Annotated in this window: 41 protein-coding genes and 3 pseudogenes (1 of these 44 only partly in view); 26 read left to right on the top strand and 18 right to left on the bottom strand. The window is 67.8% G+C overall.

Annotation, left to right across the window (positions count from 1 at the left end; translation table 11 throughout):
- Window positions 1-105: 105 nt before the first annotated feature.
- Window positions 106-1,410 (bottom strand): hypothetical protein, encoded by a 1,305-nt coding sequence (locus AB0M67_RS34670; protein ID WP_365751549.1) that lies wholly within the window; start codon window positions 1,408-1,410, stop codon window positions 106-108.
- Between the two features lie 126 nt (window positions 1,411-1,536).
- Here AB0M67_RS34670 and AB0M67_RS34665 point away from each other — a divergent pair, with 126 nt between their 5' ends.
- The 10 genes from AB0M67_RS34665 to AB0M67_RS34620 all read left to right on the top strand — a co-directional run bounded on the left by AB0M67_RS34665 (window position 1,537) and on the right by AB0M67_RS34620 (window position 11,562).
- Window positions 1,537-1,731, top strand: coding sequence for a hypothetical protein (locus tag AB0M67_RS34665; protein WP_365751548.1), 195 nt, complete (start codon window positions 1,537-1,539; stop codon window positions 1,729-1,731).
- A 364-nt stretch (window positions 1,732-2,095) separates the two neighbouring features.
- Window positions 2,096-2,899, top strand: a complete 804-nt coding sequence (locus tag AB0M67_RS34660) for a Crp/Fnr family transcriptional regulator (protein WP_365751547.1) — start codon at window positions 2,096-2,098, stop codon at window positions 2,897-2,899.
- A gap of 1 nt (window position 2,900) precedes the next feature.
- Complete coding sequence (locus tag AB0M67_RS34655; protein WP_365751546.1) at window positions 2,901-3,824, top strand: hypothetical protein; 924 nt, start codon at window positions 2,901-2,903, stop codon at window positions 3,822-3,824.
- Entirely contained in the window at window positions 3,821-5,998 is a 2,178-nt protein-coding gene (locus AB0M67_RS34650) for a hypothetical protein (protein ID WP_365751545.1), read from the top strand. Before AB0M67_RS34655 ends, AB0M67_RS34650 begins: the two co-directional genes overlap by 4 nt.
- The gene (locus tag AB0M67_RS34645) at window positions 5,995-6,879 is read left to right on the top strand and encodes a hypothetical protein (protein WP_365751544.1); all 885 of its coding nucleotides are present in this window, start codon (window positions 5,995-5,997) and stop codon (window positions 6,877-6,879) included. Before AB0M67_RS34650 ends, AB0M67_RS34645 begins: the two co-directional genes overlap by 4 nt.
- Window positions 6,880-7,105: 226 nt before the next feature.
- Window positions 7,106-7,351: an S-type pyocin domain-containing protein gene (locus tag AB0M67_RS34640; protein WP_365751543.1), complete on the top strand. Its 246-nt coding sequence runs from the start codon at window positions 7,106-7,108 to the stop codon at window positions 7,349-7,351.
- Complete coding sequence (locus AB0M67_RS34635; protein WP_365751542.1) at window positions 7,338-9,368, top strand: hypothetical protein; 2,031 nt, start codon at window positions 7,338-7,340, stop codon at window positions 9,366-9,368. Before AB0M67_RS34640 ends, AB0M67_RS34635 begins: the two co-directional genes overlap by 14 nt.
- Window positions 9,369-9,380: 12 nt before the next feature.
- Entirely contained in the window at window positions 9,381-10,109 is a 729-nt protein-coding gene (locus AB0M67_RS34630) for a hypothetical protein (protein WP_365751541.1), read from the top strand.
- On the top strand, window positions 10,106-10,378 hold the full coding sequence (locus AB0M67_RS34625; protein WP_365751540.1) for a helix-turn-helix domain-containing protein: 273 nt from the start codon (window positions 10,106-10,108) through the stop codon (window positions 10,376-10,378). Before AB0M67_RS34630 ends, AB0M67_RS34625 begins: the two co-directional genes overlap by 4 nt.
- Window positions 10,379-10,458: 80 nt before the next feature.
- Complete coding sequence (locus AB0M67_RS34620) at window positions 10,459-11,562, top strand: hypothetical protein (RefSeq protein ID WP_365751539.1); 1,104 nt, start codon at window positions 10,459-10,461, stop codon at window positions 11,560-11,562.
- A gap of 267 nt (window positions 11,563-11,829) precedes the next feature.
- Here the strand turns inward: AB0M67_RS34620 and AB0M67_RS34615 are convergent.
- The 7 genes and pseudogenes from AB0M67_RS34615 to AB0M67_RS34585 form a co-directional block, all read right to left on the bottom strand.
- A pseudogene (locus AB0M67_RS34615) lies at window positions 11,830-12,393 on the bottom strand (DUF4291 domain-containing protein).
- A gap of 58 nt (window positions 12,394-12,451) precedes the next feature.
- Window positions 12,452-13,003 (bottom strand): hypothetical protein, encoded by a 552-nt coding sequence (locus AB0M67_RS34610; protein WP_365751538.1) that lies wholly within the window; start codon window positions 13,001-13,003, stop codon window positions 12,452-12,454.
- A gap of 32 nt (window positions 13,004-13,035) precedes the next feature.
- Window positions 13,036-17,808, bottom strand: a complete 4,773-nt coding sequence (locus tag AB0M67_RS34605; protein ID WP_365751537.1) for a putative T7SS-secreted protein — start codon at window positions 17,806-17,808, stop codon at window positions 13,036-13,038.
- Between the two features lie 27 nt (window positions 17,809-17,835).
- The gene (locus tag AB0M67_RS34600) at window positions 17,836-18,483 is read right to left on the bottom strand and encodes a hypothetical protein (protein ID WP_365751536.1); all 648 of its coding nucleotides are present in this window, start codon (window positions 18,481-18,483) and stop codon (window positions 17,836-17,838) included.
- A complete protein-coding gene (locus AB0M67_RS34595; protein WP_365751535.1) occupies window positions 18,476-18,895 on the bottom strand; it encodes a hypothetical protein in 420 nt (139 codons plus the stop codon). Before AB0M67_RS34595 ends, AB0M67_RS34600 begins: the two co-directional genes overlap by 8 nt.
- Window positions 18,896-19,356: 461 nt before the next feature.
- Window positions 19,357-21,231 (bottom strand): FG-GAP-like repeat-containing protein, encoded by a 1,875-nt coding sequence (locus tag AB0M67_RS34590; RefSeq protein WP_365751534.1) that lies wholly within the window; start codon window positions 21,229-21,231, stop codon window positions 19,357-19,359.
- A 109-nt stretch (window positions 21,232-21,340) separates the two neighbouring features.
- The gene (locus AB0M67_RS34585; RefSeq protein WP_365751533.1) at window positions 21,341-22,060 is read right to left on the bottom strand and encodes a hypothetical protein; all 720 of its coding nucleotides are present in this window, start codon (window positions 22,058-22,060) and stop codon (window positions 21,341-21,343) included.
- A 431-nt stretch (window positions 22,061-22,491) separates the two neighbouring features.
- Here AB0M67_RS34585 and AB0M67_RS34580 point away from each other — a divergent pair, with 431 nt between their 5' ends.
- Together AB0M67_RS34580 and AB0M67_RS34575 are read left to right on the top strand one after the other, a co-directional pair.
- Window positions 22,492-23,586, top strand: a complete 1,095-nt coding sequence (locus tag AB0M67_RS34580; RefSeq protein WP_365751532.1) for a hypothetical protein — start codon at window positions 22,492-22,494, stop codon at window positions 23,584-23,586.
- 49 nt (window positions 23,587-23,635) lie between these two features.
- A complete protein-coding gene (locus AB0M67_RS34575; protein ID WP_365751531.1) occupies window positions 23,636-24,115 on the top strand; it encodes a hypothetical protein in 480 nt (159 codons plus the stop codon).
- Between the two features lie 93 nt (window positions 24,116-24,208).
- Here the strand turns inward: AB0M67_RS34575 and AB0M67_RS34570 are convergent, their stop codons facing one another.
- Window positions 24,209-25,735 (bottom strand): RICIN domain-containing protein, encoded by a 1,527-nt coding sequence (locus tag AB0M67_RS34570; protein WP_365751530.1) that lies wholly within the window; start codon window positions 25,733-25,735, stop codon window positions 24,209-24,211.
- A gap of 401 nt (window positions 25,736-26,136) precedes the next feature.
- On the opposite strand from AB0M67_RS34570, the gene AB0M67_RS34565 reads away from it, so the two are divergent.
- Both AB0M67_RS34565 and AB0M67_RS34560 read left to right on the top strand, forming a co-directional pair.
- On the top strand, window positions 26,137-26,535 hold the full coding sequence (locus AB0M67_RS34565; protein WP_365751529.1) for a copper chaperone PCu(A)C: 399 nt from the start codon (window positions 26,137-26,139) through the stop codon (window positions 26,533-26,535).
- Between the two features lie 26 nt (window positions 26,536-26,561).
- Complete coding sequence (locus AB0M67_RS34560) at window positions 26,562-26,939, top strand: hypothetical protein (RefSeq protein ID WP_365751528.1); 378 nt, start codon at window positions 26,562-26,564, stop codon at window positions 26,937-26,939.
- A 144-nt stretch (window positions 26,940-27,083) separates the two neighbouring features.
- Here AB0M67_RS34560 and AB0M67_RS34555 read toward each other — a convergent pair whose 3' ends face one another.
- Both AB0M67_RS34555 and AB0M67_RS34550 read right to left on the bottom strand, forming a co-directional pair.
- A complete protein-coding gene (locus tag AB0M67_RS34555; RefSeq protein ID WP_365751527.1) occupies window positions 27,084-27,563 on the bottom strand; it encodes an SRPBCC family protein in 480 nt (159 codons plus the stop codon).
- 46 nt (window positions 27,564-27,609) lie between these two features.
- The gene (locus AB0M67_RS34550; protein WP_365751526.1) at window positions 27,610-31,683 is read right to left on the bottom strand and encodes a hypothetical protein; all 4,074 of its coding nucleotides are present in this window, start codon (window positions 31,681-31,683) and stop codon (window positions 27,610-27,612) included.
- A 230-nt stretch (window positions 31,684-31,913) separates the two neighbouring features.
- On the opposite strand from AB0M67_RS34550, the gene AB0M67_RS34545 reads away from it, so the two are divergent.
- The 7 genes from AB0M67_RS34545 (at window position 31,914) to AB0M67_RS34515 (ending at window position 38,012) form a co-directional block, all read left to right on the top strand.
- Complete coding sequence (locus AB0M67_RS34545; protein ID WP_365751525.1) at window positions 31,914-32,090, top strand: hypothetical protein; 177 nt, start codon at window positions 31,914-31,916, stop codon at window positions 32,088-32,090.
- 375 nt (window positions 32,091-32,465) lie between these two features.
- The gene (gene casA, locus AB0M67_RS34540; protein WP_365751524.1) at window positions 32,466-34,064 is read left to right on the top strand and encodes a type I-E CRISPR-associated protein Cse1/CasA; all 1,599 of its coding nucleotides are present in this window, start codon (window positions 32,466-32,468) and stop codon (window positions 34,062-34,064) included.
- The gene (locus tag AB0M67_RS34535; protein WP_365751523.1) at window positions 34,057-34,641 is read left to right on the top strand and encodes a type I-E CRISPR-associated protein Cse2/CasB; all 585 of its coding nucleotides are present in this window, start codon (window positions 34,057-34,059) and stop codon (window positions 34,639-34,641) included. The genes casA and AB0M67_RS34535 overlap by 8 nt, the downstream gene beginning before the upstream one ends.
- Window positions 34,638-36,008, top strand: a complete 1,371-nt coding sequence (locus tag AB0M67_RS34530) for a type I-E CRISPR-associated protein Cas7/Cse4/CasC (RefSeq protein WP_365751522.1) — start codon at window positions 34,638-34,640, stop codon at window positions 36,006-36,008. The genes AB0M67_RS34535 and AB0M67_RS34530 overlap by 4 nt, the downstream gene beginning before the upstream one ends.
- Window positions 36,005-36,880 carry a type I-E CRISPR-associated protein Cas5/CasD gene (cas5e, locus tag AB0M67_RS34525; protein ID WP_365751521.1) on the top strand — a complete coding sequence of 292 codons (876 nt, stop codon included), beginning with the start codon at window positions 36,005-36,007 and terminating at the stop codon, window positions 36,878-36,880. The genes AB0M67_RS34530 and cas5e overlap by 4 nt, the downstream gene beginning before the upstream one ends.
- Before the next feature lie 56 nt (window positions 36,881-36,936).
- Window positions 36,937-37,626: a type I-E CRISPR-associated protein Cas6/Cse3/CasE gene (locus AB0M67_RS34520; RefSeq protein ID WP_365751520.1), complete on the top strand. Its 690-nt coding sequence runs from the start codon at window positions 36,937-36,939 to the stop codon at window positions 37,624-37,626.
- Between the two features lie 59 nt (window positions 37,627-37,685).
- Window positions 37,686-38,012 (top strand): hypothetical protein, encoded by a 327-nt coding sequence (locus tag AB0M67_RS34515; protein WP_365751519.1) that lies wholly within the window; start codon window positions 37,686-37,688, stop codon window positions 38,010-38,012.
- Window positions 38,013-38,087: 75 nt separating this feature from the next.
- Here AB0M67_RS34515 and AB0M67_RS34510 read toward each other — a convergent pair whose 3' ends face one another.
- Complete coding sequence (locus AB0M67_RS34510) at window positions 38,088-38,378, bottom strand: hypothetical protein (protein WP_365751518.1); 291 nt, start codon at window positions 38,376-38,378, stop codon at window positions 38,088-38,090.
- A 453-nt stretch (window positions 38,379-38,831) separates the two neighbouring features.
- A complete protein-coding gene (locus AB0M67_RS34505; protein WP_365751517.1) occupies window positions 38,832-39,395 on the bottom strand; it encodes a hypothetical protein in 564 nt (187 codons plus the stop codon).
- Window positions 39,396-39,497: 102 nt separating this feature from the next.
- On the opposite strand from AB0M67_RS34505, the gene AB0M67_RS34500 reads away from it, so the two are divergent.
- The 3 genes from AB0M67_RS34500 to AB0M67_RS34490 all read left to right on the top strand — a co-directional run bounded on the left by AB0M67_RS34500 (window position 39,498) and on the right by AB0M67_RS34490 (window position 42,902).
- Window positions 39,498-40,196 (top strand): TetR/AcrR family transcriptional regulator, encoded by a 699-nt coding sequence (locus tag AB0M67_RS34500; RefSeq protein WP_365751515.1) that lies wholly within the window; start codon window positions 39,498-39,500, stop codon window positions 40,194-40,196.
- A gap of 287 nt (window positions 40,197-40,483) precedes the next feature.
- Entirely contained in the window at window positions 40,484-40,852 is a 369-nt protein-coding gene (locus AB0M67_RS34495; protein ID WP_365751514.1) for a MerR family transcriptional regulator, read from the top strand.
- A 424-nt stretch (window positions 40,853-41,276) separates the two neighbouring features.
- On the top strand, window positions 41,277-42,902 hold the full coding sequence (locus tag AB0M67_RS34490; protein WP_365751513.1) for an MFS transporter: 1,626 nt from the start codon (window positions 41,277-41,279) through the stop codon (window positions 42,900-42,902).
- 392 nt (window positions 42,903-43,294) lie between these two features.
- Here AB0M67_RS34490 and AB0M67_RS34485 read toward each other — a convergent pair whose 3' ends face one another.
- The 3 genes from AB0M67_RS34485 to AB0M67_RS34475 all read right to left on the bottom strand — a co-directional run bounded on the left by AB0M67_RS34485 (window position 43,295) and on the right by AB0M67_RS34475 (window position 45,499).
- Complete coding sequence (locus tag AB0M67_RS34485; protein ID WP_364885924.1) at window positions 43,295-43,696, bottom strand: DNA-binding protein; 402 nt, start codon at window positions 43,694-43,696, stop codon at window positions 43,295-43,297.
- Window positions 43,693-43,941, bottom strand: a complete 249-nt coding sequence (locus AB0M67_RS34480) for a type II toxin-antitoxin system CcdA family antitoxin (protein WP_365751512.1) — start codon at window positions 43,939-43,941, stop codon at window positions 43,693-43,695. The genes AB0M67_RS34485 and AB0M67_RS34480 overlap by 4 nt, the downstream gene beginning before the upstream one ends.
- Before the next feature lie 238 nt (window positions 43,942-44,179).
- Window positions 44,180-45,499: a hypothetical protein gene (locus tag AB0M67_RS34475; RefSeq protein WP_365751511.1), complete on the bottom strand. Its 1,320-nt coding sequence runs from the start codon at window positions 45,497-45,499 to the stop codon at window positions 44,180-44,182.
- A gap of 224 nt (window positions 45,500-45,723) precedes the next feature.
- Between AB0M67_RS34475 and AB0M67_RS34470 the strand changes: the two are divergent.
- Together AB0M67_RS34470 and AB0M67_RS34465 are read left to right on the top strand one after the other, a co-directional pair.
- Window positions 45,724-46,456, top strand: a pseudogene (locus AB0M67_RS34470) (site-specific integrase); the annotation flags it as partial.
- 662 nt (window positions 46,457-47,118) lie between these two features.
- Window positions 47,119-48,054 carry an aldo/keto reductase gene (locus AB0M67_RS34465; protein WP_365751510.1) on the top strand — a complete coding sequence of 312 codons (936 nt, stop codon included), beginning with the start codon at window positions 47,119-47,121 and terminating at the stop codon, window positions 48,052-48,054.
- A 343-nt stretch (window positions 48,055-48,397) separates the two neighbouring features.
- On the opposite strand, the pseudogene AB0M67_RS34460 reads toward AB0M67_RS34465, so the two are convergent.
- Both AB0M67_RS34460 and AB0M67_RS34455 read right to left on the bottom strand, forming a co-directional pair.
- Window positions 48,398-49,504, bottom strand: a pseudogene (locus tag AB0M67_RS34460) (pectate lyase); the annotation flags it as partial.
- Between the two features lie 100 nt (window positions 49,505-49,604).
- Window positions 49,605-50,293, bottom strand: partial view of a right-handed parallel beta-helix repeat-containing protein gene (locus tag AB0M67_RS34455; protein ID WP_365751509.1) — the 3' portion only. Its footprint extends 505 nt past the window's final position; 689 of the gene's 1,194 nt are visible here — the last part of the coding sequence; its start codon lies beyond the right edge, outside the window; its stop codon occupies window positions 49,605-49,607.

Genomic DNA, 50,293 nt, shown 5'->3' with positions numbered 1-50,293 from the left:
GTGCGGCGCCGGGGGGCGCGCCGCCCTGTCCCCCCACCCGCCCCCCCGCCCCACGGGGGGGTCCGCACACCCCGCCCGGGCGGCTTCTCCGAACCCACGGGCTGGTCAGTTGACGGTCAGGACCGCCTCGTTGTTCGTGCGGTCCGGGTCGAAGTCGAAGGGAAGCTCGCCGAACGGGGGGTGAATGCTCACGGCACCGGTCGCGCCGGGCACCACGGTGTCGACGCGCACGGAGAACGCGAACGTGTGCTCGGTGTCCTCCAGCACCCAGTACGGCAGGCTGCAGTCGTAGCGCGGGGCGCCCGTCTCCTTCGGGTAGTAGCTGCCGTCGAGGGTGCGCGGGTAGCAGCCGGACGGCACGCCGGTGACCTTGGTGCCCTCGGGCACGATCAGCCGGACGTCGGCGACCGGGTCGCCGGAGCCGAGGTTGCCCAGCCAGGCCGGGCCGTTGTTCTTGAACGTGAGCTCGGCCGTGGCCGTCTCGCCCGCCGCGCCGGAGATGGCGTCACCGGTCACGGAGAAGTCCGCGGTGTTCTCCGCGCCGATCTGGAGGGCCACGTAGTCGTTGTCGGAGTCGATGTCCTGGACGCCGTCGCTCGGCTCGACGCCGATGTCGAGCCGCTCGTTCAGCGCGTGCGGGGCGAGCCGCACCGTCAACGGCTGGGGCAGCTCGAAGGAGTCGCCCGGCGCCAGCACCTGGTCGAACGTGCAGACTGCCCTGGTCGACGGTGCGTAGTCGTTGCCGTCCGACGTGGTGTAGGTGCAGGCGTCGTACCGGGTCAGATCCGTCAGGCCGTACGAGGCGTACAGGCTGACGCTGAACCCGTTCGCGCTCTCGTTGCCGTTGTTGGTGACCTTGAACGGGACCGTCCGCTCGTCGCCGGGCCGGCCGACCTCGATGTCGGCGACGGGGGCGATGGCGAGGTCGGGCCCGGAGCCGACGGTGAGCGTGCTGTCGAAGCTCTCTTGCGGCGCGGTGAGCGTGCCGTCGGGCCCGCCGGTGGCCGTCGCCTCGTAGGTGATCCTGCCCTGCGCGCCGATCTCGGCGCCGTCGGCCGCGCGCACCGTCAGGAACACCTGGTCCTCGTAGTCGCCCCCGATCACGGGCACCACGGGGATATCGCACACCGCGCTCGTGCCGCTCGGCGTGCAGTTGTCGGGCCAGGTCACCTCGGCGACCCCGGCGAGATCGGAGACGTCGACCGTGAGCCTGCCGTCGGTCACTGTGAAGTTGTCGTTGTCGTGGTTGATACCGACGCCAAGGGTGCGGGACTGCGGCTGACCACCGTCGGCGCCGAGCGGCAGCGTTCGCTCGTACGGCGCGTTGATCCACAACTGGTCGGACTGCGGCGGGTCGTCATCAGCGAACGCGGGCGCGGCGAGCCCGACGGTCAGCAGACCGGCGGCCATCGCTATGGTGGCGCCGGATCTGAGACGTACCGGGCGTCTTGCTGAGATCAGTCTCATTGGTCCCCCCAAGGGTGCGGTAACGCGACTGACGCACCGGCAGCCCCGGCGCGCCGGGAGGATCATCACATGGCAGCAGATCCCACCGCGCCCCGGTTTCCGGCCCTGTTGGAGAACACCCGGCTGCCGGCCAACCCGCTCTCTTCTCCCGAGGACATCGAGGACCTGGACGGCTGGACGCCGCACCGGCTGAGGCACTCCGCGCTCACACACAACGCCGACCTAGTACCAGCACGGCGGGTACGACGTGGACGCGGAGTTTGACAGGTGCTGACTGTCGTCGCCGTGGAAACGGCTCGCGCGGCCCCTTCCTGGTCGAAGCTCGCGACGCGTCCCGCGAGGCCGCCCAAGAGTTCCCCATCCAGCCAGGCGCTCATGCTTTCGCACCCCGAGTCCACTGTCCCCGTCCTTCGGATACCGCGATCCCCGCCGCTTGGGTTTGACTTCGAACGCCGCGATCCACGGCTGGTGGCGTGGCGCGATCATCCCTCCGTATCCGGGCAGTGCGCTCAGTCGATTCCGGCGGAAGTCTCGTCGAATGGAAGAGTTCCAGCCTCTTTTCCCTGCCGTGAGCGCGGAATGCAGAATTCGGCACTTACTCGGAGGGTTCCTCCTCTAGTGTGATCGCATGAGCGAAGACCACTCCCTCTTGCTGTCGCCTCTTCGTGCTCTGGTGCCGCACGAGGAGTGGGCAGAGCTGACGCGATATCCGAATCAGACCTACCTGGCTGGACGAGCGCTGCTGCGCCAGGGTGAGAAGGGAACTCACGTACTCGCACTGCTCGGTGGACTGGTAAAAGTCGTCCGAACCGACCGCGACGGGCGGCAGCGGCTGCTCGCATTCCGCGGGCCTGGCGAGATCTTGGGTGAGATGGCGCTTCAGGGTGTGGGCGTGCGAATGGCCAGCGTGTGGGCAATAAGCAAATGCAAAGCCGCCCTTGTCTCTGGAGAGGATTTCCGGCGCTTCGTGGACAATCACCGGCTCGCCTATCCGCTCGCTGTGATGGCCTCCCGTCGACTGCTGGAGCAGACCGAGATCCATGACGGGGCTGTGCACGAGCGACTCGCCGTGGCCCTGCTTCGTCTGGTCGAGGTGTCCGGCGGAGAGCGGTCCTTCGACCTCACCAGGGAAGACCTGGCTCAGCACATCGGTGTGGGCCGTAAGGCCGTCAGCAAGGCGCTGGAACGGCTCGGGCAGGACCGGGTGGAGGCCGGGAAACGCCGGATCGAAGTGACCGGCGTGGAAGAGCTGCGCGAGATGATCGTCGGCCGCGCCGGCCCAGGAGCGCGGTGTGGCTCACGTCACTCCTCGTCCGGTCCTGCGGCGCAGAACGTTCCCGCGCTCACTGTGAAGCTCGAAACGCGAGCCACCGCACGCACGAGCGCCCCGGCCCGATCTCCGAGAGGTCGGGTGGGCTTCACAGAGGAGTGACATGCGCGAGTTCACCAGCGAACTGCCCGGGGGCATCGCCCGCCCCTACACCCACAGCCGTCCGCTGCCCGCCTACCGGGGCATCCTGGCCGTGGACGCCAAGGACTTCACGGGACGCCCGGCGATCGAGCATGAGGCCGTCAGCCGGGCCGTACCCGAGCTTCTCAAGACCGCGCTGTCCAGGGCGGAACTGGGGGACCTCTGGGAGGACCGCACATTCCCCGCCTCGACCGGTGACGGCTACGTCTTCGGGTTCGACCCCACACAGATGCCGTTCGTGATCCACCCGCTGCTGCTCACGCTTCAGGACGTACTGACCGACTACAACGTCCTGTCCTACGGGGCGGTGCCCATCAGGCTCCGAGCCAGTGTGCACGTCGGCCCGCTGCCCGACACCGGCGACGAGTTCAGCGGCAACGGCACGGCGCGCAACGACACGCACCGCCTGCTCGACTCACGTCCCGTCAAGGCCGTACTCGCCTCTCACAAGGAGAACATCACCCACGTCGCGGCGATCCTCTCCGACCGGTGCTACGAGGACGCCGTCGCCGGTGGGTACACCGGGCGCCATCCCGACCACTTCGTGGAGGTGGCCGCGACGGTCGACGGCAGGCCGTTCTCCCAGCGCGCCTGGATCTACGTACCCCAGCCGTCCGGGCCGCTCTACGAGGAGACCTCGGACGCCGACACCACCGAAAAGCCCGCGCCGGAGGCGGTCCGTCCGCGGCCGTACGAGGACACACCGACCCCTCAGGCGAGCAACAGCGCCCCCAGCGGCAACATCAACACCGGCACGGTCCACGGTGGACAGAGCGTGGCCAACCACCATGTCGCTGGCGATCACGTGGAGGGCAACAAGGCCGGCCGTGTCCGCGGTTTCCAGGGAGATCAGGTCCGCGGCAACAAGTACCAGGGGCGGCCGTGACCCCGGACGAGGAGTCGCAGCCGGTGGAGCCGCCCGGTTTGGCAGCACCGGCCGCGCCGCAGCCGCCACCCGACGACGGTCCGTCGCGTACCGAGGCCGAGCACGACGTCCCCGAGCTGCTCGACGCCATCGGCGCGGCCGCGAGGGGTCCGCTCTCGTTCGTGTACGCCCCGCGAGGAAACGTCAACTCCGGAGCTGTCCACGGCGGCCAGCGTGTTCACAACGGGGTCGCGAACGAAGGGCGGGGGCCCCGGGAAGGCAGGGTGCGCGAGGGGCCCGTCCCTGAGGCGGAGGTGCGGGCCGCCGCCTTCGGGTTCGCGCGACCCGACTGGTTCGGCGGAGCCCTCGCGGAGTTGAAGAAAGGGCCGCTCTTCCTGGCCGGGCGGCCGGGTTCGGGCCGGCGCACCGCGGCGCTCAACCTCCTGCGCGAGAGCTGTGGGGAAGGGGCCCTGCTGCGGGCATTGGACAGCGTCACCGAACTGGACCGCTGGCAGCCCACCGATCCGTCGGCGCGCGGTTACCTGATGGACGGCCTGTTCCCGTCCCGGCCCCTCGGCCCCGGTGTCCTGGGGCATGTGCGCTCACTGCTCAAGAAGGCCACGGCGCACATGGTGATCATGCTGCCTGATGACGCGGCGCTGCTGCGTCGCCTCGAACAGGACCTGCACGTCCGTCCCATCAGGTGTGTACCGCCGCCGCCCGCGATGGTCTTCGGCAGCTACTTCGAGGAGGCGGTTCCGGATCAGCGGGAGCGGGAGCGTCTGCTGTCGGCGCTGAACCGGCGCCATGAGCTGAGCGAACTGCTGGTCCCGGAGCTGGTGCCGGCCGAGGTGGTGGAGCTGGTGACGGCCATCGTGACGGCTGATGGTGACCCGGACGCGCTCGGTGACCTGGGGGGCCGGCTGAGCTACCGGGCCGAACAGGAAGTTCCCGAACTCATGCGGAAGTTGCGCGGCGACCCGGACGCCCTGGCCTTCTTGCTGGCCGCCTCCGTCTACGAGGGCCTGGACCACCGACTCGTCAGCGAGGAAGCCGCCCGCTTGCTGAAGCTGTCCGAGGGCCGGCTGACGGCGGAGCTGCCGCCGACGGACTCCTCAGGAGCCGAGAAGACCGGGCGGCCCAACCCGGACTTCGTCTTCCGGCGGTCCCTGACGGATCTGCTGCACATCGTTCGCGCCGTCCGCCAGGAACGCGCGATCAGCACGGAGGGAGCCTACGCGCACAGTGTGCAAGGGGTCGTGTTCGTCAGGCATCGGCAGGCCGAGGCAGTGCTCAGACATGTGTGGCGTGAGTACGGACAGTTGTCGGACCTTCTGGTCGAGTGGCTGCGGGAAGTGGAGCGCTCCACCGAACTCACCCGTCCAGTGGGCCAGTTCATGGGCAGGGCGGCGAGGTGGGGAGGCGGACGGCGCGCACTGCGGCACATCCAGGCTCTCGCCGAGTCGGACCGCACGACCAGCCGTCTCATCGCGGCGAACGCGCTGGGCATCGCGGCCGAGGACCCGGTACTCGTCGCGGAGGTGCGCTATCGCCTCCAGCGCTGGAGCCTGGCGGTCGGCGTCCACCTGAGGACGACGGTGGCGTACACCTGCGGTGCGGAGTTCGGGCTCTCACGCCCGGACCTGGCCCTGCGGCTTCTTCACGATCTCCTCCTCGGCGTGCGGAGCCGTCCTGGCGAGAGGAGCCAGGACGACGGCAAAGTCCTGCTGGCCGTGCGGGTGGCGATCCTGAGCCTTTTCCAAGCCGGTAACGAGGCGAAGGTGTTCGGCCGGCTTGTCGAATGGCTGGACGCGGAGCGATGCGACGCGGAACAGGTGCTTTCGCTGTTCGGCCAGTTGCTTCTGTATCCGGGGTGGTTCATGCGGAGACTTGCGGATAAGGCCCCGGAAGCGGGGGCGATAGTCGAAATCGTCCGTCGTGCGTTGAACACAGAGAGTTCGTTCGACGCGACCTGTGCGGCACTATTGCGCTGGGCCGACTGGGCGCGATGGGACGAAACGCAGTTCAGCGCGGTGGAGAACTTGTTTGCCGCATTGGCTCGTGCCATGCGATTCGGCGAATTCCGGTTGTTCGTCGAAATGGATGAAACGGGCGCGGACGGGTGGGCCGGACTGAAGACGGCGCGGGCTTCGCTCAGCAGGTGGCGCGCCGGTGAACGAGGGGAGGCGGCATGAGCGACGAGTCAACCGAGCGTCTCTACTTCCGGGTCGCCGGCCCGCCCTGGCGGGAAATCCTCCGTCAGCGCTGGTCCGCGCCAAGGGACTGGTCCCTGGTGCTCAGGGACGAGGCCGGGGACTACCGCTTCCTCGGCCGTGGTGGGGATCCGGACGACGCCGGAGTCTACGGACCCGCGCCGGACGAGGCGGCTCCGCCCGGCCTGGGCGGACGGTACACCGATGTCTTCCGGGTGGACACGACCGAGCACGTGGACACGCGAGCGGTCGGCCTTCCCACCGTGTACGGAACGGAATCGGTGGATCTCTGGGTCTCGTGGTGGGTCCACGACCCCGTACGCGTCGTGCGCACGAGGACCGCGCACGGCTGGCATGTCGTGCGGACCCGTCTCACCGGCGCCCTGCACCACTTGGCCGAGGCACAGGCGGTGGCCGGCAGCGGGCTGGGGGCCCCGGAGATCATGCAGTACCTCGGCGTGCCGCAGCGCCTGGACGAAACGGGTCTGAGCTACCGGGTGTTCGACGTACGGCTCCGTGAAAGCGGTGAGGAACTGCTGCTCGGTCAGGAGGCGGGCGAGGGAGTCCGCTACTCCTGGACGACCAGCCGTCGCGGGGAGTACGAGTTCTGTCTCCAGGCGCTGCACGCCGGGCCGGTGTCCCTGGCGGCGCTCTGGCTCCTCAGACATCCCGACCAGGTGCGCCAGGTGCTGGACTGGTCGGTCGACCACCAGAGTCTGCTGAGCCCTCCGCGCAGTGACTGGCAGGAGGAACTGGCCGTACTGCTGGGCACGCTGACCGATCAGGAGCGCAAAGAGATTTCCTACATCCTGCGGGACCGGATCTCCGCGCTCGGCCGTCCTGTTCCCGGCGGGGCAATCTGACGTCAGGATTTGCTCAACAATCGAATCAAAGAGCGAGTGCGCTGTCTTGGGGCAGCGCACTCGCTCTTTCTTTTCATGAGGTTCCGCGAGTCCTTTTCTGTGACTACGGTCACCTGATTTCTGGGCCTCGGGAGCGGATACGTGGACCGATACGCGGGATTCTCGATTCGTCCAGAAGACGGGTGCCCGATCCATTTTCCGGGTGTCCAGAGCATTGAAGGGCGACATGCGAGCAGAAGAGAATCGCAGTACGGACGACGTCATCGCTTTCCCCCGACCGCAGGAGACCGCCGAGTCGGTGGCCGCCCGCCGCGCTGTGCCGGACACCGGCCCTGAGCCGGAGGCCTCCCCGACGACGGTCCTGAACGCCGAACGCGGGATCATCAACACCGGCACCGTCCACGGAGGCCAGCGCGTTACCACCATCGAGCTTTCCGACTACGTCGACGGTGGAGCCGATGGGGACATCTGAGATTCCTCAAGGCGGCGACCTCGATGCTTTCGTAGCAGCCCTGGCCGGCCGGGAGATGGTGGTCGTAGCTCCGCACGGCACCGTCAACACCGGCCTGGTGACGGGCGGTCAGCGGCACACCGTGTCCCACCCGGCCGAGGCCGGCACGGCCGCGGGGCCGATGCGGCAGGGCCCCGTACGGGCCAAGCACCTGGAGACCGCGAGACGGCGCTTTGTGCCGCCGCCCGGCTTCGAGGACGCGCTTGCCGCGCTCGACTCCGGCATCACCGTGCTCCTCGGAGAGCCGGGGACAGGACGTGAGACACACGCCCTCAACCTGCTGGCCCATGGAGGCGAGGAGCCCGTGCTCGTCCGGGTGGACGGGGCCGTCAACTTCTCCCGGTGGGGGCCGCGGGCTCAGGGGGTGCACGGATACCTGGTGATGGAGCCCCCGGACCCGTTCGCGCTCCGGGCATGGGATCTGGCCCGCCTGGAGACATCCCTGGCCGAGGCCGGGGCGCGTCTGATCATCGTGCTGACGGAGGTCCCGGGGCTGGCCGGCGCCTTGGCGGACCACCTGGGCATGCCGGTGGTGCACCACCACCCACCGGACACACGGAAGGTCTTCGGCGCCCATCTCGCCGACGGCGACTCCGACGAGGAAGCGTGCGCCGGGTGGCTGCGGGCCCTGGAGCCGGGCCAACTCGACGAGTTGCTGCCGGAAAGGCTGCCGCCCCGCTACGCGGCGCGGGCGGCGGAGGCCGTGCTCCGGCTGGGTGTCGCAGGCGGAGCGACCGGCGCCGAGGTGTTGCGCCACGTGGCCCGGGCCGAGGGCGCCGAAGTCGTCGCCCGGGCCCAGACGGATCCCGCCCTCCGCGCCGACCTGCTCGCCGTCACCGTCTACGGAGGGCTGCACCGCCGCGTGGTGACGGAGCGTGCCAAGGATCTGCTCGGACTGGCGGGGCCGGGAGGGGAGCAGGAGACCGACGCCCGGAGTTCGCACGGCCACTCGGCGGTCGGTACCCGCCGACGGCCCTGGCCCGAGACCTTGCGGCTTCTCGGGGCGCACCGTGCGCGGTGCGCCGGGGACGGAACCAGGGACACGGTGTCCTTCTTCTGGCCCGCCGTGACCGAGGCCGTGTGGGAGGTCCTGTGCCGCGACCATACGGATCTCCTGCCCCTGCTGCACTCCTGGCTCGCCGGTCCCGGCCCTGAGGCGGAGCAGATCGAACGGGCCGGGCGGGCTGTCGCCGCCATGGCCGTGGCGACCGGTGGCCGGTCCATGGAACACCTGCGTGACCTGGCGCTGGCTCAGTCACACCCGGCTCCTCAGGTGGCGGGATGGTGCCTCGGGGCGGTTGTTCAGGACCCGGCAGCGGGACGGGCAGCGGCTGACCTGCTCGCACAGTGGAGTGTCACGACCGAGGCACCGCTGCGCGAGACAGTGGCCCGCGCCTGCCACCCGGACCGCGGCCGGATCACGGAAGAGCAAGCCCTGTGGTTGCTGCGACGGCTCATGACAACCCTGGGCGACGACACGAACGCCCCTTCCGTCGTCGCCGTCGTCGCGGAGACGCTGGTGCGGCGTTTCGAAGCCGGGGACTCCGGCGCCAGGACAACCGTCCTGCGCCGGATGCGCGACTGGACGCGGTCGGAGGGCGCCCCCAGCCTGCTGACGACCCTCTGCTTTCCCGTGATGGTGAGCACGGACCTCGCGTGGTGGAGCGACCAGATCCTCGCCGACGCCGAGTTGGCATCCAGCACGGTTCAGCTGGCAGCACATGCCCTGAACGAGTCGGCCACCTTCGCGGCCATGCGCGATGCCCTCCTCGACTGGTGTGCCGAGGCGGCCGGTGCGGAGCACCGGGCCCGGGCACTGAGCGAACTCCTCGACGGCTTGGTGGCCGCCCGCCAACCCGGCTTTCTTCGCTGGCTCCTGGCCGTCGAGAGGGGCCCGGACGCGATGCCGGGCAAGGAGCCGGCAGCCCGGGCGCTGGCCGCGTGGCGCGGCGAATCACCTGTCTCGAACTCCGATTGACCAGGAGGACCGATGTCACTAACCCCTCACCCCGGCATCTTCGCCGCCGTCGAGCGTCACTGCGCCGACAGCGAGCCGGCGCCCCCGTTACGTTTCTACGACGGATCGGAACGGGCCGGTGTACCAATGGTCCTGGTACGGGCCCGCCAACTGCTCTACGACCGCTCCGCCCGCACCGAGGCACGTGCGAGCCTGTGGCACCAGATCGCGGAGCGCGCCCACTCCGACGCCGTCGGGCCCGACTGGCCGGAGGCCGTCGTGTGGCTGGGACTCCCGGGGCTCCGCCGCACCGCCTACAAGATCACCTGGCGTTTCCGCGCCGAACGAGGCGACGTCGAGGCCGAACTGATCACCTGCTACCTCGAAGCGCTGGCCGGTCTCGCGGCGGATGACCCCGACCCCGGCGGGACAGTGCTGCGTTCAGCCTGTTCACGCGTGTACGACGTGTGGCGCCACGCTCGCCGCGAAATGGCCGTGGACGACGTGGAGCGGGCCGGCGGTGTTCCCGTCGAAGCGGAGGTGGCGGACTACTGGGAGGCGGACTACGACCCGGTGCCGCGCCACTCCGGGCTCTCGGCCACGGTGCGGATCACCGTTCCCGCTCACCGTGTCGAGGGCGTACGCCTCGGCGCTCTGGCCCGGACCTGGGAAATGGCCGACACCGCCACGAGCGTCGGATTCTCGGGCCGGGGTCGCCAGGTCGCCACGGTCTCTCTGCGCCGCGTACGGAGGAGCGGATGACTGACCGCGTCGAGACGTCCCTCACCTTCCGCGAGATCTTCAACCTTCCGGTCAGCGTCAATCTGCGAACGGCGGCCAGGGCCTTCGGAATGTGCCTGGATACGGCCTACCGGCTGGTGGCCCAGGGCGCCTTCCCCTGCCCCACGGTGCGCGTCGGCCGACGCCACCGCGTGCTCACCGTGGACCTCCTGAGCGCACTGGGCATCGAGGAACGCCCGGTCTTCGCCGACGAGGTCGCCGACGGAGTGGCGCTCACTCTCTTCGACTGATCTCCACCCTCCACCTTCCGCCCTGTCGGCTGCCCGGCCACCGACAGGGCCTCCCAGGACTCACTGCGAAGGAGCCTGCCATGCCCACCTGCCTCGCCATCTGCGGAACCACCGCCGCCGCCGACCCCTCTGGTCAATCCCCTCCGGGGGAGCGGCACCGGTCCACCGTCCTCTACGAGGACATTGTGCGTCCCGCGTGTGCGGAGCTCGGCCTCACCTTCCTGCGAGCGGACAGGCTTACGGAGGCCGGCCTGCCCATGGACCAACTGCTGCGCATGTTCACCGAAGTGGACGTCGTCGTCGCCGACCTCGGCGGATCCGGGGCGGAGCTGTCCTTCGGTCTCGGAGTGCGACACGCCCTCGGTCGGTGCACCGTCCATGTCACGGAAGGAACCGAACAGCTCCCGGGCCCCGGAACGACGCCTCGGATCCCCTTCCCGTCACACGCCGCTGAAACGGTCACCGCCCGGCGGCAGCTGACGAGTGTACTGGCGGAGGTGCTGGGCGGGGGAAGTGTCCCGTCGCTCCCCGGAGGATCGACCCCCGGGCCCGGCGCGGAGCCGACTGCCGGGCCCGGCGCGGAGCCGACTGCCGGGCCCGGTGCGGAGCCGACCGCCGGGGGCGACGAGGACGCCCCCGGCCTGTTTGATCTGGTCGTCGAGGCGGAAGCGCAGCTGGAGGCCGTCTCCGGCGACATGGCCGACGTGGAGTCGGCCATGACGGACCTCGGGGAGATGATGGGGCTGATCGGCGAGGATATGGCCCGTGTCAGCCATCCCGGCGCTTCGATGAATATGCGGATGGCCGTGATCAACCGCCTGGCCAAAGCCATCGACGGGCCGGCCGACGACCTGGCGGCGGCGGCCGAGCGCTTCGCGGCGCGCATGGGGGCCAGTGCTGACGCCCTCCGGGCGTTCCTGGAATGGGCGGCGAATACGCCGCGCCGCGAATGGCCGGAAGGCGCGGAGGGGGTGCTGGAGCAGGTCCTCACGGCCTCCGAGGAAGTACAGGACGCGGCGGGCGCCTTCCAGGAGGTCGTGGCACTGATCAGCATGTTCGGCTCCTCCAGCCGCCAGCTGCGCCGCCCCTCCCGGCAGATCAGCACATCCCTTCAGACCATTTTCCGGAGTGTGGCCGTGCTGGACGAACTGAGGGACCTGGCGGCGGCGCTGAGGGAGTCCTGAGTCTCCTCGGGAGGCGCTGACCTGAGGAAAGACCGGCTGCGGCATCGATGTTCATCGTGTCAGTCAGCTCACCCCCGCCCCGCTCGGTCCGAGGGCGATCAGCTTCCCGCCGGATGCGCGAGAATTCATGTCGGCCGGAGTAGACATTGGGTGTGGTGTGCCTACGGGTTCTCTTGTAGCGGAGATCGAGGCGTCTGACCGCGGGCGATCCCCTTACCTCCGACAGCAGTTCGGTCGGGGCGGCGGAGACAGAAGGCCGACGCGTCATCAGGGTCGGCAAATGGTGTAGCAGTTCCTTCGGGGCCTTGGTGCCGTACGGCACCAAGGCCCCTCCACGCGTTCCATAGGCAGCGGGTTGGATGGGCGTATGACCGCCGGTGACGTCGCGCGCCGACTGCCTGCCGCGAGATCGGTGACGTATTCGATACCCATGATCCAGTCGTGTATATAGAGTTCCACGGCTTCTCCGGAAAGGCCGATCTGAATCGCCCTCCTGGGAAGCGGATCAAGGGACAGTGATCGGTCCGGATCTCATTGGATGCGCACTGGGCTTCTCTTGATTTCCGTCAGCCAGGCATCCTTGTCCGGATGCACCCGACGGTCGAAGTGGCTTAGCGACGAGCGATCCAGTGCCCATTCAAAACCCGCCCGGGTGATCTCGACGGCGAGCACATTCTCTTGGTTCGGCTTGGTCGCCCACCCCGAGCGGTACATCATCCACAGAAAAGAAGGTTTGATCCAGGTCATCCGTTCCTTCTTGAACGGTGCCACAAAGGTCCCTGCCTCGACCGCCCGCTCCGCGATCTCCTGAGAGTACGCCTGGTACACCATGATGCTGGATTCCTCGTAGACGGCCCTTACCCGTCGTGTCTGCCGCTCCGCCTCTGGCTCAGGATGCATCAAAGATCCCGTCCGCGGCCTCTTCCTCCCACGCGGTGGACCGCTGAACGGTGGGACCGTCGACATGTAGGGCGCCGGCTGTATAAGCAGCCCAGAGCAGGTCCTGGCAGCCGAAAAAGGATTCCCCCCAACTGTCTACCCAGACATGAACGCGGGAGGGACCAGCCTGTGTGACGTCCCACCACTCCCAGCCTCTGGAGTCGTCGTCGGGGTCGAAGCGGTAGAGCCAGTTCTGTAGTTCCCATGGTTGGCCCGCGGTGTGATCCATATAGCCGTCGCGGCCGTTGTTCGCGAACTCGGGGGCCCGCTCCTCGTTCGGGTGACTCACGGCGATGAACCAGTCTGGAATGTCGTCAACAGGGAGGGTGTCTGCCTCAAAATCCGCAGTGTGTCCCAGTCGCAAAGCCGGTGAAAGAATTGAACGTAGATGTTTCACGTAGTCAGCGGAGCTGCCGGAGGTGTCAACGATAAATCGAGAGAGGACAGACGGTGCAACTTCAGCACTCGGGCGACTTCGTAGTCGCTCGAACTCCTCTGCCAAACTCTCATTGTTATGCATCATATGAAACCACATCACCCTTCCTGGACCACGCGTCCCGATCCGGGAATAATAGCATCCCTTAGTCCATCGAGCAGCTTGTCTGGAATTCCATAGAGATGTGGCCCCTTTGTGGGGTCAGAGATCTCCGGATATTCCTTCAGAAGGGCCTTCCATTCCTGTCGGGTAAACGCTGAACCGTCCGGGTGGTCATCCTTGTTCTGGGGGAGGGCGTCATTGTGAATGGAATCACGATATGACCGAGGGATATCGTACGACACAATCTGACCGCCGTCGGAACGGAATTCAACGGTGTGCTTGATGTCCCCGCTCATATTGAGGTAAAGCTTCCCGTGGCCTGTGATCGTCACCTCGCCGTTCTCTCCGATGTGGATGCGCCGGCTCAGCGGGTGGTCCGTCTGTTTGCGGTAGACGGTCACCGTGTCGTCCGGGCATCCGATGGGTGCAAGGCCCAGGGGGTCTGCCGAGGTGTGAGGGTTGTGGACGTAGGTGGCGGGGTTCGGGGCGGGTGCGAGACCGAGGGGGTCCGGCGTGAGGTAGCGCGCGGTTTCCGGGTCGTAGTGGCGGAAGTAGTTGTAGTGGAGACCGGTTTCCGGATCGAAGTACTGACCGGGGAAGCGCAGAGGGGTGTACGCGGTGGAGGTGCGGGACCAAGTGGTAGTGCCCCACAGTGCGGTGCGGGTGCGCCAGACGATGTCCCCGGACTCGTCGACGAGTTCGGTGGGCGCGCCGACGAGGTCGGTGACGATGGCGAAGAAGCGCCGGTCGATTTCCGGTTGGGACGCGTCGACCGCGGTGATGCGTTCGGTCTGGGCCAGAGGGCGCAGGCCGGAGTGGTCCCAGGTGAGGACAACCGGGTGGGGAAGGCCGGGTGAGGTGGTGGTCTGTTCGCAGAGAGTGGTGCCGTCCCAGGTGAAGGTCACCTGCTCGACCACGGTGGTGCCGTCGGGAGCGAGACGCTGTTTGGCGGTGCGGCGACCGAGCGGGTCGTAGACGTAGCGCCATCGGGTGCCGTCCGGGGTGGTGACGGCGGTGAGGCGGTCCTCGGCGTCCCACTCGTAGCGCCAGGTGTCAGGTCTGCGTGACAGCCGGGTCTTCTGGCGCAGGACGATGCGGCCGGCAGCGTCGTGTTCGTAGCGGACATTCCCGGCGCGGGTGATGCGCGTGCCGGTGTAGGTGCGCGGACCGATGGCCTCCTGGCCGGGCATGAACGTCGGCCAGGAGGCAGTGGTCTGGTTGCCGGCTTCGTCGTAGGCGTACGTCTCGCTCCAGCCGTCCGCCCGGACCGAGGTGACGCGGTCGGCCGCGTCGAGCTCGAAGCGGCGGGAACCGGAGAGTTCGTCATCGATGCCGGTCAGATGGCCGTCGGCGCGATAGGTGTAGGCACGGCGGTTCAGGCTGCGCCCGCAGGAGGAGATCTCCTGCCCGGTGACGCGTCCCACCGCGTCCCAGGCGGTCGTGAAGGTGAGTATCTCGCCGAACCGGCGCGTCAGCTCGCGTCCGGTCGCGTCGCGGTCGAAGCGCACGTCGTGGCCGCCGCTGGTCTGTCGTGTGAGACGCCCAGCCGCGTCGTAAGCACAGGTGGTGACCTGTCCGGTGGGGGTCACCCGGCGGGTGCGGCGGCCCAGGGCGTCGTAGGCATGGGTGGTGGCCCGGCCGTCGGACAGTTCGGTCTTGATCTGCCCACGGCGGTCGTACTGGTAGATCAGTTCACTGTCCGGACCCGCGGCGTGGATCAGATGGCCGGATTGGTCGTACGAGTAGCTGGTGGTCCGGTCGGCCGCGTCCTTACGGATCACCCGGCCGGAGATGTCGCGCTCGTACCGGATGACCTCGCCCAGCGGCGTGGTACGGCTGGTCACCCGGCCAAGAGAATCGAGATCGTAACGGAGGGTGCGCCCGTCGAAGTCCGTCTCGGCGATGACCCGGCCCGAGGCATCGTAGGCGTAACTCCACGTCAGACCCTGCGGATTGGTCACCATTGTCAGGCGAAGTTCCGCGTCGTGGTCGAATTCGTAGCGGGCGCCGTCCGGGCCGGTGCGCGCCGCGAGGAGGTCGAAATGCGTGTACTCGTAGCGGGTGGTCCGGCGAAGGGAGTCGGTGTGGGTGAGGCAGTTGCCCTCGCCGTCGTAGGTCCACGATTCGGCGGCGCCGTCAGGCCCAGTACGGCGGGAGAGTAGGCCGTCGGGGGTCCACTCGAAGGCAGTGACCGATCCCAATGCGTCAGTGATGCGTACGGGGCGGCCGAAGGCGTCGCGCTGGAAGCGGGTCGTTCCGCCGAGCGGGTCGGTCACTTCCTCAGGCAGGCTGGCGTGGTCACAGCGTACGGTCGTCACAGCGCCGAGTGCGTCGATGACGTTCGCCGGACGGCCGTGTGTGTCGTAGCTGTAGCGCGTGGTGTGTCCCGCGGGGTCGGTGAGCGCGGTCCGGTTGCCTCGCTCGTCGAACTCCTGCTGCCACTTGGCACCGCCCGGTGCGGTGATCTCGGTTGTGTGGCCAGACGGGTCGTGTACGGCGCGGACCTGGCTGCCGTCGGGGCGGGTGAGTGTGGTGAGCCTGCCTTCCTCGTCGTAGGTGTAGGCGGTGGTGCGGCCGAGGGGGTCGGTACGGGTGAGCTGGTTGCCGCGGGTGTCGTAGGTGAAGCGGGTGGTGTGGCCGAGCGGGTCGGTGGTGGCGAGGACGCGGCTGCCGTCGCCGATGAGGTGGTGGGTGGTATGGCCGTCAGCGGTGGTCAGTGTGGTGGTGCGGTGGCCTGTGGCCCGGTTGGGGGAGCCGTAGGTCAGGGTGAGTTGGAAATGGCCGGCCTCGCCGCCCTCGGAGATGACCCGGTGCTGGTCGTCGTAGGTGTAGGCGTAGCGGCGGTTGTTGGAGTCGATCCAGCCTGTCACTCGCCTGTGGTCGTCGTATGTGAAGGTGAGTGTGGCGCCGGAGGGCTTGGTGACGGTAGTGAGGTTGCCGTCCGTGTAGCCGTAGGCCATGACGGGCTGGGCGGGCTCGCCGTCCGTTCCGGCCAGTGCCAGTGTGGTGACGCGGCTCTCTGCCGTCGTCAGCGTCAGGTGGTATCCGGCCGAGTGGACCATCGCCAGGGGGGTGCCGTCGTCGGTGCGGTCGATGCTGACGGTGTTGTCGTTGCGGTCGGTGATCTGGACGAGCCAGGCGTCGCCGTTTTCGCCGGGCTCCGTTTCGGGAGGGGCGGTGAAGTGGCGCGTGAGGCCGCTGCCGGGATCGGTGAGCGTGTAGTCGCCGTTCTCTTCGCGAGCAAGCGATTCGCGTGCGGTGCCGTGCTCCGGGAGTGTCGACACCCCGGGGACGGGGTGGGGGTAGGTGATGAGGAGGCCGTCGTCGGTGACGTGGATGACGCCGTTGGCGTCGATCTCCAGGCGTTCATCGACGGTGGAGGACCAGGACGGGCCGAAGAAACGGCCCGCGATGTAGCCGGATTCCACGCGGCGGGTGAAGGCCAGCGGGAGCGTTCCGGGGAGCACCACATCGGTCTGGGGCAGGAACATCCGGCCAGTGGCCAGGTCGACCGGGTCGGTGCCCTTGGTGGTGCGCTCCTTGTCGGGGCGGTTGAGCGTGCCGTCCGGGGCGTCGTCGACCAGACGGCGGGTCCGGTTCGCTCCGGCGGCCAGGTCGGCGGCTTCCTTCGCGATCCGCGCGGCCTTGACGCCCGCGCCGCCGCCTCCGGTCGCGGCGGTCATCACCAGGTCGGGGACCAGCCTGCCGAAGCCCTCGGCGGGGTCCTTCATGAAGCTGGTGACCATCTGTTTGCCCGCGCCCCAGGGGTCGTTGGCGACCTGGACCAGTCCGGCGACGGTGTTGTTGAGGGAGAGGGCGTATTCCGCGGGGTGCGTGATGTTGTACGGGTCGGTGGGGTTGACGCTGCGTGCGAAAGTGAGCAGTCCCGCAGTGCCCTTGACGATGCCTGCGCCGAAATGGGTTTGCATGACGTCGAGTTCGCTCACGCCGTCGACGGCCTGTTCGGCGTACGACGGTTTCGGCGGCGCTGTGTCCCGGGCCGCGGACACGGCGGCGCGCGCGGTCTCGGCGGCCGTGTTGCGCTGGCGCCGGGCCTCGGCCAGGATCTCCTGCGCCTCTTCCATCCGGGTCTTGCCAGGATCGGTGAACTCGCCCGGTTTGGGCGGCAGGGTGGCCGGGTCGCGTTCGTCGGCAGGCTGCGCGTTGTAGCGGTCGGCGGCCCTGTTGTAGGTGTCGACCTTCGCGTTGTGCGCGTCCCGCGCCTCCTCGGACGCCTTGGTGCCGGCTTTCCACTTGTCTATCGCGGTCTGCGCCTGGCCCTGGGCCCACTCGACGGTCCCGGCGAACGCCTCCAGCGCGCCGGCGGCCTTCCCGCAGGCGTCCGCGCCCTTGAACCACTTCGGCGGTTCGATCGCCACCGTCGCCCGGAAGGCGTCGGCGGCCTCGCCCTTGAGGTCGGCCGAGTCGAGCCCCTTCAGTCCCTGGGCGACGTTGTTGAGCGCCTTCTGGAAGTCCCTGAGATGGGAGGCCGTCTCGCGGAGTTTCGACGGACTGCCGTAGACCAGCCTCGTCTTGTCCTCGGTCTGCCCGAGGTCCATCTCGTCGACCTCGGCGCCCATCCGGTTCGCCAGCGAACGGGACTGGTCGCGTACCCAGTCCGCGCCGGAGTCCCAGCCCGCGTCCTTCAGCCGGTCGGCGGTCCAGTTCCCGGCGTCCTCGACGCGGTTCCCGGCCCACTCCACACCGTCCTCGACCACGTCCTCGACAACATCCGGGGTGAGGTCGCTGATGAAATCGCCGATCCCCATGTTCTGGTCTCCCCCGCTGGTTCTGGATCAGTTTCCCGCGTCGCCCTGCTGCTGTTGTCGGGCGCGTTCCTCAGGTGACGGCCCGAACGTGTCGTCCACCGCCCGGTCGAAGTCGTTCTGGTCGACACCCACGAGGTCGTTCAGCGCGCTCGTACGCTGTCCGCCCATGCCCTCGGTCAGCACCGCCCGACCGGTGTCCTTCCAGGTCTGCCCGGCTTCGTCCCGTGCCTGCTGGAACGACTCCGCGCTGTAGTCCGGACTCAGATAGTCCGGGGTGAGTACGTCGCCCCAGTTCTGCTTGACGATCTCGTCCTCGGAGGCGTGCGGATTGCCGACAGCGGCGTTCACCGCGACCTTCATCGTGCCCTCGACGTACTGGTCCTCCTCCCAGAGAATCCCCGCCGCCAGACCCAGCTTCGCCGCGATGGTGTTGGCATCCTGGATCAGGGCCCGTACGCCCCACTCCCAGCGTTCGCAGTAGTCCTCGAAGTCGACCGACAGGCCGTGATGCCCTGTCTCCATACCGGTCATCGACATACCCGAGAACCCCTTGCCCAGCACCGCCCCTGTACCCGTGCCGACATCCCGTAGCTCGGACACCGCGGCCCGCAGTCCCTTGGTGATCCGCTGGACACTCTCCTTGCCGACCCTCAGGTCCTCCGCGCCCTCACCCATCGGACCCGCCCCCTTGAGTGTCGTCGGCATCGACGGCGACCGCGTCCGGCACGATTCCTGTCACCGGCGGAAACAGCATCGCCCCGTCAGGATCCGCGATATTGATCGCGACCCCGGCCGGCTCGTCCATCGTCGGAATGATCTCGTCCAGCAGCCGCGCCCCGCGCAGCTCGGCGAACTCCCATGCCCGGCCAGTGTCCCGCCCGTCGCCGGAGTCCCGCGCCCGAGCGAACCGGGCCAACGCGCCCTCATCCGTGAACCCACAGATCCAGCGCACCCCACCGAACTCCGCGGTCCACAACCCGCCGGCGTCGACCGGCACCAACACCAGTGCCCGCCGCAACTCCCCGACCAGCGCCCGTGGATCCCCCACCCCCGCCCGCCGCTCAGCAATCCGCTCCACAAGCGCCATCCCGTCGACCACCCGGAACCCCCCTACGCCTCGCTGTCCAACGGCACGCCTTTCGGCACCGTAGGACACGGACCGGTGAACTGGCCACCGAACTCAGGGAACAAACGACGATCTCGGCCAGGCCGGAGAGATCCGGGGCGACCGGGGGCATGGGGCGGCGGCCGTCTGACGCCTGAGCGGGAGGCATACTCCCAGCTCAGGCGCCAGAGATACAGCAACAGCGAAGCCTGCCGGATCGTCGGCATCAACGTGCGGACCGGCAAGAGACAGCGCAATGGCTGGCACTCGCCGCCCACCGGAAAGCCGGAGCCTCCGATCGACGATCTACCGGAACACGTCCCCCCCCGCACTCGAATGCCGCACAGATGGATCACGGCTCGATACACCCAAGGCGTGTTCCGGGAAGCGCTGTCAGCCATCTACGGCGACGCCTGCGACCTGGCTGCGGGGGCCTTCGAGGGTTATCGGGTCCTGAAGCGGCGGAACAGGTTTCGGGCCACATGCACTCCCGGGCCGCCGAAGCCGACGAGGTCGACGCGTCCGTCACCGGTGATGTCGGCGAGGAAGCGGGGGTGGCGGTCGACCCGCCAGCCGCCCGCGTCCTCGTTGTACCCGAATCCGCGGCATACCAACTGGGCCTGCTCAAAACGGCCGTTGCCGTCGTTGTGCGACACCCAGACTCCCTCGTCGCCGAAGCCGACGATGTCCGCGTTGCCGTCGCCGGTGACGTCCGCGAGGAGCCGGAGGTGCTTCTTGCTGGTCCACTTCTGGGCGGCCCCGAAGTCGTTCAGGACGAGCTTGGCGGGTTCGAACGTGCCGTCGTCGCGCCCGCGTGCGACGACGACGCCCTGCGGGCCGAACCCGACGATGTCCAGCGCTCCGGTGCCGGTGGTCCTGACCAGGAACCGGGGGTGCTCCTCGACCGAGCTCCACCCCTGATCGACCCCGAAGTCGTCGAGGACGTAATGAGGGTCGGCGAACGTTCCGTCCTCGTCCTGGAGTGACACCCAGACGCCGTCGTCGTGGCAGCCGACGACGTCGAGCCTGCCGTCGCCGGTGGTGTCGGCGAGGAAACGGGGATGCTTGCCGACGAGCCAGCTGCCCGCCTTTTCGTCGTGGCCGAACGCCCGGAGAGCGGGTTCGTCGGTGAGGGGTGCGAACTCTCCTTCTTCGTCCTGGAGTGAGATCCAGAGGCCGTCGTCGTGGCAGCCGACGACGTCGAGCCTGCCGTCACCGGTGGTGTCGGCGAGGAAGCGGAGGTGTTTGTCGGCGAGCCAGCCGCCGGCCTGCCGGCCGTGTCCGAACGCCGCGAGGACGAGCTTGCCGCCCGCTGGCGCGAACGTCCCCGTCCCGTCCTCGTCCTGGGAGGACACCCGGACACCGTCGGCGCAGAGCACGACGACGTCGGGCCTGCCGTCGCCCGTCGTGTCCACGAGCGTCCACAGGTCCTCGGGGCTCGGTGCGGGCCCGGGCCGGTGGAGGACGTTCTCGTCCTCGTCGAACGTCCCGTCGCCTCTGCCGGACGACGTCACGGCCCCCTTCGCGGGCTTGAGCCCCACGATGTCGTTGCGCCCTGTTCCCGTGGTGTCGACGAGGAAACGGTCACCGAGCCCGGCCCACCAGCCCGGTTGCCCGCTGGAGGTGCGGAGGGTCGCGGTGCTTTTCCACCCGCCGGCGTCCTGGTCGGTCCCGAACTGGTCGAGGACCAGCAGGACATCGCTGAAGGAGGGCGTCGCGTCGGGTGCCGGCCGCAGCGCGGTCGAGTGGACCAGCCGCCAGGAGCGGCGGCCGTTCCAGTGGCTCAGTTGTGCCCAGCGCAGTACGGCGTCGCTGGTGCGCTCGGGCTCGGCCGGGACGAACCGCCACCGCTGGCTCTCCGCGTTGTCGTCGTGCTCGCGCAGGACGATCCGGGTGCCGTCCGCGCTGTCCTCACTGACCTCGCCGCCACCGGCTCCGTCGGCGGCTTCGGCGAGGTCGAGAACGGCGCCGTCGGTCGCGCCCTCGATGAAGTAGAGGTCCGGCTCGCCCTCGACGGGGACGACATGCCACTGCTGCCCCTTCTTGCCGGCGGTGGCGGCCCACTGCCGTACGCCGCGGTCCGCGGCGGCGGGGTTGTCGAGCACCTTGCCGCTGACCGCGTTGCGGATCACATAGATCCCGTCGTCCTGCGCGGCTTCTACGGGGGCGAGCTGCCACTGCTCCGGGCTCGGTCCGTCATCGGGGAAGTCGCGGACGACGAGCGCCCCGTCCGCGCCCGGCGCGGCCTTGGCGCCGAGGGGCTTCCCCGTGGCGGCGTTGACGATCTCCAGCTTCAGTTCTTCCGTGGGCACGGGCATCGTGCTGCCTCTTCCAGGCGGTGCGGACGTGGGCTCGGGACGGGGGATCGGGACGGGGGCGATACGGCGGGGGCGGTACGGCGGGGGGCGGTACGGCGGTGGCCGCGGATCACGTGAAGACGTGGTGGTACGGGACGTTCCACTCGCTGGGCAGCCGCGGATAGAACGTGTTGATGACCGTCCCGGTGAAGTCCCCGCCCCAGTTGTAGGTGAGACGCACCTCGCTGTCGGCCGTCACCGCGTGGTCCTTGAACCCGAGGATGGCGTCGGGGTGGGTGATCGGTACGAAGGTGATCCCGCCCCACGGCGTCACCGTGACGACCCAGAGCTGCGTGTCCTCGGCCGCTCCGTTCTTCCCGCGCCACTTCTCGCCGACCTCGCCGGGAAGGCCGACCTGGACGGAGTCGGCCGTGCTCTTCGGCGCCTCCTGGTGGGCGGTGACGCGCCTGCGCTGCGGCTTCGGCGCGCCGTCGTCACCGCGTCCGCCGTCGGCCTCGCCGGCATCGGCGGGCTTGGGCGACACCTCGCCCGCGGCGCTTTCGAGGAAGTACAGCGGACGCTGGCCGAAGAAGCCGCCAGGGGTGATGTACCAGAGGTGGCCCTGCGCCTCCTTGGTGGCCGGGTCGAGGGCGGTGGCCAGCTTGACGCCCTTGTCGTGGCTCTCCTCCTTCAGCTCGGCGGGCCGCAGGTAGCCGCCGTTGAAGGCGTGGACGAGCATGACCGGACGATTCTCGACCAGTGCCGCCACGATTGCGTTGTCGTAGCTGTTCACCGCCACCGGGCCGCCGACCACCAAATTCGCCATAGCCGTGCGTTCTTGGGTGTACATCGCGGAAACCTCACCTGTTCTTGATGTGGAGAACAACGCGTCAGGAACTTCAGTGCAGTGGTTTATCACGCCGCATTGCCGTAAGCCCAACCGCCCTCGATCGAAACGACTCCGAAAGCGTCCGAAAGCGAATGAATGGCCGAGGCAAATACCCTTAAAAACGGCAAAGGTCCAGGTCAAAGCACTCGAAGGTGGGAATGCTGGAAAGCTTTCGACCGCGTGACCGGCAATGGGCAGAGGTTTCATCTGCCTGATCAGAGGGCAGTCGGTCAACCTTGATCACCCGATTGAGCGTGATGCTCGCGAGTGTCTTCTCGGCCAATGGGGCCCGTGATAGCTTCGATTTTCGGAACGTGTGCAGATGCCTGTTTCCATTTCACCGAGCGCGGTTCGACGAGCGCGGTTCGACCGGATCAGTCTGAGGACAGAAATTGCCTTCCCACGCGTACAACCTGGAACGGGCCAAGCGCCAGCCGCTGACCAAGAAGAACCTGCGGGAACTGAACATCGAGCAGACCTGGCAGTCGATCCTGGACCACCCCAACCTGGTCTACGTCGACGACTACGGTGTGCGGCACAAACCCGTCGGGTTCTCCGTGAACAAGTCGAGATTCGGCTCTTTCTCCGGGTCCGCGACCCAACTGGGCTGGCTCGCCTACATGAACCTCGGGGAGCCGCTGATCGAGGAGCGGCGCAACATCCACCAGCCCCCGCCCGACACGTTCTCCTCGCGCACCTACGTCAACCGCAGCACGTCCCCCATGGACTTCCAGGACTCGGTCGAATTCACCGTGTCGAACGAGGTCACGTGGACACTCCAGGGGGAGGCCCAGCTCACCTTCGGCGGCAGCGTCAGCGCGGAGCTCCAGCTCCAGCTCCAGAACATGCTCCAGCTGGACCTCCAGACGCAGCTTCAGACGCAGCTCCAGAACGACGTGGAGACCAAGAACACGAACACCGTGACCAACGAGAACAGCAAGGAAGACATCGGGACGGACGTCGCCAACGCGACCGAGGCCGGCACGACCAACTCGGTGGCGAACTCGGCGGCGAACTCGGTCACCAGCTCGGTGGCCTTCACCACCACGGGCAGCGCGACCGGCACCGCCGAGCTCAACGCCCAGCTGATGCTGGGCATCATGGCCTCCGTCGGCGGGTCCCTGACCACCAGCTGGGCCTCGAACTCGCAGATCTCCGGTACGGTCCCGCCGAACTCCCGCGTGGAGACGATCGTCTCGCAGCGGCGTACCCGCAAGCAGTACTCCTACGAGATCCCGGTGACCTTCTCCGGACTGCTCGCGGTGCAGTACGACGTGCCGGTGGCGGTCCTGGCCCCTCCGCAGGCCGGGGACTACCCCGGGCTCGCCCCGTTGGTGGCCCGCGACATCGGCGACCTCGACCTGGCGGGCGGCGGCTTCCGTATGAAGGGGGTGGCCGAGGTCGTCTCCGCCCTGGAGGTCCACCACACGATGTTCGACGGCGAGAGCCTGACCGACAGCCAACGAACGCTGCACAAGCAGCCTTGACCGGGCCGCGCCGACGGCGCCACGACCACAACGACCAAGGGTGACGACCATGGTGTTCGACAACGTCTTCAATTTCGCCGGCAGGGGCGCGGGGCTCTTCTCGGTCACCACCGACGGCGCCAAGCCGCAGCCGGGGGCGGGCGTCGACTTCGAGGACGCCGACGACGACACATACGACGACACGAGCACGAGCCTGTTCAACAGCGCGATCCACGGGGCCTCCTCCCGCGCGAAAATCGTGCAGGAGCAGTCGCCCGAAGCACGGGCCATCCTGGGCTTCCTCGGCTCCTTCATCCAGACGACCCAGGCATCGGCCGGCGCGCAGGCCCAGTACGCCCAGAATCCCAGCTCGGTATCCACAGCGGCATCCGCAGGCATGCGGGAGTCGAGTGCGACGGTGACGGAACACAGCGGCCTGCAGAAGGACGAGGACCTGGCGACCAAGCCGAAGAAGAGCGACTACGCCAAGGCCCCCAAGGCCCCGGAGACCCCCAAGGCGACCGCCGAGGAGCCCTCCGGCTCTCAGTAGCGCCCGGCTTCCGAGGAGTAGTTCCCCGCTTCCGAGGGGTAGTCCTCGGCTTCCGAGGGGGCAGGGGCGAGGCCGCCCCTGCCCCCTCAGGCGTCACACAGGAAGCAGCTGCCACTGCCGGTCCCGGTGGTCGCCCTCCGCACCGTGTTGCTTGATCGCCGTACGGGCGTTGGTGTCGACGCGCAGGAGCAGACCGCTGTTCCGGTTCGCGATCTCGTACACCCGCTGGGAGCCGGACGTGGAGCCCACCGGGATCAGCCTCCACTGCTGGTGGCGTGCGTCGTCACCCTCGTAGGCACGCTGTGCGATGACCGCCCCGGCCCTCTCCTGCGCCCCGACGACCTCCAGGACCCTGCCGCTGCGCACGTTCTCGATCGTGTACAGGACGTCGCCGTCGTCCTGGCCCGCCACGACCAGCCGCCACCGCTGGTGGTCCCTGGGAGCGGCGAGGGACTGGTGGATCTCGGCCCCGTCCTTGGTCGACTCACGCAGCACCCCCATCCGCAGCCTGCTGCGGACGTTGGCCCAGGAGACCACGGCGCCCGACTCGGGCAGCCCGGCCATCTTCGCCGACGGGATCTTCCGAACCCGGTTGTTGAAGAGGTCGCCGATGTAGAGAGTGTCGACGCAGTCCACTGCGAGCCCGATGAGGTTGTTCAGCTGGGCCGACGCGGCCGGGCCGCCGTCACCGTCGGAGCCCGCGGCGCCGGTGCCGGCGACGGTGCTGATCTTCCCGTCCGCCGCGACCTTCCGGACCCGATGGTTGGCGGTATCGGCGATGTAAAGGGCGCCGGTACTGTCCAGCACCAACCCCATCGGCTTGTTCAGCTGGGCCGAGGCGGCGGGGCCTCCGTCACCGTCGGAGCCCGCGGTGCCGGTGCCGGCGACGGTGCTGATCTTCCCGTCCGCTGCGACCTTCCGGACGCGGTGATTGTAGGTATCGGCGATGTAGAGGACGCCGGTACTGTCCAGCGTCAACCCCATCGGCTTGTTCAGCTGGGCGGCGGTGGCGGCGCCTCCGTCACCGCCGAATCCTGCGGTGCCCGTGCCGGCGACGGTGCTGATCTTCCCGTCGGCCGCGATCTTCCGGACGCGGTGATTGCTGGAATCGGAGACGTAGAGGACGCCGGTACTGTCCACCGTCATCGCGAACGGCCAGTCCAGCCGGGCGGCGGTGGCGGGGCCGCCGTCACCGCCGAAACCCCGGATGCCGGTGCCGGCGATCGTGCTGATCTTCCCGTCGGCCGTGACCTTCCGGACCCGGTGGTTGGCGCTGTCGGCGATGTAGACGGCGCCCGATCCGTCCATCGCGATCCCGCGCGGCTTGTTCAACTGAGCCGAAGCAGCAGGGCCGTTGTCACCTCCATGACCTGCGACCCCGGTCCCCGCGATCGTGCTGATCTTTCCGTCAGTCGTGATCTTCCGGACCCGGTGGTTGTCGCGGTCGGAGAAGTAGAGCGTGCCGGTGCTGTCCACCGCGATCTCGTACGGACGGTTCAACTGAGCCGAAACGGCTGGCCCGTTGTCCCCCGCGAATCCCGCGACCCCGGTCCCCGCGACCGTGCTGATCGGAGGGGCGGAGTGCTCGCCATCTGCGGCTGCTGTGTTGGGAGTGCTCATCGTCATCCTTCACCGTTCACCAACCGTCTACTACAGACGGTCGCCAGTCGCTTCCAGCAAGTCACGGCAGTGTCGGTTTGGCAAGATCACTTCCGGGTGATCCTTGTGGGACGCGTTGACGAGACCTCGCACCGGACAGGCGGTTGACCCACGTCAACGCCCTTACGCGAAAGGTTTGTTCGCGTCGTCGTACCTGATCGGGCCAGTACGCCCCGGGAGTTGGCGGCGGCCGACCGGCCGGTGGGTCCGTGCGTGATGCGCGAACTCACGGCCGTACCGCCCGTCGGGCGGCGCGCCACCGGATCGGATGATCTTCAGCGAATGGCCTGCGTAAGTGACCGGTTGACTGCATAGCGTGTCCGGGTGGGGGTCGAGGGACTCCCCGAAAGGAAGGCATATCCATGGGGAAAATCCCGGTCTCTACCGACATCAGGGTCGCGAAGAACAGCGCGTGGGTCCGCTGGCTGCCCAACGCGCTGCCGGCCGCCGGCTACGTCGGACTGATGAACTCCGCCGACAAGCCCATCAAGGTCACCAAGCTCAAGAGTCCTGACTACCAGCGCATCACGATCTACCAGACCGTCGCCGACAGCGAGAGCTCCAAGATGGTCAGGCTCGACCAGGTCACCGTCCCCGCCAAGGGCGAGTTCTCCTTCGTTCCGGGCCGCTACCACATCATGCTGGAGAAGCCGACCCACCTGATCACTCCCGGCGACAACGCCCGCGTCATCTTCTTCCTGGACAACGGCACCGTCGTCAAGGTCCGGATCCCTGTCCGCACCTCGCCCGAGCTGTACTGACCCCGCCGACGCCAGGAGACCCGGACATGGCCACGTACCACCTCGACCTCGGCAACGACCAGACCGAAGCGCTCGATTCCGTCACCAAGCTCACCCTCACCGGCACCGAACTCGATATCGACTCCTTCCTCACCGCCAACGCCAAGGCTCCCGTGCCCCTGTGGGGCGACGTGGTCCTCACCCGCGGCGACAGCCGCCACTCGGCCACCACCGACTGGGTCGAGGACGTCGAGAACACCGACACCCACCAGGACGTCATCCTCATCGCCGGCGATCCCGCCGACCCCACAACCCGCCGCGTCCGCCTCACGGACGCCTGGGCCAGCGCCAGCTACCACCTGGACGAGGACGATGACCCCGACGCGTTCGTGATCAGCTTCGCCGACATCTCGATGGAGAAGTAACACCGCGGGCCAAGGGCTGCCACACAAGGCCCGGGTCCATGACCTGGGCCTTCGGTGTGACGCTGTTCACCGCTCCGAAGGGCACGGCACGGATAGGGCACGGCGTGGTCAACGAGGAGCCAGGCTCGTAGCGGGCGGACGACGCTACTTCGGAATGACTCGTCCAGCGGCCGCGGACTCACCGCGGGTGAGTTCGGCGGCCATGCGCCGCATGCCGACGCGGTTGGCCCTGCGGATCGTGGCCCTCACGAGCGGGGCCAGCAGGCGCTCCGAGAGCGGGGCCCGCAGCAAGGCGTACTCGAACGAGACCCGGCTCCCGCCGGCGGGCAACGGCTCGATGCGGTAGGTCCCGCGGGCCTGTCGGCGACCACCCGCGCCGGTGTTCCGCTCGACGATGCGCCACGGCCGCTCGGCTTCGATCACCTCGATGCCTACGTCCGCCTTCGCGCCGCCCAGCGCGGCCGTGACCGTGACACGCGATCCCACACCGCGGTCGGGCCCACCGTAACGCCAGTTGGTCAGGTAGTGGTTGGTGAACAGCTCATGGTTGGCCATGACATCGAGGAAGTCATAGACCGGTTCGGGCGCCTGCGGTACGTCGATCGACACGATGACAGACCTCATCCCGGGAACGTCCCATGCGGTGATTTCGCTGTCAACGTGCGCGCTTCTACGGGGCCGCTTCTCCACCAAGTACCGTCGCCTGGGGGTTTGTCCTGGAGCGGGTGACGAGAATCGAACTCGCGCTCTGAGCTTGGGAATCCGTTTCCAGCGCGATCACGCCCAGGCGTTCCAGTGCCTCGGGGGCGAGTCGCGGGAGCAGAGGGATCGTGTGGGTCCACGCGTTGCTCTTCAACAGCTTCCACGTCATCTGGCGAGCCGTCGTCTCGGAAGGGGGACTGCCGGCGCCAGATGCCCGGGCGAGTGCCAGGCAGGTCCGGATCACCCGGTCGTCGGCCCGGTGGTCCGTGGCCAGGGTCACCTGGATGCCAGAAAGGTAGGCGGCGGTTGCCCAGAGCACCGCTGTTCGCCCACTCTCCGTGGGTGCCGCCTCGGCATGAGCCCAAGCGGCGGCAACGTCACCCTCCATTGCCGCGAGCAAGGCGACCTCTCCGCCGGCGTCCTGCGTCGGGCGGAGCGATTGCTGCCATCTGTCCGTAAGGATTGCAACGGTGCCGGAGTCCTCCTCAGGGAGGCAACCGAACCGGTGCAGTAGGGCAAGGACGGTCATCGACGGTGCGTGCCATGGCATGGGTGTGTCGGCCACGCGAGGCACGGCCTGGTGGAGTGCGTCACGCAGTCGCTGATCGGGTTCCCTGCCGTTCGGGAAGGCAACAAGCAGCGAGGCGAGTTGGGGGAGGAGCCGGAGCGGGCTACCTCGCTCGATCCGCAATGCCAACCTTTCTACCAGGGGTTCGACAACGCGTGCTGCCGTTTCGGGATCATGGGACACCAGTCCGGCCGCGACAGCTGTCAACGCCTGCCGCCTCTGCGTGGCACCGCCTGTCGCCATGGCGCAAGCCGCGGGTCCGTCCCCGGCATGGCCCAGCGCCTGGGCCACGGAATTTGCCAGACCCGGTTCCGTACCGTCGGACACCAGGCTCGCCGCCTCACGGGCGTAATGAACGGCCGCATCGCCGTGATCCCCGAGAGAGCAGCCAAGGGAGAGGGACGCCAGATGTCGCGCGCGGGCCCGGGGGTCGGGCAGAGCCGCCGCGATCCCCTCGGCATCGGAGAACGTGCCTACGGTCCCCAGTGCTTGGCACAGGTCCGTCGTCCAACCGTCCGGGACGGCAGGATGGTCCGGGTGCTGCGATGTCCATGGTCTGGGAGATCGGCGTAGGGCGGTTTCCAGCAATTCCTGGCTGCGCGGAAGGTTGCCCGAGCCCAGCTGGCGATCCGCCTCCACGAGTATCCGGACGTGGGGTTCATCCTGCGGTGAAGCGTCGTCCGGGGCACGCAGTCCGGCGGATGCGCGATGTGCGTTCCGGCTTCGGCTCGCCGACGGGCGCCGTACCTCACGTCGTACCTCACGTCGCACCTCCTCCGAGCCCGGCTGTTCCGGCTTCGTCCTCGTACGCTGTGCCGGTGACGTCCTCGCCAGGTTGGGCTTCTCGGCCTTGGCTCTGGCATAGGCCTCGGCACAGGCCTTGTTATGGACGTTCCGCTGCTCCAGGGTCCGGCGCTCTTCCTTCCTCTTGCCATCGGCCCTGGCTCTCGCGTCGCTGTCCGCCGTCGCCTTGTCTTCCACGGCTGCCTCGACGACCCACAGCGCTCGTTCGAGCATGGAGTCCACGAGTATGTCGCCGCGCGGTCGCTCCGAGCGCAGTTGCTCCGACGCGGAGTTCAGCAGGCGCTTGATCTCGTCGAGGTCGCCCTCCTTGGCCTTGGTGTCCTTCACCGCCTGAGCGAGCCGTGTAAGCGCCGTGGCCAGTTCACGCCCAGGGGGAATCCGGTGACACGCGGACGGCGCATCGAAGCCGCTCGACCCCTGGATGACCTCGTTCAGCCCGGAGACCGCCGTCTGCATCAGTATGGTCGCTTTGTGGTGTCGCGGGCTGCCAGGCAGACGGTGCAGGGCCGAGGCGCCGGCGGCCCGTAAGCTGACCGCCTCCAGGCCGTCCGAGGGATCGAGATCCGCGCAGATGGCTTCGATGTGGTCGCCGGCACGGAGACCGAGGGAAGGAACGGCCCGCGCCAGTGCCCCCCAGAGATCCACCGCGGCCGTCCGGTCGCGTATTCCACCTGCGGTCAGGTCTTCAGCCCGGTCGTACAGCAACGCTACGACGTCGACGTCGTGGACCGTGTTCAGCAGTCCGGCCGCCGCGACGAGTGCCTCGGTACCGGCCGCCCGATTGTGGACCACGGCACGTAGCAGCGGCCGGGCGGCGTCCCGACGTTCGAGTGTCACGAGGGTACGAATGGCACCAAGGAGCCGTGTGTACACATCAGGGTCTGCGGAGACCGGAGAACGGCCGTCAACGCCGACTCGGCTTCGAGCCAGCCACTCCACGGCCTCCCCTATGACGCTGTCCAGGTCGGCTCGTGCCGCGTACGCCATCTCCACCGCCACGTCCGCCAGGTGGACGGCCCTGGCGGAAGGCGTCGGCGCCGAGCGGGCGAGTGCGCGTGCGCGCTCCACGTACCCCAGTCGTACGAGGAGTGCGGGCGCCCCGTCGGGCACCTCGCGTAGGTCTTCACGCAACAGAGCCCGCACAGCGCAGAGCGAGACGAGTGTCGCCAGCCCCCGAGCGCTGTCGCCCTCGCCGATCTCTTCCTCGAAGGCGTCCAGTTGAGCGACGGCAACGGTCGCTCCGCTCGTGCTGGTGAGTCGGCGGAGCCGGCGCACGTCGAGGACGTAAGCAGCGCGTTCGGGCCCGTCGGGCAGCAAACGGAGCTGATATGCCAACGGATAGGGGGGTGTTGCGGCAGGCCAGCCCGCCGCGTGCCACCGCTGCGACCAGGCCAACAGCTCGCTGGTGTGCCGCTCGACGGCTGCCTTGTCCAAGCTCGTGCGCACCGCGCCGGCAGGCTGCGGTTCGGCCAGGGCGTACGTCGCTGATACAGAGTCGTCGAGAACGATGGCGCGCCCCGCCGGTCCCTGCGCCACACGGTTGAGCCGGTCCTCGGAGAGCTTGGTCAGCTCCGCCAGGTCCGCGATGCGCAGGCCGCCGCCCGATACGGCGAGCAGTTCCGCCACCGACTCACCCAGAGCGCCGGTGTCCGGCAGCGGCTGTCGAAGCGGCGGTACTCCTGGGACGGGGAGGAGCGTGCGCAGGTGCTCGGCTTTGCGCAGCGGGTGCCCGTTGGGTACGTCGTCGGGAAAGCGCACGCCGCGTCGCAGGGAGACGATGACGCGCATGCCGGAGTGGGGTGGGGAGGGAAGAAGTGCGGCGATGCTCCCGCGCACAGGTTTCTGCCTCGACCGGGCCTTGTTCCCGGACTCGGCCTCGGGGTTTCCGGACTGCCCCACGTTCCGCCGCTGGGCACCGCACGCAGGGCTCCCGCCCTCGGAAGCGAGGCCGGACCAGGCCACGTCGTCGTCGAGTCCGTCGACCACGAGCACGAGTCTCCGACCGTTTCCTTTGCTTTTCTTGGCGGCATCGGCGAAGAGGCGTCTCCACTTTTGGGGCCCCACAGGGGCGCGGTCCGGCTTCTCACCGAGGAACTCGCCCAGCTGCTCGGCCATTTCCCTGCGGAAGGCTGCCTGTGTGTCGGTGCCGTGCACCGAGGAGACGAAGAAGCTCAGGACGTCCACGTCGGCCGGCGGGTGCCTTCGGAGATAGTCGGCCAGCAGCGCTGTTTTCCCCACGGGAGCGTCGGACTGCCAGCACAGATACGTCGGCGCCCCAGAACTGGCATCCCTGAGGAACGAGTTCATGACACCGCGCTCGTTGGTCCGCCCCTTGACATTGTCTGCGGCGACATCCAAGGCAGGCCCGTGCACTCGGATGTAGCGGCGGTCCGCGCCCTCAGCGTGGGGCTGGGAGATCCGTCGCCCCCGTCCGACTGCCCCCTCCTCCTGCGCGGCACGCAATGCCGCCTCCCACTCGGCATCCGTGTGGAGTGGCCGGCCGACTGTTTGCTGCAGCATTCTCACGATGGCCCAGAAGTCGACCACGTGTTCGGGCGCCGGAGAGGTCCTTCCGTCCTTCCAGCCTTGGAATGAGCTGCGAGGAGTATCGAGACCTTGAACTACTCGCGCTGAGCTCAGGCCGGCCTGCTCCGTCAACTGCGTCAGCATGGCGCCCAGTTCGCGGCGTGCACGGTGACGTGGACCGTGGTCCACGGGTCCACCTCCCGGTTCCAGTCCTCGACTGCTGAAAATCTCGATGCCAGTGTCAGGTATGTGGTCTCTGAGCTGCGGAAATCGTGCTGTTGTTGTCCGTCAGCTCGCCGCTGGGTCCGGGCTGCCGCGAGTCTGGAGCCATCGCCGAAGCAGCCGAGCAACGGCTTCCGACGGAAGGATGGACCGTGTCCGTTTTCCCACAACTTCTCTCCTACACCGTAGCCCTGAGCGCGTGCGGCGCGCTGCTTTACGCGGGTGGGCTGTTCGTCGTGGCCCTCGTTTCCGTCTTCGCGCCCACCCCGGCACGACGCAAGGACGCCCGGACGACGCTGAGCATCCTCATCCGTCGGCGATCGCGTTGAGGGGCTGCGACAGCTTCGTGCTCGGGTTATGGGTCGAACTCGGGTGCTTGAAGTTCACTGGCTTGAGATGAAGTCAAGTCTGCACGGACCTGATACGGCCTGAACTCGCCCATATGCTCCCGACGTCGGTATAGAACTCTCTTTGTACGGAGGCCTGTTGTGGGCGCAGAGAGCGGGAGTGGCCCGTCGGGAGCCTGAAGGACGCTGGCGGAGCTTTCCCCGCATTCGCGGGGTGGCCATACACCCCAACTTCCAGGCTGATGCCGGACAAGGCAAGAAGCGGCACGCCTTCCGTCACCGGCTGCTAGCTTCCTGGCTGTCCGGCGGCACCGGCGTTGCCTCCTGGTTGTCGACTCACAAGGCGGTGAAACGGATTTGCCTGACGCTCGACCGCGAGATCCGGCCGGGGCGAGACCCAGTTGGGACCCTCGCTTCAAGCCCTGTATCCCCACCGTCACCCTCGACGGTGCGACCGCCCATCACTCCCTGTGTGCTCTTCTCGCTCAGGCCGATGAACTGGTCGCCGTCGACTGCCTTTCGCCCGGCGAGAGCGTTGCCGTCATCGAGCACCTGCTGGCCATCTGCTTCGCGGCCCGAACGTGCCCGTCCTCGGACAGGGAATGGCGTGAGTGGGTCGCTCGTGAGCAGAGCCTCGAACGCGCCGCCACCTGGTTGGCAGACCAACCGGACGATGCCTGGGACCTGTTCCACCCCGACACTCCCCTGGTACAGAACTCCCGACTGGCGGAGGACCTCCGCGAGAGCGGTACCGGGACGGCCCAACTGGTCATCGAGCACGCCGGTGACTACAACCAGCATTTCGACCATCACCACCTGGAACGCGGCAATCCGCTCCCAGCGGCGGACGCGTTTCGGGCCACGCTCACGCAACACGTCTACGGCCCCTATGGACGGGCCCGCATGTCGGGGAAGCGGCTTGGGGCCAAGGTCACCAACCTCGCCGCGGGCCGGCTCACGGGAAGGATTCGAGTCGTCGCCCTGGGCCGGACTCTGGGCGAGACACTGCGGCTGAATCTCTACCCGCCCTACGGACCTGGCGAGCCGCTCAACACGTCCTGGACCACAGGCGCCACGCGCCGCGGTTTCGAGGAGCGGGCCCAGCCCCGAGCGCCGCGAAGCTCCGCAGACCTGCACAGCGCTCTCGGGCGTTCCGTGCTGCTGCGCCCCGCCCGCGGCTCCCGAGGGCAGATCACGGTCGACCGGGTCCTGGTGGGAGCCGGCGAGGTCCTTGTACTCGACCCGGAGCGCCACCTCCAGGACGCCGTGTTCAGTACGACCACAAGTGGTGCGAAGAAGCCGCTGTGGCCGTCCCCCACCAGGGCGCTCTGGCAGCAGGCCCACGCCCTCTACAGTGCCGTCCGGGATGACCGGACCGGCTTGTACGCGCGCCTGCGTTCCCTCCCTCGCAGGCGGGAAGACACAGGCGTGCCGTACCAGTTGTGGGCCGTGGGTCTGCTCGCGAACAAGACCCTGCCGGTCATCTGGGCACATGGCACCTATCCCTATGCCCCCCTGATGGCTGCACACCTCTACCGTGCTTCGCGCCGGGGTTCCGACGTCGCCGAACACATCGCGCGAACTCTGAAGAGCGCGGCCGTCGTGGCGGCCGAGACCGCCTTCCCTGCCATGAGGACCGCGGACGAGGCGGGGCAGGTGGCGCGGCTCGACGCCCGATGGGCCTTCTGGCCCGCGGCCGAGGATCCCTTCCACGAGCTGCTGGACGAGGTGATCGAACGAGGTCCGGAGGATGACGATCCGGTCTCCGCGCCCCTCGTCGCCTACGCACTGGACCTCATGTCCACAGCCCGTACCCAAATGCTCCAGCGTCTTGACACCTTGCCGCCGAACGACCGCAACCATCGTGCGCGGGCCAAGGCCGTCCGGCTCTTCGAGGACGCCATGTCCGGAGACCGGGCTCCGGCCGAACTGCGAGGGGAGATCGCACGTGACTGAGAACAGCCCTTCTATGGGAACAGGCCCGGAGCCCAATCCAGTTCCGCACGACAGCGCCGCGCTCACCGCCTGGCTCACCGCTCTCGTCCGCAACCGGGACTATGGAACCCTCGCCGAGTTGCGCCGGGCCAAAGGGGGCACCAACGCCCACATTCGTGCGGGGTGGTACGGCGGCGACGACCACCGCGACCTGTTCGAGCGGATGGCCTTCCTGTTCGCGATCTATCACCAAGGGCGCCCCGTGCCCTCGTACGGTCACGGCAGTCTGGGCGCCGCTGCGCGCTGGATCGGAGATGGAACAGGACGCGGGCCCGAGAACCCCGGAGCCCAGCGTCTCCTGAACCGCATCGTCGCCAGCAGGCGCATCCCGTGGCGCCACCTCCAGCACGCGGTCACCAGGCTGCGGTCCTGTGAGCAGCCGCCACCGTTCTGGACCGAACTGACCGAGGATCTCGTCAAATGGAACGACCGCAGGGCGCGCGTCGCCTACGGATGGTCGGTCGAGTTCCACACCCCGCCGGCACGAGGCCGGAAGACACAGAACGAAGCGACGACGCGGAAGGACATCAGCCCGTGACCGAGGTACCTCGAAGCCAGTTCCTGTCCCTGCACCTCATCGAGAGCCTCGTGGCGGTCCTCCCGGTCCGGGACGAGAACGCCCAGCCCAAGACCCTTGTCTTCGGTGGCGTGGAACGTCACATGATCACCAGTCAGGCCCGTAGACGTGCCGAGCGCGTCCACGCCCGCGACCGTGCCAACGCAGGCCGTGGGGCGCTCAAAGGCCGGAGTATGGGCGTACGCACGCGGGAGTGGGCGATCCTGGCCGGCCGCGAACTGGAGTCCGCCCACCAGTGGGAGAAGGACAAGGCCCTGGTGACGACGCGCGCGGTGATGGAGGCGAGCGGCCTCAAGTTCGGCGACCCGAAGAAGAAGACGGTGGCCAACCTGACCAAGGTGCTCATCTTCGCGCCGTCCGATGCCGCGGCGAGGATCGCGGACCACATCGCTGGACACGCGACGGAGGTTGAGGAGTGGCGCGACGCGTATCTCGAAGCCCAGAGCCGCGCGGAGGCGAAGAGGCCCCGTCGTGGGAAGAAGAATCCGGCAGCCTCGCCGGAGACGGACCCTGCGGAAGAGACCGAGGAGGCCTCGTCGCAGGGGGAATCCGCGGCGGCTGCCGCTCTGCCACCGCTGCCCAAGGCCACACGCGACGCCGTACTGCTCGCCCTTGCCCCGCGAGACGCCGTCGACATCGCTCTCTACGGCCGCTTTCTGGCCGAGATCCCCGACTCCCCGAACGTCGACGGCGCCGTCCAGACCGGGCACGCCTTCACCGTGCACGAGGCTGAGCAGATCGAGGACTTCTACGCAGCGGCAGACGATGCGAAGTTGGATCGCAAACGCAACGCCCTCAGCTTTCTCGACGCCGCAGACGACGCGGGCGCCGGAATGACCGGGTACCAGTCGCTGATCTCCGGCACCTTCTACCGGCACGCCGTTCTCGACCGCACGCAGCTGCGCACCAATCTGCGGGCGGCAGGAATGGACGAGGAAGGGGCCGAGACGGCCGCGTCCGAGGCGGAGGAGGAGTTCGTGAACTCCTTCGTGGAGGCGTTTCCCGAGGCCAAGAAGAATTCCACCGCGTCGACCGGGTCTCTTCCCGCTCTCGTCCTCGCGTTCGAGGGGGAGCGCCCCTACAACTACGCGTCCGCCTTCCAGCGGCCGGTGGACGAAGGCCCGGTGTCGGCCGGCGGGGAGGGGCCGGCAGGTCCCGCCGCTGTTCGCAGGCTGCTGCGCCACCACACCTTCGTGAGCCGCCGCCGGGGGGACCTGAGTACTGCGCGGGTGCTCACGTACGACCCCGAGATCGACCGACTCCTCGGGGAGTTGTCGCTGCCCGAGTCATTGACCGTGGTGGAGCGTGCCGAGGATCTCACCCCGTGAGCGGCTCCCACGTCCTGCTCGTCCGGCTGGCCGGCCCCTTGCAGTCCTGGGGCCTGGCCGGCCGGTTCGCACGACGCGACACACACAGCCGTCCCACGAAATCGGGCGTGATCGGCCTGTGCGCCGCGGCACTGGGCCTCGCCCGGGAAGAGCCCCTCGGTGAACTCGCGCAGGTCCTCTTCGGGGTGCGGGCCGACCGGCCCGGCACCCCACTTCGCGACTACCACACGGTCGGCGGAGGTAGATATCCTCTGCGCCCCCGGGATCTCCTGCTCGACCACCAGCGGGCCGCGAAGGCGGTGTTGGCCTCGGATGCGGAAGGTTCGCAGCCAGGCCCGTTCGGGCGCGGGGAACTGGAAGCCTGGTACGGCTCACCGAAGTACGTCACCGCGGACCCGATCTCAGGAGCCCTCGTCTCAAAAGAGGTCCGTCGCCACGCTCTGATCACCGAGCGCTGGTACATCGCCGATGCTGCCTTCCTTGTCGGTCTGGAGCACCCGGATGCGGCGTTCTTGGAGCGGATCGCTCACGCCCTGGAGCATCCGAAGCGCCTGCTCTGGCTTGGTCGCAAGGCATGTCCCCCCTCGGGCGATCTTGCCCTCGGCGTCGTCTCGGGCACCCTCAAAGACGCGTTCGAAACACACGCCCTCCTCCCCGAAGCCCCTGGTGACGAAGGTGGGCAGTCGGCTCCGGTGACAGGCGTACGCCCGTGGGCCTGGATCGAAAGTCCACGCCCGATCCCCGGTGTCGGCCCCCTGTCCGACCAGCCGGTCCAGTTCGGTCCTGACGGAGGCGTACACAGCCTGCGTTGGGAGAAGCGCCACCGCATCACCATCGCCTCGCACGCCCGCGGATGGGACATCATCCTGTGAACAGGACCCCCGACACCTCGCATGTACCATCAACCCCGCGCGGGGTTGCCAGGTTTGTGGCCACACAGACCCTGCTGACCCTGGACGCCCGGCATCCTCTCGCTGCCAAGTCACTCATCGACGCACAGGACATGCACCGGACCGTCATGAGCGGTTTCCCCGGCTGGGTGGACGACGGCAGCCCCGACGCCCGCTCCCAGATGGGCATCCTGTCGACCTGGACCGTCGATCTCCGGCAAGCACGGCTCAACCTGGTGGTCCAGTCGTCCGTCCCCGCCGACTGGAGCCGCGTTCCCCGGGCCGCCTTGGCCGAGACACCGGAGACCCTGACCGTCGACCACACCTTCCGCATCGGAGACCGCGTCGACTTCCGTACGGTCGTCAACTCGGTCCACAGCCTCCCGTCGGCGCCGGGTGCACTGCCTAGGTCCCGCGGCACCCGCGTCCCGCACACGCGCCCCGAGCACGTGAAAACGTGGTTCTCGCGAAGGCTGCAACCGTCCGGGGAACCTGCGGTCGCCCCCGACGGTGTCACCCGCATCGGGGCCGACGCGGATACCCAACGGCTGGCGGTGCGCATGCTGCCGCGCGTCTCCAGCCCGGCACCACACAAAGGCCTGCGCATCGCTCGTGCGGAGATCAAGGGGAACCTCACGGTCACCGATCCGGAGACGCTCGTCGCCGCCCTCACCCAGGGCATCGGTCACGCGCGCGCGTACAGCTGCGGGCTGATCCTCGTGCGCTGAACATGGATGAGCCTTTTGCGGCGAGCAAGCCTTACCGGTTGTGCGGGACGGTGCCGGAGGTGACCACGGTCGGCTTCCCGGCTGAGGGTTACAACCGTACGGATCTCGACGGCGAGTACATGTACTTCTGCTACGGCAACGCCGAGGACAACGCCAACTTCAACCCCCTCGACAACCGCATCGAGATGGACTGCGACATGGGCAGGGGCGCGTCGGGCGGCCCCCTGGTGATCGCCTCCGAAGCGAGCGGCATCCAGATCGTCGGCGCCAACTCGCACTACCTCGGTGACACCACGACAGGGGAACGGGCCAACGACGACCTGCTCTCCTCGGAACACGGCGTCCGCGCGGTGAATGTGATCAATGCCGTGAATGACAGCGTCTGATCGTCTCCGACGTAGGTACAGGTGTGCTCCGGTCGCCGGTCCGTCCCGGCGCCGGAGCACGCCTGTCGGTCGGGATCACCAGCAGTGTGGGCGGACGAACCATTGCCAGCCCACGCACTCCACCGGCTGCACCGGCATCTCGGCGGGCTTCGCCTGCTTTATCCGCTCCGGAGTCCAGAACTTGAGGACCTCTTCGCGAGACGCCGTCTGCCGGTGCGTGTCCACGCCGTCGGAGCCCCCCGCGTCCAGGACCGTGGCCGACATGGCCGCGCCGGAGAGTGCGATCAACCCGACGGACGCCGCGATCACGATCCACGCGCGGGGTGGCAGCGTGGCACGGCGTTTGCCACGGCGGGCGGCACTCATCGAGTCTCCCTGCGCGGTAGATCGGCGGCCTCGGCTCCTTGGCCCCAAGTATGCATTCGCCCCATGTGACTCTCCAACAAGGCTTCTGTGAGGGACAGTTGGCGATTCCGCGTTGCTCGGCCGCCGGTCCTTCCCTTCATGCCGGCCATGCCGCCCATGCCGGCCCACACGGTCCGTAACGGGCGGCGAGGGCGGTAGTCGCGCCCGCGCACGCTCTTCCGCCACTTCGGCACGAAGGAAGAGCTGGTCCGCGGAGAGCCGGACGAGCCGGACGAGCCGGATGAGCTGGACGAGCCGGTCACGAGGCCCGTACCGTCATCGTGCGTTCGCCTGCGCCGACGCCGCGATGGGCAGCCGGGTCAAGGCACGTGGCGAGGCCGACGTGGTCGCAGTTCGATCATCCGGTACGGGTTGTCCGGTGTCGGCCGCCTGCCGTGGTGCTCCCGATGATGGTCACCGAGACGGCATTGATGTCGAGCGGGACAGACGGAACGCCGAGACGAGGAAGAAGATCCCTCCGAGCGTGGCGTAGCCGGCGAGGGCGGTCAGTGAGGGGGCGTCCTGTGAGGCGCTTCGGAAGAAGGCCGCGCCGGCCAGCACCGAGATGCCGCCGCTGACGATCATGGCCCACTGTCCGCCCATCGGCCGGCGCGCGACGCCCACGAGGAGCTGGACCAGCCCGGAGATCACTGCCCACGCGCCCCAGACGCGCAGCACGTCGGCGACGCCCGAGGTGCCGGCGACCGCGATACCGACAGCGGCGAGCGAGCTGACGGCGATGTTGACGTACAGGCCCCTGACCGGTCCGGCAGCGCGCGCGGACCTGGCATCGACGACAGCCGCGGCCACGTCGAAGGCCGGATAGAGAACCAGCAGCAGTTGGGCTCCGAGGGTGAGGTCCGAGCCGGACACCATGAGAAGTACGGCCCACGCGGCGGCGAAGGCGAAGCGGATGACGTACAGCCGGCGCAGGGCGGGTGTGGTGGCGACGTGCTCGGCGGAGGCGGTGGATGCCATGGGATTCTCCAGTGAAAGTGCCGGTAGAGAGATCGTTCTCTCTTGGGCGCAGCCTGGCACACCCCCTCGGCGAAAACAAGAGAGAGCGTTCTACCCGCTACCATGGGTGGCATGACACGGACGGAAGCCGGCACAGGTACTGGCGGGCGGGTCTCGGCGGCCCGGGAGCGGCTTCTGAGGACCGCCGGGCAGCTCTTCTACGCGGAGGGCATCCACACGGTGGGCGTCGACCGCCTCGTCGCCGAGGCGAAGGTCACGAACGCCACCTTCTACCGCCACTTCCGAAGCAAGGACGACCTCGCCCTCGCCTACATCGGAAGCGTCGACCAGGCGATCCGTAGTCAGATCGGCTCACTGATGGCCACAGACGCGCCGACCGACGCCATCCTCCGAGGCATCGGTACGTCCCTGGTCGAGCAGATCCGCTCACCCGGCTACCGCGGATGTGCCTTCCTCAACGCGGCAGCGGAATTTCCCGACCCCGGCAACCCGGTCCACCGTGCCGTCGTGCAGCACCGCGAATGGTTCCTGCGGACGGTCACCGCACTGTTCGCCACGATCACGGCCGAACAGGCCGAGCACGCCGGGCGACACTTTGTCATGCTCCGCGACGGCGCGATGAGCGCCGGCTACCTCGGCGACCCCGTCCTGGCCGGCGAGACCCTGCTGCGCGGCATCGAAGGACTGCTGCGGATCCACACCGCCCGCAGGCTCGACGAGTCCGTGGGCTCCGCACCGGTCGAAGCGCCTTCCGCGGTCACAGCGGTCGCCGACATCGAGTGCTCGCCACCCAACGTGTGACCCCGGGATGCTGAACGCGATCGGGTTGGGATCGGGCGCCGATCGCCGATGTCGGCGAGGTCCCCTTCGGCCCGCCTGGGCCTGGCACGCAACCCGCGCGACGTAGGTAGCCGGTTGGCGCGGATCGGTCACCGCGTCGGCACAACTCAACAATCTCGGCCTTGAACTCGGGTGTGAACGAGCGGCGGGGGCGTGGCTTGTTCTTCGTGGCCGGCGGGTCGATGGTGTCTGCCGGATGGGTAGGCTCAAAGCAGCGTGAGGCGGACCGGCAGGTAGTGGAGGTGCGGGTGCGGATCGGCGAGTTCTCCCGGCGTACGGGAGTCAGCGAACGGCTCCTGCGGTACTACGAGGAGCAGGGGTTGTTGTATCCGCAGCGGCGCTCCAGCGGCTACCGCGAGTACCGCGAGGGTGATGTTGCCGCGGTGCGGCAGATCCGTGCGCTGCTGGCGGCAGGTCTGGGAACGTCCCTGATCGCCAGGGTGCTTCCCTGCATGCGGGAGGACGGTGACCATCTCGTCCCCACCTGCGCGGAGATGCTTGGCGACCTGCGTGAGGCAAGGGACCGGATGACCCGCGCGATCGACGAACTCCATTCGTCTCGCGACAAGTTGGACGCGGTCATCGCGTCAGCCCCCCTGCTGTCGGAGGCTTCTTAGCAGCGCCGTGCCAGGAGGCGCCCGAGGATCCGGACGCCGTGGTGGGCCCTTCCTCCTCCTGGTGGCGGACCGCGAGGTTGTAGAGGCACTGCTCGGAGAACAGCCCCCAGGAAACTGCGCTGATCAGCCGCCTCCCGCGCCGAGGCAAATCCCCGCGTGCCGCGCGGTCGACGTGGTGCATCCGCACTCCGCCTGCGACGCCGTCGGCGGAGGCGAGGGCCTTCTGAAAGTCGCGCCGTCCCGTCAACGTCGCGGGTTGACTCTCACATCGATGTGAAGGTCTAGCGTCGCCGGTGTGTGACGCCCCGTGACGGGTCGAGAAGTCCCGTACAGGCGCGCTGTGCGACGTGCCGCAGCACGACGTAGGCGCCCGCGTACGTCTTTCTGACGATGTGGCAACTGGAAGTTCAGGGAGGAATGCGACGTGTCCAGAGAGGCTCCGGCTCGGGCCGGACGGCGGGAGTGGATCGGTCTGGGGGTGCTGGCCCTGCCGACCATGGTGCTGTCGATGGATCTGACGGTGCTGCACCTGGCAGCGCCCAGCCTCAGCGCCGATCTCGCGCCGACCGGTGGCCAGTTGCTGTGGATCCTGGACATCTACGGATTCCTCGTGGCGGGATTCCTGATGACCATGGGCACGTTGGGCGACCGGATCGGCCGGCGCAGGCTGCTGCTCCTGGGCGCGGCGGCGTTCGCCGTCGCCTCCGTGGTGGCCGCGTTCGCCCCGACGGCCGAACTGCTCATCCTGGGCCGTGCCTTGCTGGGGATCGCCGGATCCACGGTGATGCCCTCGACGCTGGCGCTGCTGTCGGGCATGTTCCGCGATCCGGGCGAGCGGACCTTCGCCTTCGCGGTCTGGATGACGTGCTTCACCGCGGGTGAGGCCATCGGCCCGCTCGTGGGCGGGGCACTGCTGCAGTACTTCTGGTGGGGCTCGGTGTTCCTGATCGGCGTGCCGGTCATGGTGCTCCTGCTGGTCACCGGGCCGGTACTGCTCCCGGAGCAGCGGGAGAAGGTGACCGGACGTTTCGACGTGGCCGGTGCTGCGATGTCACTGGTGGCCGTGCTTGGCGTGGTCTACGGCGCCAAGCACGCGGCGTCCTCGGGGCTGTCGGTGCGGGCCGGGGTGTTCCTGCTGGGCGGTCTGGCGGTGGGCGCGCTGTTCCTGCGCCGCCAGCGCCGGGTCGAGGAGCCGCTGGTGGATCTCGGGCTGTTCCGGCAGTCCGCGTTCAGTGCGGGACTGGCCACGCAGACCGTCGCGGTCGCGGCGATGGCGGGCTCGCAGTTGCTGGTGATGCAGTACCTGCAGTCGGTGATCGGTCTGTCCCCGTTGGCCGCCGGACTGTGGACGGTGCCGTCAGTGCTGTTCGGGATCGGTGCGACGCTGCTGGCGCCGCGGCTGGTGCGTCGGGTGCGTCCGGCCGTCGTGATCAGTGCGGGGCTCGGCATGGCCGCCGTGGGAGCGGCGATGATCAGCGCGACCGCGGGGCAGAGCAGTCTGGCCTGGACGGTGGTCAGCTTCACGATTCTGTACACGGGCGTGACGCCGACGCTGGCGCTGACAACGGACGCGATCGTGGGCTCCGCCCCCACCGAACGGGCGGGCCTCACCTCCGGAATCTCGCAGAGCGGCGCCGAGTTGGGGCTGGCGGGCGGGATGGCGTTCTTCGGTACCACTTCCATGGTGACCTATCAGGGTCGCCTTTCCGACAGCATGCCGGACGGAATGGCTGCCGCAGCGCGCGAGCAGGCACGGGAGACCGTGGGTGGCGCCCTGGCCGTGGCCGAGCGGCTGCCCGAGGAGGTCGGGTCTGCGCTGCGGGTTTCCGCACAAAACGCGTTCGCCGAAGGACTCCAGGCCGCCACCCTGCTCAGCGCGGTGGGCCTCGCTGCCGCGGCGCTGCTTGCGGCGCTGTTCCTCCGCGCCACGCCCGCCGCCCCGGACGCCCCGGACGCCCCGGAAACACCACCGTCGGACGATGGCGGCAGCGACGTGAACAAGAGGACGGCGCAGATCCGAGTGGAGTCCTCCGGCACTTCCGAGATGTGATCTTCCCCTGCCGCAGTACGGGTTTCCGCACGGTTGCGATCCGAACCTGGTCGCGGGGATGGCGGCGGGCGCGGACAGCATCGACGACCTGGACCGGCTGCGACACGGGCGGGAAATGGCCTGGCCAACAACAAAGCCCCGGGCCGCCGGCCTGGGGCTTTTCTCTGGAGCGGGTGACGAGAATCGAACTCGCGCTCTGAGCTTGGGAATCAACGGTGCTTGGACCGTTGAGGGGGTTCTGACCTGTGCTTTCCCATTGGACACGGTGTATGGCTACGGGCTCTGGGGACCGCATCTGACCGTTGTTGTCCGCTCTGATGGGCACGGATGGGGCACGAGGCTGGCGGCGCAACACAGCCTGCCAAGGCGCGTGCCCCAAGTGGGCTGTCGGGTCAGAGGGGGATGATGCGTACCTGACTGCCGCAGAGTTTGGTCATGTCGTCGCTGTCGGAGGTCAGGAGGGCGACGGGTTTCGGCTGGCGCAGTGCGACTTCGGCGACCGTGGCGTCGATGGCGTACTTGTGCCCGTGCAGTCCGGCGCCTTTGAGGAGCTCCGCTGCCGCTTTCGCCGCTTGTTCGGTGACCGGCTCCACCTTGACGCGGGACAGAGCCCAGTTCAGGCGAGGCATGTTGGTGCGGGAGTGGCTGACTTCCACGATGGTATTCGCCCCGATTACCAGGTCGGCGCCCATATCGTGGAAGACCTGCAACATCGCGAGGAGCTTGCGGTCTTGCGCGATCCAGGCGGAGAGCCCTTCCGAGTCCAGGACGACGGTCTCGATGCGCTCGCTCACGCGGCATCCACGCCCTTGGCGGAACCGTCGCCTCCGAAGATCTTCGCGTGCGCCTCGGCGAGTTCCTCGTCGCTGAAGGGTCCGTGCTCCTCCTCATGGCGCCGGAGGTCCTCGCCCAGGAGCTGGTGCCGGATCTGGCGGGCCACGGCTTCCGCCACGTAACCGGAGACGTTGTCCGTGAGCTTGCGGAGCTCCGCCACCTGGTCGGTGGGCAGTGTGACAGTGATGCGCGTAGTCGATGACATACTCGGAGCATACCGGAGTATGCGTGACGTCGTCCGTGATGGGCGCCCCGAGCTCTGGCCGGGCGCCTGTGGTGGTGGAGTGCTGCTCTGTTGTGCGCCAAGGATGTCCGCCTCACTGGATTAGGGCGTGCAGGGCCAACGCCGATGCCCCGGCGCCGCCCAACCCGGCCAGCATGGCGTCGGCCAGGCGGGCACCCGACAGAAAGGTGAGTGCATCGACGGTCGCGCAGAGCGCCAGTTACTTATGCCCTACGGCGCTGACCAGTTTCGTTAGCGACGTACCGTGCAGACGATTGAGCAGGAATCTATTGATCTTTTGCAACTGGCAGTGTGCCAACCTGCTCTGCAGGATCAGGTCATCCAGATGGTACGACTCCTCGACGAGCTTCGAATCAAGTTCGGCGTTGTCGCGATCATCGTTTTTCGCGGCGAGGCGTCCGAAGTGGCGTTCCTTGGTTTCGAGACGTTCCTTCATCCACCCTAGTCCGAGCATGGAATGTTTGATGCCTACGGCGTAGCGACTCGTGGAGTGGTAGAGGTGCGATTGGAGCCTGCAGTTGTAAAGCTCCTCCCAGATGGGAGAAAGGATCCTGAGAGCTACCGAAGATATCCCTTTTTCTCGGATGTCCGTCAAATGGTCAGCGACTGCGTCTAGGGCGCACTGCAGTCTCTGGAATTCTGGCTCCTCAAGAAGGATTTCCAATGATTTCCTGCCGTAGAGGCTTACCCTGAGCCCGTAGTGATCACTTTCGAACCCGAATCCCGGAGACCATGCGCGTCCCGACTCCGCCGCCCCGGAGGCAACGTCAAGGTAGGCAGAACGATACGCATTAATGTTCCCGTGCACCTCCTGTAGTGCGACGTCCAATTTGGAGAGCTTGGCAAGGAGTTCGGCAAGCATGCGGTTCACATCCTTTGCCGCCTCGTCCCTCGCTCTGATCCTGTCGATCAAACTTCCGCTGCGAGTGAATGCGAAGACTCCGACAGCCAGGACCAGGATCGGTACCCATGTCCTCTGCTCTGCGATCCGGGGGATTTCATCGGCAATGATCTGGAGATCATCACTAGCTCTCCCTGGGCGCTCGTACTGATACGTCACTGCGCCCGATGCGAGGAGAACCAAGGATCGACGAGAAGCAAAATTGACGACCCTCTTCGGTATCCGCGACAACTGCTCTAGAGTGTTCCTCCTCTTTGTCATCCTTTCGAGCTTCTTCACAGAGACTTGCCTGACAAGGCGACGTGCCATCGAATAGCGAAGGAGCCGCACTGGGCTCCTTCGCCCCAGATTGGCCCACGAGCGCGGTAGATTACTTCGCCAGCCGGGATTCCCCACGCGAACGCCGATCTCATTGGCGTATTCCAGGACGTCTGAATACCAGATCCGCCGCTCGACGCGCGCGCTTACTTCTACCCAGAATGTGATGGCCAAGAACCGGGCGACTGTGAGTGCGCCGAGCAGTATGACGGCGACGACGGCCACCTTCAGGGGAATGGCAAGCCAAGGCTGTGTCACGCCGGCCTCAATGGACGCGAAGAATTTATACAACAATTCCATTGACCCCTTCCCAGGGCTCCATGATTGTGAGCGCCATTATCCGGGAGTCGTGCGGGGAGCTACATGAATTTGAGGACATTCTGAGCTCCGCCTTGAGCGTATCTACCTTTGCCCACCACCTATCCCGGCTCCCATCCCGTCCACCGTCGACCCACACGCATGTGGAGCGGGTGCGGACCTGGATCAGATCACCGCGCCCCGCGCGCCCCGAGCCCTTGGCGCCGACAGGAGCGGCCACGACCGTCGCCAAGCCCTACCGGCTCCTCAAAACCGTCATGGAGACCGCGGTCGACGACGAACTCATCCGCCGCAACCCCTGCCGCATCCGGGGTCTGGAAAGGAAGGTGCGGCGGAACGACAGATTGCCACCAACGCCCAGGTCGACGCCCTCGCCGATGTGCTGGGGCCGCGCTGGCGACTGATGGCCTTCCTCGGGGCGTACGGTCCATTCCGGCTGGAGGAACAAGCAGAGCTCGCAAGGACGTGGACCTCGACGAGCTGACCATTCGCGTCCTCATGGCTGCTCCGGGGCTCACAACAGGCCGCCGCGTCCACCGGCGACACCAAGTCGGACGCCGGGAAGCGAATCGTGCTCCTCCCTGGGTTCTTACGGAGGGACCTGGAACGTCACCTCGACTGGTACGCCGAGAAGGGGCAGGACGGGGTGTTGTTCGTGGAGGAGCGGGGCAAGTTGCCCAAGGCCCGTGCTGCGGTGGCACTGCCGGTGGGGTTCCGGTTCCACGATCTCCGGCACACCCTGGCGACCCGCTCCGGGGCCACCCTCAAGGACACGACGGTGCGGGCTGGCCAGTCGTCCGAGAGGGCGGCGTTGATCTACCAGCACTCCGACCTTGAGCCGCAGCAGGAGGTGGCCGGCGCGCTGGACGACCTCGTGCGCGCCGCCGTGCGAAGGCCAAGGCGAAGCGTTCTGGTGCGGATCTGGTGCGCGACGCCTGAACTGGTTCGGACAACAAACTAGGCCCGGGTCGATGACCTGGGCCTTCGTCGTGGAGCGGGTGACGAGAATCGAACTCGCGCTCTGAGCTTGGGAATCACCGAGCATCCGGTCGCCTCGTATGCTCCTGACCAGCCAGAACCTTGTACAGACGTGTGCCCGGCCGACGGTCGGATGATGCCCGTGGTGACCGTTGTTTGCCCCTACGAATGGCACGCAATGGCACGCGGCAGCTGTGGAGGCTCCGCGTGGGGTGGTCTCTTGCGAGAGGCATGCCGACCGGGCCGCCTCTCGGGTAGCGGTTCGCCATGGCAATAGTCGGAAGTTGTCAGGCCGGGTCCGGAGAGGCGTCCGCCCCGGGCGAATGTCCCTCTCGCTGCGGATGCGGCCGCGTTCCTTGGACGAGTACGTACCGTTGCTGCGGCATTCCGGCGGTCAGCGAGATCGATCGCTGGACTCGATGCCGGGGGAGACGGGCGAGCGGCGACGCCGGGTTGGGATCCGCACCTCGCCCTCCCGCCCGTCGTGATCCCGGTCCCCGGTGCGTCCCGTCCCGCGAGCATTCGGGACTTGCCGCCGGCCGCCGATAGACCCTCCGCCCCCTAAGGTGCAGAGTGGACCCGTTTGTACTGTGCGGACCTGAAAATTTGAAAGGAAAGCCGTCGTGAAGACCTTCACCATGCCCGGTACCGACATCCTCGCCCCGAACGTCGTGCTCGGCTTGATGCGTATCGCCGACAAGACGGACGAGGACGTCCGTGAACTCGTCCGCACCGCACGCGATGCGGGCATCGACTTCGTTGACCACGCCGACGTGTACGGAGGCGAGCTGCACGATTGTGAACGCCGCTTCGCCGACGCGATGGCGCTGAGCCCGTCGCAGCGCGACGGGATCACGATCCAGACCAAGGCGGGAATCGTGACGGACGGGCCGTACTACGACTTCTCTTACGAGCACATCGTCAAATCGGTTGAGGGCTCACTCGCGGCCCTGCGGACCGACCGCATCGACATCCTGTTGCTGCACCGCCCCGACGCGCTTGTCGAGCCTGAAGAGGTCGCCCGTGCCTTCGATGAGCTCGAATCCTCGGGGAAAGTGCGCGCCTTCGGTGTCTCGAACCAGACCCCACGCCAGATTGACCTGCTGCGCAGGTACGTGCGTCAGCCCATCGTGGCCAACCAGCTTCAGCTCTCGATCACACACGGGCCGATCATCACTCAAGGGGTCGCTGCGAACATGCTCGCGGAGCAGCAGTCGGTCACCCTCGATGGCGGAGGGATCGTCGACTACTGTCGTCTGAACGACATCACCATCCAGGCGTGGTCTCCCTTCCAGGCCGGTTTCTTCACGGGGGTCTTCCTCGGCTCGCCGGACTACCCCGAGCTCAACGCCGTTATCGACCGTCTTGCCGGCCAGTACGACGTCCCCGCCATCGCGATCGCGACTGCCTGGATCACCCGCCACCCCGCTCAGATGCAGGTCGTGCTGGGCACCACCAGCCCGGAGCGCGTCGCGGGCGCCGCCCAGGGCTCCGAACTTCCACTCACCCGGGCCGAGTGGTATGAACTGTTCCGCGCCGCGGGCCACCTCGTTCCCTGAATCCGGCTGGTCGGCACCACCTGATCGTCCGGAACCGGTCCGCACCGGCCGGTGTGGCCCTGCAACTCATTCTCAAGACGAGGTGTGCGGAACGCGCGGTGCAACCCAGAACGTGCCCGCACCGTTCCGACCCTCCGCGAGGCGCGTTCCCGTTACGGGGAAGGCCGCTTGATGGCGGACCGCAAGCCCTAGGTGCACTGATCACGAGCGTTGTTGACGTGGAGGTCTTGATCAAAGGCGAAGACCTCCGTGGGTGGGTGCCGGGACAGCTCCCACCGCACGGAGGTCTTCGCCATGTTCGAGACCCGACGAGCGTCGACAACGCTCGTGATCAATACACCTAGCAGTTGCCGTCCGACACCTGGAGCCCCTTGTTGGCACCTGCCGTCCGGGCCACGATGTCCGGCACGCAGTCGGCCGCGTCGAGACTGTAGGAGTAGGGGATGCTGACCGTGGTGTTGGACTTCAGGTCGGGCCCTGCGGGGTTGTGCTCGCTGCTGGGGCTGGACCAGGTCACGTTGTCGAGAATGTTGCCGCTGACCTGCCAGTACCCGGCCGCGTCGGTGTAGAAGGTGCCCAGGACGTCCTTGGAGTCCTTGAAGTAGTTGTTGTCCACCTTGGCGCGGGCCCCGGCCCGGGAGTTGATGCCGGACTCGTTGAGCTTCACGTAGTGGTTGTTGTAGATGTGGGCTACGCCGCCGCGCAGCAACGGCGTGCGGGAGTCGATGTTCTCGTACAGGTTGTGGTGGTACGTGATGAAGCTGTTCGAGAGTTCGCTCTCGCTGGACCCGACCAGGCCACCGCGGCCGGAGTTGCGCAGCGTGCTGTAGGAGAGGGTCACGTACCGGGTGTTGTCCTTCATGTCGAAGAGGCCGTCGTACCCCTCCGACTCCCCACCCGATGCCTCCAGGGTGACGTGATCGACCCAGATGTTACGGACGTCGCTCTCCATGCCGATGGCGTCACCGCCGTTGGACGTGGGCGAGCCGGACTTCTTGACGTTCCGGACGGTCACGTTCTGGATGATGATGTTGCTGGACTTGCGAATGTGGATGCCCAGTTGGTCGAAGACGGCTCCGCTGCCGACGCCGATGAGCGTCACGTTGCTGATCTCTTTGAGCTCGATCACGCCGGCGGCGGTGTTGCAACTGTCGCCCGACACCTTGCTGGTGTTGCCGTGGTTGATCGTCCCCTGCACCTCGATGGTGATCGGGGTGCTGCTGCTGGCCCGGCCGCACAGGGCCGCGTGGATCGCGGTCCCCGTGGTGGCCCGCACCGTCTGTCCGCCCGTACCGCCGGTGGTCCCACCGTTCTGGGTCGCGTAGCCGGTGACACCGCCGGTCGCCGCCGACGCCTCGGGCATGGACAGAACCACACCGGTCACGGCCGCGAGAGCCATCGTGGCCAGCGCCGCGTGGAGTCGCAGTGCGACTGATCGTCCTCGTTTCATCTTCGCCTCAACTTCCGTCTTGTACGAGGGTGTTGTTGCTGCCGTTGTCGTTGTTGCTGCCGTTGTCGTTGAGCTGGAACAGGCCCTGCGGAGAGGACGGTTACGGCGTGACCCGGTTGCCGCCGAAGGTCACCACGAGGCGGCCGTCCGCGGCGAAGGACCAGCCCAGCGCCCCGGCGTACGCGGAACACCGCGATCCGTTCGAGCCGGTCCAGAACTGGTTCGATCCGTCGGCGTCGCCCACGGTCTTGTCGTTGGACCCGCCGTCGTCGCGGCAGGAGACGTTGCCGCGGAAGACCGAGGTACCGGCGTCGAACGAGAAGTTGCGCTCGGCGTTGTCGATGCTGACGTTGTCCGAGACCGTCATGCTGCCCGGGTTCCGGTTGTAGGTGAATCCGTGCTTGCCGTTGTCGTAGGCGATGCTGCGGCGAACGACGTGATTGACCTTGATGTCCTCGCCGCCGAGCTTGTAGCCGTTGCGGTCACCGCTGGAGTTCTGGGTGCCGTCGGAGAGGGTGCCGTTCTCGTAGGCGAGGGAGTCCTCGATGGTCACCGCGCCGATCGCGCCGGTATCCGGCTTGGTGTAGAGGTCCCAGCCATCGTCGATGTTGTTGTGGGACACGGCGTAGCGGAAGACATTGCCGGGCCCGGAGGTGAGCTTGGCGGCGAAGCCGTCGGCGTCCTCACCGTCGGAGTCGGCGTTGTCGTGCGACTCCGCGCTCAGGATGAGGTTGTTGGACGGCCACTGGTCGCGGGGGGTGTCGGATGCCATCCGCGAGAGCTGCAACC

Source organism: Streptomyces sp. NPDC051662, assembly GCF_040681655.1.
GTDB lineage: Bacteria > Actinomycetota > Actinomycetes > Streptomycetales > Streptomycetaceae > Streptomyces.
Note: the sequence above shows the minus strand (reverse complement) of the source record. Positions and strands in the feature narration are given on the sequence as shown.

Excerpts from the sequence above, each read along its gene's own strand:
- AB0M67_RS34670 (WP_365751549.1), bottom strand. The coding sequence starts at position 1,410 with ATGGCCGCCGGTCTGCTGACCGTCGGGCTCGCCGCGCCCGCGTTCGCT.
- AB0M67_RS34665 (WP_365751548.1), top strand. The coding sequence starts at position 1,537 with ATGGCAGCAGATCCCACCGCGCCCCGGTTTCCGGCCCTGTTGGAGAAC.
- AB0M67_RS34660 (WP_365751547.1), top strand. The coding sequence starts at position 2,096 with ATGAGCGAAGACCACTCCCTCTTGCTGTCGCCTCTTCGTGCTCTGGTG.
- AB0M67_RS34655 (WP_365751546.1), top strand. The coding sequence starts at position 2,901 with ATGCGCGAGTTCACCAGCGAACTGCCCGGGGGCATCGCCCGCCCCTAC.
- AB0M67_RS34645 (WP_365751544.1), top strand. The coding sequence starts at position 5,995 with ATGAGCGACGAGTCAACCGAGCGTCTCTACTTCCGGGTCGCCGGCCCG.
- AB0M67_RS34640 (WP_365751543.1), top strand. The coding sequence starts at position 7,106 with ATGCGAGCAGAAGAGAATCGCAGTACGGACGACGTCATCGCTTTCCCC.
- AB0M67_RS34635 (WP_365751542.1), top strand. The coding sequence starts at position 7,338 with ATGGGGACATCTGAGATTCCTCAAGGCGGCGACCTCGATGCTTTCGTA.
- AB0M67_RS34630 (WP_365751541.1), top strand. The coding sequence starts at position 9,381 with ATGTCACTAACCCCTCACCCCGGCATCTTCGCCGCCGTCGAGCGTCAC.
- AB0M67_RS34625 (WP_365751540.1), top strand. The coding sequence starts at position 10,106 with ATGACTGACCGCGTCGAGACGTCCCTCACCTTCCGCGAGATCTTCAAC.
- AB0M67_RS34620 (WP_365751539.1), top strand. The coding sequence starts at position 10,459 with ATGCCCACCTGCCTCGCCATCTGCGGAACCACCGCCGCCGCCGACCCC.
- AB0M67_RS34605 (WP_365751537.1), bottom strand. The coding sequence starts at position 17,808 with ATGGGGATCGGCGATTTCATCAGCGACCTCACCCCGGATGTTGTCGAG.
- AB0M67_RS34600 (WP_365751536.1), bottom strand. The coding sequence starts at position 18,483 with ATGGGTGAGGGCGCGGAGGACCTGAGGGTCGGCAAGGAGAGTGTCCAG.
- AB0M67_RS34595 (WP_365751535.1), bottom strand. The coding sequence starts at position 18,895 with ATGGCGCTTGTGGAGCGGATTGCTGAGCGGCGGGCGGGGGTGGGGGAT.
- AB0M67_RS34590 (WP_365751534.1), bottom strand. The coding sequence starts at position 21,231 with ATGCCCGTGCCCACGGAAGAACTGAAGCTGGAGATCGTCAACGCCGCC.
- AB0M67_RS34585 (WP_365751533.1), bottom strand. The coding sequence starts at position 22,060 with ATGTACACCCAAGAACGCACGGCTATGGCGAATTTGGTGGTCGGCGGC.
- AB0M67_RS34575 (WP_365751531.1), top strand. The coding sequence starts at position 23,636 with ATGGTGTTCGACAACGTCTTCAATTTCGCCGGCAGGGGCGCGGGGCTC.
- AB0M67_RS34570 (WP_365751530.1), bottom strand. The coding sequence starts at position 25,735 with ATGAGCACTCCCAACACAGCAGCCGCAGATGGCGAGCACTCCGCCCCT.
- AB0M67_RS34565 (WP_365751529.1), top strand. The coding sequence starts at position 26,137 with ATGGGGAAAATCCCGGTCTCTACCGACATCAGGGTCGCGAAGAACAGC.
- AB0M67_RS34560 (WP_365751528.1), top strand. The coding sequence starts at position 26,562 with ATGGCCACGTACCACCTCGACCTCGGCAACGACCAGACCGAAGCGCTC.
- AB0M67_RS34555 (WP_365751527.1), bottom strand. The coding sequence starts at position 27,563 with ATGAGGTCTGTCATCGTGTCGATCGACGTACCGCAGGCGCCCGAACCG.
- AB0M67_RS34550 (WP_365751526.1), bottom strand. The coding sequence starts at position 31,683 with ATGCTGACGCAGTTGACGGAGCAGGCCGGCCTGAGCTCAGCGCGAGTA.
- AB0M67_RS34510 (WP_365751518.1), bottom strand. The coding sequence starts at position 38,378 with ATGAGTGCCGCCCGCCGTGGCAAACGCCGTGCCACGCTGCCACCCCGC.
- AB0M67_RS34505 (WP_365751517.1), bottom strand. The coding sequence starts at position 39,395 with ATGGCATCCACCGCCTCCGCCGAGCACGTCGCCACCACACCCGCCCTG.
- AB0M67_RS34500 (WP_365751515.1), top strand. The coding sequence starts at position 39,498 with ATGGGTGGCATGACACGGACGGAAGCCGGCACAGGTACTGGCGGGCGG.
- AB0M67_RS34480 (WP_365751512.1), bottom strand. The coding sequence starts at position 43,941 with ATGTCATCGACTACGCGCATCACTGTCACACTGCCCACCGACCAGGTG.
- AB0M67_RS34475 (WP_365751511.1), bottom strand. The coding sequence starts at position 45,499 with ATGGAATTGTTGTATAAATTCTTCGCGTCCATTGAGGCCGGCGTGACA.